This window comes from Nocardia abscessus NBRC 100374 (assembly GCF_000308455.1).
Taxonomy (GTDB): domain Bacteria; phylum Actinomycetota; class Actinomycetes; order Mycobacteriales; family Mycobacteriaceae; genus Nocardia; species Nocardia abscessus.
The window spans coordinates 1-54717 of sequence record NZ_BAFP01000265.1 but is presented as its reverse complement, the minus strand read 5'-3'; the positions used below and the strand labels follow the sequence as shown (position 1 = coordinate 54717).

The window sequence follows — 54717 nt, the reverse complement described above, 5'->3', positions numbered from 1 at the left end:
GAGGGGCGCGCCGGGCGCGCGCCACTTCGCGGCGCACCGACAGCACCGGTTCCGCACAGGCGGAAGGGCAGCCGAAGAGCTCGGACCCAGCCTCCGAGGCCGACGAACCCGGAGACGATCACGCTCCAGGTGACCGTTCCGATTCCGACCCGACGAGCGGCGCGCAGGCGAACGCGTCGGCCGACGAGGACCGTGACGCCGCCGCCGAACCCGAATCCCTTCCGCGCCGCGCGCAGCTTCGCGGCATCATCGCTGGACGTCTTCGCCGTCGCTCCGCGATGGTCGTCGGTGCCCTCGCCGTCATCGCCCTCGCGCTCGCGGGCAGCGGATACACGGTGTGGCACCATCACGAGGCCACCGAGAAAGACCGGCGCGCAGCCGAGTTCACCGCCGCCGCACGGCAGGGCGTGGTGGCCTTGACGACGCTCGACTTCAACCGGGCGAAAGAGGACGTGCAGCGGGTCCTGGACAACTCCACCGGGTCCTTTCGCGGCGACTTCCAGGCGCGAGCCGCGGATTTCACGACCGTGGTCCAGCAGTCGCAGGTCGCCACGGAGGGCAAGGTGAACGCCACCGCGATCGAGTCGATGACGGAGGATTCCGCGGTCGTGCTCGTCGCCGCGACCTCACAGGTCACCAATTCCGCGGGCGCGCGACAAGAGCCGCGTGCCTGGCGACTGAGCGTGACGGTGAGCCGGGACGGAGATCAGCTCAAGATGTCGAAAGTCGAGTTCGTCCCATGACCCCGGATAGCACATCGGCCGTCGCGGGCGCCGCCGAATCGAAGCGGGAAGCGCGGGCGCGGTACGGGACGGCCCTGCTCGCGGTACTCGTCGTCGCCGCGGTCGCCACCGCCACGTGCCTGTTCTTCCTCCAGTACCGGCCCGACAGCCGAGCCGACGACGACAGCGCGGCGGCGCTCGACGCCGCCTCCCGCGGCACGGTCGCGTTGCTGTCCTACGCGCCCGAAACCCTCGACCGGGACCTCGGCGCGGCGAAGTCCTTCCTGACCGGCGATTTCCTGGGGTACTACAGCCAGTTCACCCAGCAGGTGGTGGCCCCGGCCGCCAAGCAGAAGTCGGTCCGGACGACCGCGACCGTCGTCCGGGCGGCGGTGTCGGAACTGCGCACGGACGAGGCCGTGGTCCTGGTGTTCATCAATCAGACCACCACGAGTGCGGAGAAACCCGACCCGGCGCTGGCCGCCAGCAGCGTCCGAGTCACGCTGCGCAAGGCCGAGGACACCTGGCGGATCTCGGCGTTCGACCCGGTCTAACCCGCCGAAGCGGGCGCCGCGCCGCTCGGGAAATTTCATTCTCTTCTCCAGAGAACGAGTTACAATTTAGGTATGCCTGACCTCTGGAGCGAGCTGCTCGCCTGCCTCGACCTCCGCCAGCGGCCGACGTCTCCGTCGCCCGGAGCGGCGGACACCCGCCCCGGAACCGGAGGCCGGCGCCGGGAGACGCTGACCGTCTACGAGGGATCGAGTCAGCGGCTGGACCACGGATGGCTGTACGGCGGGCAGCTGCTGGCGCAGATCGTGCGGGCGGCCATGTGCGCCTGCCCTGCCAAGGCCGTCAAATCCCTGCACGTGGTGTTCGCCCACGAAGGCAAGGGCGATGCCCCCGTCTTCTACATCGTGCAGCGCCAGCACGAAGGCCGCTCGTTCGCGGCGCTCACGGTCACGGCCCGGCAGAAACGCGACATCGTCGCCACGGCGGTCGTCTCGATGCACGCCCACGAGGACGGCCCGGAACACCAGACCGTTCCGGACATTCCAGAGGTGCCCGGACCGCGACACCGCGCCGAGGTATACATCCTGCCGTGGGAGACCCGATCGACCGCCGATCTGGACTCGACCGGCGCGCACCCGCCCGACTACGAGCTGTGGATGCGAACCCCGCGGGTGCCCGACGAGTTCGGCGCCGCCCTGGCCGCCTACGCGACCGACCTGAGTCCGATCGGAACCGCTCTGCGCCCACTGGAAGGCATCGGCCAGAGCGGCAACGGCACCGCGTTCACCTCGGCGACGACCACCCACTCGGTCTGGTTCCACCGCGCGTTCCGTACCGACGACTGGTTGCTGCTGCGCCACCACAGCCCGCTCGTCGCGCACGGCCGCTGCTTCGGCAAAGGCGACATCCTCACGCAGGACGGGACGCTCGTCGCCTCGTTCGCCCAGGAGGGCCTGCTGCGGTTCCGCCCGTGACCAGCCTTCCCGCCCCTCCTCGACGCACGGAACGGACGAGCCATGGACCCGAATCCCCGGTCATACGGTCATGACGCACGGGCGGCAGGCCCCTACCGAGTCGTCCAGTGGGGAACGGGCGGTGTGGGTGGGCACGCGCTGCGCGCCGTGCTGAACCATCCCGACCTGGTGCTCGCCGGCGTGCGGGTCCACGATCCCGCCAAGGCCGGGGTCGACGCGGGCGTCCTGTGCGGATCGGGTGTCACCACCGGCGTCGCGGCCACCACCGACGTCGACGAGATCCTGGCGCTGGGCGCGGACTGCGTGCTGTACATGCCGCGACTGTTCGACGCCGACGACGTCTGCCGTCTTCTGGTGGCCGGCGTCAACGTGGTCACCACCCACGGCGACCTGCGGCACCCGGACACCGTCGACCCCGCGGTGTGCGCCCGCGTCGAGGCGGCCTGCTGGTTCGGCGGCGCCTCGATCCTGAGCACCGGCATCGCCCCTGGCTTCGTCACCGAAACCCTTCCCGTCGCGCTCAGTTCGATCCAGCGCAGCATCGACCGGATGTCGATCGAGGAGAGCGTCGACCTCGCCCGGCCGGGGACGTCGCGATTGCTCTTGGAGACAATGGGTTTCGGCGCCGCACCCGCGCCGTTCGACGAACAGCGCCTGGCTCACGCGGAACAGACCTTCGGCCCGTCGCTGCGGCTGGTCGCCGACGCCGTCCGGCTGCCCCTCGACGCGTTCGACGTCCGCGGCGAGGTGGCGCTCGCCGAGAACGACGTGCCGCTGGAGTTCACCACGCTCGCGGCGGGGACGGTAGCCGCACAGCGCATCACGGTCTCCGGGCGGGGCGCCGGCCGGGTCCTGCTGCGATTGCGGTCCACCTGGTACTGCACGCCCGCGCTCCGGCCCGCGTGGCCGATACGCGCCACCGGATGGCATGTGGCGATCGACGGAGAGACTCCGATCGAAATGGATCTGCGCTATCCGGTGGACCCGAGCGGGATGAGCGCCATCTCGCCGCGGTATGCCGCCAACCGCGCCGTCAACGCCGTGGCGTATCTGTGCGCCGCCCCACCGGGTATCCGCACCACGCTCGACCTTCCTCCGCTGACCGCGAATCTGGGCTGATTCGCGACCTCCAGGGTTCTCATCGCAGCCCGAACAAAGGGGGCGGCTCACGTCCTCGGTTCCGAACCACCCTCTGCTCAGGCGGCGGGTGTGGCGATCGCGCCGCCCGGCGGTGCGCACCAGCCTGCGTCCAGCTTCGTAGTCACTGTGCGTAGAATCGCCATATTCAATTTCGAGAGTGGTATTCTCATCGTATGAACGACGGAGGCGTGCCCGCCCGGCAGAGCGAAACAGGCGCCACACGAGGCGATTTCAGGCCCGACGAGCGACATGTGCACACTCCGGCGTCGGCGCACACCCCTGCGGCCCCTCGAACGGGGGCGCCACGGGCCCGCGAACTTCCCGGCCGTTTGTGGAAGCACAGCCGTCCGTCGCGGGTGGACGCGCCGAACGGCGACGCCCCGCTGCGCATGACGGTCCGAGACGTGCTGAACTACTTCGCGAAATGCCCCGACTGCGGATACCCCGCGCAGGCATCGGCCACGGTGCGGGAACTGCGCGACGGGCGGGTCGAGACCGAGGTTCGACCCAGTTGCGGACTTCCCTGCGGCTGGCAGGGAAGTCCCCAGATCTCCATGAGCGGAACCGGCTCGGCTTCGGCGCGGCAATAGCCCGCGAACCCGTCGCGACGCCCGGCCAGGCCGGGCGTCTCCGCTGCCCGCGTTCGCCTTTCGCGTTCAGCCCACGGCGACGAGATCGGTGCCGCCCCACAGTCCGGTCAGCAGCAGCTCCCCGCTGCGAAACGTCTCCGCGGCGGCGACACCGGCGGCCGGCACACCCGCCGCCGCCAACGCACAGCCCTTGAACGCCTGCGCGGCGACGCTCAGCTGGTGATGAACCGCGCCCAGCCTGCCGTCGAGCTCCTCGGGCAGATCGTCGCCCCACAGCGCGACTTCGATCAGGCCGTGGTCCAAGCAGTCCAGCACGCCGTACCGGACGCGGGCGTCGGTGGCGAACAGCTCCGGAGCCACCGCCACCGCATGTGGCCAGGTGTCGTGCACCGGCGTGGCCAGCGAGCCCTCGAGATCCAGGACGGTGGCGCCGAGAATCTGCAGCGGTCGTGCGTCGGAGCAGTCGGCGAGCAGCACGGTGACCTCCCAGCCCGCCATCGTCCGGTCGCACAGCCAGCCGCCCGCATGGCGCACCACGTCGACAGCCGTCGCGCCGACGACGGCGAGCCGGTATCGCAGTAGGTGCTTGCGCGCATGCGCGCGCCACCCGGCGACCGAATGCGCTCCACCGAAGCTCTCGTCGACGGAGTCGAAATGTTGAGCAGCCATGCTCACCCTCCCTGCACTGGGCCCATCGGCCGATCTCGAGCGGTGGGGCTGTGCCCCGCGGAGGTGACCGATTGTGTTCGGTAACACACTCTCGTTCAATGAAACGTAGCTTCTCTTACAAAGAGAATCAATACTCGACGGGTCGCGTCAAGGGTCCTTCACGGGACGTACGTTCCGAGCGGACCGCCAGCCCGTTTGCGTAACATGCAGCCCCGGATACCCGTCCAACCCGCGCATTGACTACGGTCGGCGCCTTTGGAAATGTAGTAATCGAATTTGAGAGTTCGATTCTCTTAACTGACAGGAGAAGGCCGATGAGTGTGACCCCGCTTCCGGAGGACCAGTGGGACGACGCGGTGGACGCCGCGCTGTCCCGCATGCTGCCCGCGGATCGCCGCAACCCACGCGCGGCGGGAAACGCTCTCGCGACGATGGTCCGCCATCCGGCGCTCACGAAGGCCTTCCTGGGCTTCAATGTCCACCTGCTGTTCGGGTCGACGCTGGCGCCACGCCTGCGGGAACTCGCCATCCTGCGGGTCGCACACCAGCACGGCTGCGAGTACGAATGGCATCACCACGTCCGGATGGGCACCGAGGCGGGGCTGACCGAGGGCGAGATCGCCGCGGCCCGCGGCTCGGCAGCCGCCGCGGACGAGTTCGACCGCCTGCTGTTGCGGGCGGTGGACGAACTCGGGGAGAAATCAGCGCTGTCCGAGGAGACCTGGGCCGCCCTGGGCGAACGTCTCGACGAGCGGCAACGCATGGACCTCGTGTTCACGGTCGGCGGATACACGACGCTGGCGATGGCCTTCAACACCTTCGGCGTGCAGGTCGAACACTGACGTCGGCGCCGACCCGGGATCACCGGGTCGGCATCGTGTTCCGGAGGTCAGGCGCGCGGCAGGCCGAGCACTCGCTCCGCGATGATCGTGCGCTGGATCTCCGAGGTGCCGCCCGCGATGGTGCCCGCGAAACTCCGGATGTAGCGCTCGAACCAGCCGGACGAGAAGTGGTCCAGATTCAGGGGATTCGGGCGGGAGCTCATGGCGGGGTGAGCCAGCCCGTCCACCCCGACGGCGTTCAACGCCTGTTCCGACGCCGATTGCACGGCTTCCGAACCGAGCACTTTGAGGATCGATAGGGCGGGCACGTTCTGCTCGCCGCGCGCCTCCCGCGCCAGAGCCGCCGACCCGAGCAACCGTAAGGCGTGCGAGTCCATGACCAGCTTGGCGTAGGCGTCGCGGTCGAGCACGGTGCGCGGGCGGAAGTCCCCCAGCAGGTCCTCGAGCCGGTCGGCGTAGCCCAGCCACAGCAGAGTGCGTTCGTGCCCGAGTGAGCCGGTGGCCACCGACCAGCCCTGGTTCGGCGCGCCGATCAGGTTCGCGGCCGGGACCCGGACGCCTTCGAAATAGACCTCGTTGAAATCCAGGTCGTCCGGCGAGCACACCGAGGAAAACGGACGCCGGGTGACCCCGGGGAGGTCGGTCGGGATCAGCAGAACGCTGATCCCTCGATGCTTCGGAGCGGCGGGATCGGTGCGCACGAAGGTCAGCAGCACGTCGGCGTTGTGCGCGCCGGAGGTCCACACCTTCTGCCCGTCCACCACGTAGTCGTCTCCGTCCCGCACCGCCCTGGTGCGCAGCGAGGCCAGATCCGACCCCGCTCCCGGCTCGCTCATCCCGAGCGCCGCGGTGATCTCGGCCCGCAGGATCGGCACCGCCCAGCGCCGCTTCTGCTCCTCGGTGCCGAACGACAGCAGCGAGGCCGCGACGATCCCCACGCCTTGCGGATTGAAGCTGTGGTAGATCCGCCGCTTGGACAGCTCCTCCAGGTGCACGTACTGCTGCAGCACAGTGGCATTGCGCCCACCGAACTCCGGCGGATTCGCCGGGAGCAGCCAGCCGTTGTCGAACAGCAGACGTTGCCACCGCCGCGCCCATTCCGGCACGTGCGCACTGGATTTCGAGCGCTCCACGGTCTCGGCCTCGCCGGGCAGATGCTCGGTCAGGAACGCGACGAACTCGGCGCGGAATGCCTCGACGTCGGGGTCAAAGGTGAGCTGCACGGTACTCCTCCACGATGAGCGCTCGATGTTCGGCCGCGCCGCCGAGCATCAGCTCGCCCGCCTTGGCCCGCTTGAGCGCGAACTGCAAGTCGTTCTCCCAGGTGAAACCCATGGCGCCGAACAGTTGGAGGCCGTGGCGGAAGACCAGCGCCTGACACTCCCCCGCCGAGGCCTTGGCCATGGACGCCGCCATCCGGCGCCGCGGGTCGTCCGCGGCCAGGCACAACGCGGCGAAGTAGCCCAGCGCCCTGGCCCGCTCGATCGCGATGTGCATGTCGGCGGCCTTGTGCTGCACCGCCTGGAACGAGCCGATGATCGTGTCGAACTGGCGGCGGCCGCGCACGTGCTCCAAAGCGAGGTCGAGGATGCGCTGGCAGGCGCCGACGGTGGTCAGCGCGAGGCCGGTGAGGGCGTGCTGGCGAGCGCGTTCGGGATCGACCTCGCTGCGGTCACCGTCGGTGACCCGCACGCCGGCGAAGCACACCTCCGCGACGTGCAGCACCGGATCGAAGACCGAGACGCGGCGCGCGGTCACCGCCGCGCCGGGCACGACGAACACACCGGCATCGGTGACCACCGCGAACCGCTCCGCCCGATCGCCGTCGAGAACGTTGTGCGCCGTGCCGTCCAACCGCCATCCCGAGCCGTCGCGCCTGGCGACGACCCCGGAATATACCGCCGCGCACGGCCTTTCGACACGCGCCTCGTCCGGGACGAGCGGAGCGAACTGGGAGGTCGAGGCCAGGAACGGGGTGGGGTCGGTGGCGCGGCCCAGTTCCTCGAGCACGATGCCCAATTCGACGGAGAGGGCCGGGTCCGTCAGCTCGGTCCAGCCGACGTCGACATAGGTCTGCCACAGCGGATCGGGTTCCAGATCCTTGTCGACGATGTCACGAATCAGAGCGGGTGGACACTGCTTCGCCGTGACCTCCCGCGCCGTCTCGCGCAATAGTCGCTGGTCGGCGTCGAACTCGAACAGCATGTCGACCTTCTTCCCTGTCGCAGCACCGCGTGCATTGAACAGAGAATATCATTCTCGTTTTGGAAAGTCGCCCTCCGCCGGATTCGGGCCCCACGAGTCAGACGGTGTGCGCTTCGGAGACCCGGCTCGTAGCCCGGACGAGCGCCGCGTTCACCTCACGGACGAAACCCAGCAGGGTCCGCAATGTCGCGTCGTCGTCCGGCAGGCCTTCGTCGAGCGCGGCGAGTTCCCCGTACAGCGGGGCCACCGCCACCTCGGCCCGGACCGCCACGAGTTCGACCCGGACCCGCCGCCGGTCTTCCGAATCCCGGCTCCGCCGCACATATCCCGCCCGCTCCAACCGATCGACAACCGTGGTGATCGCGCCGCCCCGGGTGACGCCGAGTTGGTCCGCCAACTGGCCCGGAGTGAGCGGGCCCTGCATGCTGAGAAGGTTCAGCGCACTGAGATCGGTGACCGTGATGCCGAGCCGCGCGGCGACCGCCGAATGGAACACCACCGTCTGGGTGGCCTGCCTCCGCAACTCTTCGCGCAAGGCACCCAAGGTCTCCTCCCGTGTGCTCGATTCCGCCATCACCGCTCCCTCCGCCAGATCTCTCTATGATCGAGATACTCTGCGAGCGAGAATAACCCCGCCGCGGATAATGCGGCGGAACTCGGGTTCTTTGATCTGCGCCGCCTGACGTTCGCCCTTCGAACCGCTCCGCGGGCGCTCAGTCGGTATCGGCTGGGGGCAACCCGTCCGAACCGGCGCGACGGGCGCGAGCACGTCGTTTGCCCTCGTGCATGGCCTGAACCCGGGCCACTGGAATCGTGTGTCCCTCCTCGACCAGGTCCGGAGGAAGATGCTGCGGGGCCGGCATCTCCGACTGCCATGGATCACTGTCGCCGAGCAGGCCCGGCACGGTCCGCACAGTGAAATCAGTCGGCGTCACCTCGTCGAGGTCCGACCAGCGCAGCGGGAACGACACGGTGACACCCGGACGGATACGCGGACTGTAGGCGGCGGCCACGGTGGCACCACCCGCACGGGTGGCGTCGAGAAAGACCTTGCCGTGGCGGTCTTCCCGGATGAACGCCGTCGTGCCGACCGACGGATCGATCCGCTCGGCTCGGGCCGCCACGGCACGCGTCGCCGCGGCCGCGTCCTCGACATCGATCCCCGGGACCACTGGCACGAACACGTGTAACCCCTTGGAACCGCTCGTCTTCACCGCTCCGGAAAGCCCGTCCGCAATCAGCGCTTCCCGGATCAGCCGGGCACCTGCCACAGCGTCGGCGAAAGTCTGCCCCGGTGAGGGATCGAGATCGAGCACAAGATGTGTAGGTTCCGGTGCGGATTCCGCGAGGAACAAGGTCGAGTGGTATTCGACCGCCCGCTGATTACCGAACCAGATCAGGGTCCGCAGGTCGTCACAGAGCGCGTAGGTTATCTCCCGCCGCGAACTCTCCGCCCAGACCTTCGTCCGCGCCACCCACTCCGGCGTGTACTTCGGGAGATTTTTCTGCATGAACGGCTCCTGTCCCGGCCGCACCCGCACCACCGACAGCGGCCGCCCACGCAGCACCCCCAGCAACCGTTCCCCGGCGAACTCCAGATAGTCCACCAGATCCCGTTTGCTCGCCTCGGCCCCGCCGAACAACGGCTGATCGAGATTGGACAGCTCGACCCCGTGACGCAGCTCGCCTCCCGCCATCGCTCCACCCTCCCCCAGCCACCGACCAGCCGTCAATCACCCGCACCTCCAGCGGACAGCTCCCAGACTGGTGCGGCCGTGCAGCGATGGTGGAGGACGGCGCCACGCGGTAACGATCCGGCAGCTTCCGGCGGGGCGGACGGATGCGGGTGTTCAATTCCGGACACAAAAGGGAATTCAAGCCTCGAGGCCTCGCGCCGTGAGACCTGAGGAGGACCCCATGGACAAGCCGGTGTGCACCGATTGCTGGCGCCGTGACAACCTCAGCTTCGCGCAACGACTGGACCCCGCGTTCATCTCGCCCGGTCCGGTACATCGATGCGCGTCGCACCTAACCCTCGAGCAGGATCTACCCGACGGACCCGGGCGCGCCCCGCAGGCCGCGTAAGCGTCCCGGCGCGAGGGCCCGCACGGTCTTCGCGGCGGCTCTGTCGCACCTCGGGCGACGTACGTTCCAATCGCCGGGAGGCCGCCGCTCGCTGCTGAGCGAAGGCCGCATATGCCTCTGGGACATCGGCGATTGCGAAGTCGACATCCTGCGAGCGCGACTCGCCGACCGGCGCCTCTCGCATCATCCGGTCGGCGCCCTCGTCGAGCTGCGCTTCGGTCCGGGCGACCGCGACGGGGGACCCGCCGCTCGCCGCTGCCACCTGGTCGACGAAGTCGTCGCCGCACCTGCCCGGTAATCAACGGAAGGCACTGCACCACAAAGCTTTCTGATACCGACCGCACCGCCATCGACGAATCCCAAGGCACCGGGGACAGACGAATTGGGGGCATTCGCGATCGACGTCCACCCGGTAGCTTTCGATCGGATATCCGGGGCGAGGACAGGCGGCAGATGAGCGACGAAGGCACCCCACCAGATGCGAAGCTGGTGGAGCGGCTGGTACGGCATTTCAGTGTGGTCACGGCGACGCAACTCGCCCCCGATGACGACTATTTCGCGATGGGCCTGGTGAATTCGCTGCGTGCCCTGGAGCTCGTCGCCTATCTGGAGCGTACTTTCGACTTCGAGATCGACATCGAAGACCTGGATCTGGACAACTTCCGGACCGCGCGGCGGGCCGCCGCCTTCGTCACTCGCAAAGGCGGGCGCACCGTCGACATGGGCACGACCAGGTGAGCGAGCTGGACACGTTGCTGCACTGGGCCGATCCGGCCGCGGCCGGATGGGACAGCACGGGAATGCCGCGTGAAGCCGTGACGGCTGCCGCGCGGGCGGGCGTACTCGGCATGGACCGACCGACACGCTACGGCGGTCGTGGGGCGGATGCGCTGGCCACCGGCCGGGTGGCCGCCGAACTCGGCGCGGTCTGCACGTCGCTGCGCTCGCTGTTCACGGTGCAGGGCATGGTCGCCGCGACCGTCGACCGCTGGGGCACGGCCGAGCAGCGCACCCGCTGGCTGCCTGCGCTGACCAGTGGTGAGCTGGTCGCCGGTCTGGCGGCGACCGAGGCCGGAGCGGGCAGCGACCTCTCCGGAATCACCACCCGGTTCACCGGTTCGGGGCCCGAGCGCCGCGTATCGGGCCGCAAGGTGTGGGTCACCTTCGGGGCGCTGGCCGATGTCGTGCTGATAGCGGGCGGGTCCGAGGACGGTCCGGTCGCCGCGCTGGTGGAGACCGACCAGCCCGGCGTCGAAGTGGAACCGTTGACCGGTCAGCTGGGTATGCGCGGTGCGCGGATCGCCCATCTGACCTTCGACGAGGCCCGCGTGCCGACCGAGAACATCATCGCCCGACCGGGTTTCGGCCTGTCGCATGTGCTGGCAACCGCGCTGGACCACGGCCGCTACACGATCGCGTGGGGCTGCACCGGGATGGCGCGGACGTGCCTGACCGATGCCGCGGCGCACGCGCACGACCGGACGCAGAGCGGGGTGCGGCTTTCCGACCACAATTCGGTGCGAGCAATGCTCGGGCGCGGCTGGGTGGACATGGAGGCGGCACAGGCACTGTGCACCCGCGCCGCCCACCATCGCATCGACCGCGACCCGACCGCGCAGTTCACCACCATCGCGGCGAAGTACGCCGCAGCAGCAGCGGCCGCCGCCGCCAGTGAGCGCGCGGTGCAGATACTGGGCGCCGCGGGCTGTGCCCCCGACAGCCGGGCGGGCCGCTTCTACCGCGACGCCAAGATCATGCAGATCATCGAAGGCGCCCGCGAGGTCGCCGAACAGGATCTGGGTGAGTTCGTTCTGCGGTCAGCCGGTCGATCACGCGCCGAATCCGCTGCCGCGGCGGTGAGGTGACGTCCATGCCTGCGATCACCCTCGGTCCGGTGTCGACCGCGTTTCCCGAAACCGCCGTCGCGATCCCCGATCTCGCCGAGCTGTCGGACCTCGAACCTGCTCGTCGCGCGCACGCACTGTCGCTCGGTATCGCCACCGTGCGCTGCGCCGAGGAGAACACCGAGCACGACCTCGCCACCGAGGCGGCCCGCGACGCGCTCGTTCGCGCGGGGCTGGCGCCGGACGAACTCGACGCACTGCTTGTCGTCGGCGGACGCGCACCGCGCTACTTGCTCGCCTCCGAAGCGACGCGTCTTCAGCACCGCCTCGGCGCGGATCGTGCGTTCGTCGCCGGAGTCGGCGAGCTCGGATGTGTCTCCATCTCGGCCGCGTTCACGCTGGCGGCGGCGCTGCTGCGCGGTGACGAACGCTGCCGCACAGTGCTCCTCGTCGCGGCGGCGACCGCGCCGACGCGATTCCGCTATCGCGCGCCGATGACGGTCCTCGGTGACGGAGCCGCCGCTGTGCTGCTCGGCACCGGTCGCGGCGGCCGGTATCAGCTCGTCGACCATCAAGTACGCAGTGACGGACGCTACGCGGACCTCTTCCGGATCGACTACCGCGATGTGCCGCGGCGGGAGTGGCGCGAGACCTGCGCCGACGAGGCCACCTACAGCTTCCGGCTCGCGGTCGAGAGCCGCAAACGTCTCACGGCGATGAATACCGAGGTGCTGTCCCGCAACGGATTACGTCTCGCCGATCTGAGTTCGGTCCTGATGCAGAATCTGTCGGCCGGTGCGTTCGCCTTCTGGGAAGAGGCGCTCGGCATCGGCATCGATCCGGTCTGTCACCGCAATCTCGCCGGATACGGGCACCTCGGATCGGTGGACATGCTGGTCAACCTCGACCTCGCTGCACGGACCCGTGCACCGGGGGATCACGTTCTGCTACTGAACAGCAGCCCGGTCGCGGCATGGAGCACCAGCCTGCTGCGGCGGCTGCCGGACCGCGATCCCGGAGGGACGCCATCATGAACGCAGTCGTGAAATGCCTGGTCTGGGATCTGGATGACACCCTGTGGGACGGTGTGGTGCTGGAGAGCGATGCCGCCGCCCCGCGTCCGGCGGCCCGCACGGTGCTGCGGCTGCTCGATGAACGCGGCATCATGCACGCGATCGCGAGCCGCGGCGAGCCCGCACCGGCGCTGGCACATCTGTCAGCGCAGGGGCTCGAGGAGATGTTCTGCGCGACGCAGATCGGCTGGGATCCTAAGTCCGCCGCGGTGCGCAGGATCGCGGAGACGTTGAACATCGGGCTGGATGCCATCGCCTTCGTCGACAACGATCCGGTCGAACGCGCCGAAGTGGCGGCCGCGCTGCCGCAGGTCCGCTGCTACGACGCCGACGATCTGGCCGGCCTGCCCGATCTGGCGGAGTTCAACCCGGCGGTGGTCACCCAGGACGCGCGCGAGCGCAGGCATCGCTATCGCGCCGAGGCGCTTCGACGCACCAGCGAGCAGTCCTTCGCCGGTTCGGACGCCGAATTCCTCACCGGTCTGGGGCTCGTGATGACCGTGCGACGGGCACGCGAGGCGGATCTCGAACGCGCTCATGAGCTGACGGTGCGGACCCATCAGCTCAATACGACCGGCCGTACCTTCGATATCGAGCAGTTGCGCGAGCTCAGCACCTCGCCTACGCACGAAGTGCTGATCGCGACCCTGCGGGACCGGTTCGGTGACTACGGCGCGATCGGGCTCACGGTCACCGAGTTCCGTGGCGGCGATTCGGTGCTGCTGTTGCTGCTCATGTCATGCCGGGTGATGTCACGCGGGGTCGGCGGCGCGCTGCTGGCGCATCTGATCGACGGGGCGAGCGCACGCGGCGCGCGCTGCGTGGCGGAGTTCGTGCCGAGCGAGGTGAATCGGGTCATGCTCGTCACCCTGCGCTTCGCCGGATTCGTCGTGCTGGAAACCGGCCCGGAGCGGGTGCTGCTCGGCCACGACGGCCGAACCGCGGTGCCGAACACCGCCCACGTGCTCGTGCGTTCGGCCGACGCGCCGACACCGCCGGGCGATCTGGTGAGCGGCTTGTTGCGCCGCGCCGCGCAGTTCCCGGACCGGATCGCGCTCATCTCCGGCGACGACGCCCTCACCTATCGCGAACTCGACAACAGGACGGCGGAACTCGCCGCTCGGCTGGTCGGTGCGGGGGTACGTCCCGGTGAGGTGGTGCTGTGTCATCTGCGGCAGGACACGCGGACGGTGGTCGCGATGCTGGCCGCGCTGCGCGCCGGTGCGGCGTGGTGCCTGGTCGAACCGGGGCGGCCGGGCACACGGCTCAGCGCGCTGGTCGACGAAATACCGTGCACCGCTGTGGTGTTCGACGAAACCGCGCCGCAGACCTCGATCGAGGAGGTGGAAGCCCTGCTCGCGTCCGCCGCGGGCAGGCCGGCCCTGGTGCCGCTCGGTACGAGCGGGCCGGTCGGGCCGTTGCCCGCGCCCGCGCCGGTGACAGCGCCCGCTTACGTGATCACCACCTCCGGATCGACCGGCGTGCCGAAGGCTGTCGTGGTCAGCCGCGCCAATCTCGCCGCCATGATCTCCGCACGCGATTACCCGTCCACCGGCGGCGAATCGGTCACCCTGTCGACCTGTCCGCTCACGGCCGACGCCGCATTGCTGTTCGCTCCGTGGGCGCTCACCCGCGGTGGCGCCGTGGTGGTGCCGACCCATCGGGAACTGCCCGACGCCGCGGCGGTCGGCGCTCTGGCGGCCAGGACTCGGGTCACCCACCTCGTCGCCACACCGTCGTACTACCGGCTGTTGCTGCCATGGCTGGCCGCAGCGCCCGCCGCGCCGACGGTGGTCGCCCTTGCCGGGGAGGCGTTGCCGGAGTCGCTGGCCGCCCGGCATCGCGAGCTGCTCCCGGACACCTTGCTGATGAACGAGTACGGCCCTACCGAAGCCACCGTGACCTGCGTGTGGCACACCGTCACCGATACCGGGACGGTGCCGATCGGCAAACCGCTGCCGGGCAACACGGCGGTGGTGCTCGGACCGCGGCTGACCCCCGTGACCGACGGCGGCACCGGCGAACTGTATCTCGGCGGCGATCAGATCACCCTCGGCTACGCCGCCCATCCCGGACTGACCGCGACTCGCTTCGTCGCCGACCCGTTCGCCGCCGAACCCGGTGCGCGGATGTATCGCACCGGTGATCTCGCGCGGCTCACCGCCGCCGGAGACATCGACTACCTCGGTCGCGCCGACGGACAAGTGCAGATCCGCGGCGCACGGGTGGAACGTCATGCGGTGGAGGCGGTGCTGGAAACGCACCCAGGTGTCGCGCACGCGGTGACCGTGATCCGTACCGGTCGCGACGAGATCGCCGAACTCGTCGCGTTCGTCGTGCCCGCCGACGACACCGCACCACCGGGCCGCCGCGAGCTGGCGCGGCACTGCGCCGAACGGCTGTCGCCGATGGAGGTACCGAGCCGCTTCGTGCCGATCGACACCATCCCGATCGCCGCGGCGGGCAAACTCGACGAATCCGTCCTGCTGGCGCGCGCCGACGACCCGCCACTGCCGGGACCGCCGCGCGGTGACTGGACATCCGGGCAGCGCGAGATCGCCGAGTTGTGGTCCACCGCGCTGGAACACGACGACTTCGACCTCGACGACTCTTTCTTCGACGTCGGCGGCAACTCGCACCGGGTGGTCGTGCTGCATCTACTGATGGAGCAGCACAGTCCGGGTGCGGTGCGAGTCGGTCAGCTGTTCGATCTGCGCACCGTGCGCGACCAGGCCGCCGCGATCGCCGACGGCGTCGCGCCCGCCATGTCCGCGACGCCTTCCGTACCCGTCTCCACTCGAACGTTCGAGCTGTGACTTCCCAGGAGCCGACCTTGCCGGACCCCGGCACCCCCGACATCGCCTTCGCGCGCGACACCGACATCGCGATCGTCGGTATCGGCGCGCGTTTCCCGGACGCCGCCGACCTCGCCGAATTCCGGGCCAACCTGGCCGCCGGGCGCGATTCGGTGGGACCGATGCCGCCCGAGCGCATCGCGGCCACCGGCCTGGACGACACCGTCACCTACCTGCCGATGGGCCATCTCGCCGAGATCGACGGATTCGACTACCGCTTCTTCGGCCTCTCCCGGCGGGAGGCGTGCGTCATCGATCCGCAGCAGCGGCTGGCTCTGGTGCTGGTCCAGCGCGCGATCGAGGACGCCGGATACAGCACGGCTCAGCTGGCTCGGTCGGTCACCGCCGTCGCGCTCAGCGCCGCGCAGTCCAGTTATCACTCCGCCGCGGTGGACCCGGGCCCACTGAGCCTGCTGGGCAACGCCACCTTCGCCGGTCCGGCGCGGATCGCGCACCGGTTCGGTTTCACGGGCGCCTGCTTCGGCATCGACAGCGGATGTAACAGCGCGCTGGTCGCGGTGCACCAGGCGTGCCGCGAATTACGTGGCGGCGACGCGGACTACGCGCTGGCAGGCGGTGTGATCGTGCGGGTGCACGGCTCCCCGTCCTGGGGCGGTAGGACGTTCTCCGAGATCATGTCGCCCAGCGGTACCTGCCGCGCCTTCGACGCCGACGCCGACGGCACGGTCAACGGTGAGGGCGGTGCGATACTGCTGCTCACCACGGTTGGCCGGGCAATGGCCGACCGCGCTCCGATCCACGCGGTGATCCGCGGCAGCGCGACCAGGCACAACGGTGCGGCCGCTGCAGCCATCAGCACCCCGAGCGTCGCCGCCCAACGTGGCGTGATCGAGAAGGCATGGCAGACAGCCGGCCTCGACCCGCGAACGGCCGGCTACCTCGAAACCCACGGGTCGGGCACCCGGCTCGGTGACGCGGTGGAACTGGAGTCGATCACGGCCGTCTTCGGCGGCGGTCCCGGCCTGCCCATCGGCTCGGTGAAGACGAATATCGGTCATCTCGATCACGCCTCGGGCATCGCGGGCCTGGTCAAGGCGGTGCTGAGCGTGTCACGGGCACAGCTGTATCCGTCCCTGCACTTCGCCCGTCCGACCGGCGGCTTCGACCTGGCGGCGGCCGGGATCGAAGTGATCACCGAAGCCCGTCCATGGACCGGCGCCACGGTCCGCGCCGCCGGAGTCAGCTCGTTCAGCCTGGGCGGCAGCATCGCGCACTGCGTGGTGTCGCAGGCTCCGTCGGTCCCGGCCGACCCACCGTCACATCGCGCCCGGCTGATCGGAGTTTCGGCGCGCAGCCCCGAAGCGCTGAGCCAGCTGTGCGCCCAGCTCGCCGAAGCGGTGCGCACCACCACCGCATCGCTGGACGAGGTGGCCGCGACGCTCGCGCTCGGCCGCAACCACTACGAGTACCGCGCCGCGGTGAGCGCTTCCGGCACCGCGCAACTCGCCGACGCGCTGGACAAGGCCGCAGTGGGCGAGCATCTCTCGCCGACCGCACCACGCGTGGTGCTGCTGCTGTCTCCCGACGCCGTCCCGGTCGCTGCCACGGCGGCCGCCACGGCCCGGCCCAGCGCACTGCCGGCCCAGTTGCCCGCGACGGGCACGACCGCGACAGTGCTGGCCGGGCAGATCGCGGTCCACGAGCGCCTCACCGCCTGCGGGATCCCGCTCGCGGCGCTGCTCAGCGCGGGATCCTCACGATTCGCCGCCCGGTATCTGCTCGGCTCCCGCGACCTGGTCGACGCGGCCGAGCTCGCCGATGCGCCGCCCACGATCGACTCCGACCGGCTCCTCGACGCGGTGCGCACGCTCATGGCCGACGGTCCGGTGGTGTTCGTGGAACCGAGCCGGGACGGCAGACTGGCCGCTCTCGTCGCCGATGCCGTGCCCGAGGCGGACATCGTCGCCGCCACAGCCGATACCGCTGACCTGGACGAGCTGCTCGGCCGCCTGTACGAATACGGTGTCGACCTCGACTGGTCGGTCGTCGCGCCCGCGCGGGCCCGGCGGGTGCGTCTGCCAGGGCATCCGATGCGGGAATCCCGCTGCTGGGTAGACCTGCCTCGCGACTCGGTCCCAGCGACAGCCCCTGTCGCGGCGTCCGCCGCACCGCGCGACCACTCCGATCCGGTGCGCTGGCTGCGCGAGACCCTCGCGGACTTGCTGTACACCGATGACGAGATCGCCGAGGACGCCGATTACTTCGCCCTGGGCGGCAATTCGCTGATCGCGGTCCAGCTGGTGGACCGGATCGAGGAGGCCTACGGTTTCCGGCCGAAGCTGCTGGATGTGTACGAGCGCCCGCGTCTGGCCGATTTCGCGGAGTTGCTCGCCGCCGGGCCTGCGGGCAGCGCCGCGCGCGCGCCGATTCCGGCGCTGGTCGCGCACGACGAACCGGTCATGTCCTCGGGGCAGGAGCGGATGTGGTTCCACCACCAGTTCGATCCGCGGACGACGCTGTACAACTACCCGGTCGTTCAGCTGCTGCGGGGGCCGATCGACTTGGACGCGCTACACGGCACCTTCGACGATCTCGTCCAGCGCCACGAGACCCTGCGGTACAACTTCGCCGAAGTGGACGGGACCGCGTGTTGCGCATCCGCGACCGCCTCGATGACTACTTCCGCCGTGTCGACGTCTCAGCCGAACCCGATCCGCTCGCGGCAGCCCGCGCGCTGGTGCACGCGGCCGCCAAGGAGCCGTTCGATCTCGCCGAGGACTCCCTGCTGCGGGTCCTGGTCATCACCGTGGGGCCGGACACCCACGTGCTGCAACTGACCTGTCATCACGCCGTCACCGACGGCGCGACGCCGGTGATCCTGAGCCGCGAACTGCCGGAACTTTATACCGCACGGCGCGAGGGCCGCCCGCACCGTCTGCCGTCACTGCCCATCCGCTACCGCGACTACGCGGCCTGGCATCGCACGCTGCTGGCGAGTTCGGCGCTCGACCACGAACTCGACTATTGGCGTGACGCACTCGCCGATGCCCCACTGTTGCGGCTGCCCACGGATTTCCCACGGCCGGCCCGCAAAACCTATGTCGGGGACCTGCACCCGTTCACCATCCCGGCCGCGCTGCTCACCGACTTGCGGGCGCTGGCAGGCCGCGAGTCGGTCTCGCTGTTCGTCGTCCTGCTCAGCGCGTTCTATCTGACCCTCGCGCGGTACAGCGGACAGCGCGACATCGTCGTCGGCACGCCGACCACCGGACGCGGCAGGCGCGAATTCCAGGACCTGATCGGCTATTTCAACAGCACGGTCGCGCTGCGCACCGACTTCAGCGACGACACGGCGTTATCGGATCTGCTGTCCCGCGTGCGCTCGATCGTCTTCGGCGCGCTCGAGCACCAGGAGATCCCGTTCGACCGCGTGGTCAACGCGCTGGGGCGACAGCGGGACCTGTCGCGGACCCCGCTTTTCGACGTGCTCTACATCCACCAGGTCACGCCCCGGATGGAACGCATCGACGAGGCAGGGGCGGAACTGTTCGACCTGGATCATTCGGCGGGTAACGAGTTCGGCGGACTTCCCACCGGCACCGCGAAATTCGACCTCACTCTGGTGACCTTCGAATACACCGACGACGTACCGCGTGACATCGGCGCATGCCTCGAATTCAGCACCGAGCTGTTCACGCCGCAGACCGTAGCGGCGATCGGCAACACTTTCCTGGAGATCCTGACGGCGATGGTGGCCGACACCGGCGCCCCGCCGGTCGAGGCACTGATCTCCGGATCGCGACGGGACGCGGACGCGGCGGCGGCGATCCCCACCGATCGTCCGCGTACCGGCGACGCGCTCCAGCACCACGAAACGATCTCGCGTGCCGCCGAGCTCGCGGGAATGAGCGCCGAGCAGTTCGACGCCGCGCTGTTCGACACGTACGCGGTACTGCTCACCTGGTACAGCGGTCGCGATCGGCTGCGCATCGGCCTGCCCGATTCGCCCGAGCGCACGCGCAGCGGCGGCATCGTGACGATCCGGCCGGACACGACATGGCGCGGGCTGCGTGCCGACCCGCCCGTCTCGGTGGCCGACGCCGGCCCACCGCCACTGCGCTACCTCGGCCATCGGCCGAATTCGACGCCGCCGGTACCGGACACCAGCACCGAACTCGCCCTTTCGTGGACACGGCACCCGACGCAGCTGCATCTGCACTACTCGACCGAACTGTTCGACCGGTCTTCGGCCGAGACCATGGCCGACGAACTCGTCGCACTGCTGAGGGCCGCGCGCCGCAGACCGGACGAGCCGGTGCACGACACCGTGATGGGCGTCGAATCGTCCATCGAGCAGGAACAGGAGATCCACCCGTGACCGCACAGCACCAGGTCGGCGTGGTCGGCGCGGGCACGATGGGCGCTGGCATCGCCCAGTGCGCGGCAGCGGCAGGCATGCCCGTGATCGTGATCGACCCCGATCCCGCAGCCGCCGAGCGCGCGCGCCGGAGTATCCGCGCGTCGCTGCGTTCGAGCGTGCTGCTCGGACGGGGCCCACGCCCCGGCGAGGTCGCCGAGATCATCGAGCGCATCCGGTGGTCGCAGCGTGTCGAGGATCTCGGCGATGCCACCTTCGTCATCGAATCGGTCACGGAGCGAGTCCAACTCAAGCACGGCGTATTCGCCGAACTCGATCGGGTGTGTCAGCCGTCGGCCGTGTTCGCCTCGGGAACCTCGGCCATCCCTATCGCGGATCTGGCCGCGCGCACCGGCCGGCCGGAGCGGATGCTGGGACTGCATTTCATGAATCCGGCGCCGCTGACCGAGGCGGTCGAGGTGATCACCACGGCGCAGACCGCGCCCGACACCCTGACCATCGCACTCGACTTCCTCGGCGCACTCGGCAAGCGCGGCATCGTGGTGGGCGACGGCCCGGGATTCGTCGTCAACCGGGTACTCATGCTGGCGATCGCCGAGGCCGTCGCGATCACCGAATCCGGCACCGACGCCGCAACGGTCGACGCGTTGTTCGAAGGCTGCCTGGGGCATCGGATGGGGCCGTTGCGCACCGCGGACCTGATCGGCCTCGACAATGTGGCCGACACTCTCGCGGTCCTGCGGGGCGCTACCGGCGACGGCCGCTACCGCGTGCCGGACTCACTGGCGGCGCTGGTCCGGGACGGACATCTGGGCCGCAAGTCGGGACGAGGATTCCATGCCTACCCGTGAGGCGAGCGCACCCGCGTGCGCGCTGGAATTGACGCCGGGACTCGGCCCGCTGTCCCGGCGCAGCGGGGGCGGGACAGCCGCGGTCGTGCTGGCCGGGCTGGCGGTGTACCTGCATCGACGCACGGGCGCGCCCGAAGTCACCGTCGGCTATCGATCCGGTACGGATGCCGTCGAAATCCGCGTGGAGGTCCCGACGGGGCACAACTTCCGCGCTGTCACGGCACAGGTCGGTGCGCTGCTGCGGCAGCGCGCACCCGGCGTGGCCGATGGCGCGTGTCCGACCGCCGTCCACCACGACGACGGCTGGCGGATCGGCCTGCCCGAGGCCGAATTGCCCGTGTTCACGAGGCTGTTCACCCGGCTGGTCGCCGCACCGGCCACCACCGTCGCCCGTGTCGACCTCACCACCGACGAGGAACGCGCGCGCATCCTGCGCCGCGGAGGGCCGAGACGTGACCGCGAACCGCACGCCACCACACTGACCGGGTTCGAGTCGCACGCACGCCGTGCGCCCGCCATGATCGCGCTGCGGTCCGGCGCGGAGTCGATCACCTACGGCGAACTCGACACCCGCGCGAATCGACTGGCGCGCGATCTCATCCGGCGTGGCGTAGCACCCGACACGGTGGTGGGCGTGGCGATGGCGCGTTCGGTGGAAGCCATCGTCGCGGTGTACGCGGTGCTGAAGGCCGGCGGCGCCTACTTGCCGTTGGAACCCGGTCACCCGGCCGAGCGGCTCGAGCGCATCATTGCGGTGGCCGGGCCGGTGCTGGTGCTGAGCACCCGGCGCGACGGCTTCACCACCGAGGCGGCACCCGTTCACTACCTCGACGAATCCGATGCCGAAGACGGCGACGGCACACCGATCGACGATGCCGAGCGACGCGCTCCACTGCGTCCCGCCGATCTCGCCTACCTGATGTTCACCTCCGGCTCGACCGGTGTGCCCAAAGGCGTCGCGGTGCCCCACGCGGCAGTGGTGGATCACCTGGCGTGGATGAGCGAGCACATCGGCCTCGACGAGACCGACACCGTTCTGCAGAAGACGCCGGTCACTTTCGACGTCTCCATCTGGGAATTGTTCTGGCCCACGAGTATCGGTGCGACGCTGGCCATCGCGTCGCCATCGGCGCACACCGACCCCGCCGAACTGGACCGGGTGATCGCCGCGCACGCGGTGACGACCCTTCAGTTCGTGCCCTCGACACTGAGCAACCACCTCAACGTGGTCCCCGGCTTCCCGGCTTGTGTTCGTCGCGTGCTCACCATCGGCGAAACCCTCACCCCCGCCCTGGCATACCGGTTCGGCGCGGCCACACCCGCGCGCCTGCACAATCTGTACGGACCCACCGAGGCCACCGGCGCTGTCACGGGACATCCGGTGAGCACGCGGGATTCGGCTTCGATCCCGATCGGCGCGCTCGCGTCGAACACCAGGGCGTACGTACTCGACTCCCGGCTGCGACCGGTGCCCGACGACCTGCCAGGGGAACTGTATCTGGCGGGCACGCAACTGGCTCGGTGCTATCAGGGCGATCCGGCGCGCACCGCCGATCGTTTCGTCGCCGACCCCTTCCATCCCGGCGCGAGGCTGTACCGCACCGGCGACATCGTGCGCTGGAATGCGGCGACCGAACTGCTGGAATACCTGGGCAGAGCGGATTTCCAGGTCAAGCGGCACGGCGTGCGCATCGAACTCGGTGAGGTCGAGGCGGCGCTGGCGGCGTGTGCGACAGTCGCCCAGGCGGTCGCGGCGCTGCGTCCCGACGGCAGGCTGCTCGGCTACGTCGTCCCGGTTACCGGGGCCGCCTGCACCGCCGACGCACTGCGCACGGAGCTGTCCCGCACACTGCCCGCGGCCATGATCCCCGACGCCATCGTCGTACTCGACGCGTTCCCCACCACCGCGGCCGGCAAGGTGGACCGGGCGGCGCTGCCCGCGCCGGCGGCGGCGCACACGCCGTACCGTGCGCCTGGCACACCGGTGGAACAGACCGTGGCCGAGGTGTTCGCGCAGGTACTCGGCCGAGACCGAGTGGGTGTCGACGACTCGTTCTTCACCCTCGGCGGTGACAGCGTGATGTCGATCCTGCTCGTCTCCCGGGCGAAGGCGCGGGGTGTGCACTTCACCCCCACGCAGGTCTTCGAACAGCGCACGGTCGCCGGACTGGCCGCGGTCGCCACCACCGGAGCGCCCGGCGAGGACGTCCTCGCCGAACTTCCGGGCGGCGGCGTCGGCGAAATGCCGCCCACTCCGACCGTGCTCGCGCTCGTCGAACGCGCGGAATCCGGCGGCGTGGGGTTCGACCGCTACGCCCAGCACATGGTGCTCGACCTACCCGCCGGCATTTCCGCGACCACACTGCGGCGGGTGATCGGTGCGGTGGCCGCGCACCACGACATGCTGCGCGCACGGTTGTACCGTGACGCGGGCGGTGCGTGGCGCATGTTCGCCGACCCTCCCGAATCCTTCGATTTCGCTGCGGTTGTCACCCGTATCGACATCTCCGCCGCCGGCGATGCCGAAGAAGCGGCGATCCTCGTCCGCGCGACAGAGTCCGCGACCGGCCGCCTCGACACGGCGAACGGCATCGTGCTGCAGTGCGTCTGGCTCGATCGCGGCGACGGAGACCGCGGCGGGCGGCTCGTCGTCGTGATCCACCACATCGCCGTGGACGGCGTCTCGTGGCGCATCCTGATACCGGACTTCGTCGCCGCGTGGGCCCAGCTGGAGTCGGGGCGGTCGCCCCGGCTGCCCGGCGGCGGCACCTCCATGCGGCGGTGGGCACATACGCTGCGCGAACGGGCCGACGGCGCGGAGCTGCACGCCGAGGCCGACCAGTGGCGGACACTGGCGGGCGGGCCGGATCCGCTGTTCACCGATCGTCCACTGGACCCGCGCGTCGACGTGTCCGCCACGGTGCGCCGCATCGCGGTCGAACTCGACGAGGCGACGACATCGGCCGTCGTGACGGTGCTACCGCCGCGCTACGGCACGGACACCAACACCATCCTGCTGACCGCGGTGGCCGTGGCGATGGTCGCGTGGCGCGGCCACCGCATCTCGGCGGTCCCGATCCGGGTGGAAGGGCACGGCAGGGATGCCCAGTCCCCCGGCGCCGATCTCTCCCGCACCGTCGGCTGGTTCACCGCCGCGTACCCGTGCCGCATCGACCTGGCCGGGATCGATGCCTCGGACGCGCTCGCGGGCGGCCCCGCACTCGCGGACGCAGTGAAAACCGTGAAAGAACAATTACTTTCGGTTCCTGGCGCCGGGATAGGCTACGGCCTGCTGCGTTACCTCGGCAGCGGCATCGCTCTGCCGACCGGAACACCCCAGCTGTCCTTCACCTATCTGGGCGCGGTGTCAGGGGCGGCGAACGGCCCCTGGCTGCCCGCGGCACTCACGAACACGCTTCCGGTCGATTCCGGACTGCCCGCGGACGCGTCCATCGCCATCGACACCGTGGTGGCAGGCGATCGGCTCAGGACGGGCTTCTCCTTCCCCGAGACCCTGATCGGACACGACCGGGTCCGCGCGTTCGCCGACCTGTTCCAGACAGCGCTGCGGACTCTCGCACGCCACGCCGCCGACCCCGCCGCGCGTTGTTGGACACCATCGGATTTCGCACCGGCCGGTCTACGCCAGTCCGAGATCGACCGCTGGGAGCGCCGCTACGGCCGGCTGTGCGACATCCGGGCGCTCACGCCGATCCAGGAAAAGTTCGCCGCGCTCGCACCGGCCGATCCGGACGCCGTCGAGGTGCACACCCTGCAGGTGGTGCTGACCTGCACCGGCACCCCCGATCGCGCACGGCTGCACGCCGCCGCCCAGCACGTCGTCGACCGGCACTCGTCGCTGCGGGCCGCTTTCGTCCGCGACGGCGGCGGGCGATGGCGTCAGCTCGTCACCGCGACCGCACCGATCGATGTCCGGGAAGTCGACCTGCGCGAGCGCGGCACGGATCTGGACGACATCCTGGCCGAGGAGCAGGTGCGCTCGTTCGACCTGCGGAGACCGCCGCTGATCCGGTTCCTGCTCATCCGGGTCGAGGACCACCGATGGATGCTGTCGGTGACCAACCATCGGCTCCTGCTCGACGGCTGGTCCGCACCGATCCTGTTGCGTAACCTGCTGGGCGCCTTCGCGCTCGGGTCCGACGCCCCGAACGACGTAGACGACGGCTTCGCCGTCTTCCTGCGCTGGCGAGCCGCTCGAGACCACGCGCCTGCCGCCGTGGCCTGGCGGGATGCGCTGCACGGTCTCGCGACTCCCACCCTCGTCGCCGCACCCGGCGCCACACCGCGCGATCCCGCACGGTCGCACGCCGAACATGTGACGACACTGACGGCCGAGCAGACCGGTGCGCTGTCCCGCTTCGCCGCCGGGTCCGGCGTCACGCTGAACACCGTCCTGCAGTACGTGTGGGCATCCGTGCTGGGCGATCTCACCGGCAACGACGACGTCCTGTTCGGCACGGTGGTCTCCGGGCGGCCGGCGGGTATTCCGGGCATCGACACCATGGTGGGGTCGTTCATCAACACCGTCCCGGTGCGGGTGCGCCGCCACCGGGACCGCTCGATCGGTGCGCGATTGCGCGCCGTGCAGGCCGAACAGGCGGCACTGCTCGACCATCACCATGTGGGCCTGGCAGAGATCGAAGACGCGACGGGCGTCCCCGTGCGCGGCTACTTCGACACCCTGCTGGTCTTCGAGTCGTATCCGGTCGACATCGCGCCGACCCCCCTCACAGTAGGCGAACTGGTCCTGACCGATCTGTGGTCGCGAGAGATCACGTTGTTTCCGCTGACCGCGACGGTGTGGCCGGGCGAACAGTTGACGGTGGTATTGAACTGGCACCGCGATCTGATCGATGACGATCTCCTGCGCCGGGCCGTCACCCGTTTGGAAGCCGAACTCGAACTGCTCGCGACCACGCCCGCCGACGGCGCGGGCGCGAACGGAGTGTGAGGACATGACGCAGACACCGCGTCGGCGGACCGATCCGCCGCTGACCCTCGCCCAGCAGGAAATCTGGGCCTACACCACCCTGTACGGGCCCGACCAGCGCTATCTCGTCAGCGGCCACGTCCACCTGCGCGGCCGCATCGATCCGGACCTGTTCGAACGCGCGCTGCGCGGTGTCGTCGCCGACACCGAGACCCTGCGCGTCCGGCTCGACGTCGACGGCCCCGAGCCACGACAGGTGGTCGAGGCGTGCACCGGATGGCCCTTGCACCGGGGTTATTTCGGCGACGAACCCGATCCGGTCGCCGCCGCGCTCGCCCATCTTCGCGCCGCGGCCACCGGCTTCGACCTGAACGCCGCCCCGCTGTTCGACCACCATCTGCTCGATGTCGGCGCGGCGGGCTATCTATGGGGTCTGCGAGCACACCACATCGTCTTCGACGGCGCCGCGTCGCTTGCCCTGATCCGTGCCGTGGCGTGCGCCTATACCGCGTTGCTCGCCGGCGAACCCACGCCACCGTTCTCCGATACCGTCGCCGGATACGTAGCGGAGGATCTGCGGTATCGCGCCTCGCGCCGTTTCAGCGACGACCGCGCGTTCTGGTCCGGTCGGCTGGCCGGGCTGCCCGACGCCCCGATGTTCGCCCACCCGCCCGTCGTCGCGGGCTCGTCCGGCTTCGTCCGGCACTCCGGCCGTCCCCGCGTCGAAGATTGGCGCGCCTTCGGATGCGCCGCAGAACGATTCGGCGTCGACTGGCCCGCGCTGCTGGCCGCGACCACCGCACTCCTGCTACACGCGGACTCCGGTGCGCGCACCGTGGTCCTCGGACTTCCGGTGCCGGCCAAACGCTCTCGGCGCGCGCTCGGCATGACCTCGAATGTCGTCGGACTACGGCTCGAGGTCGATCCCGCCGCCTCGATCGGCGCGCTCGCGAGGGCGGCGCAGTCGGAGCTGCGCACGGTGCTACGCCATCAGCACTATCGGCGATTCGACCTGCTCGCCGACGGCACGTCCCCCGGCGGTGAGCACCGGATCACCGGACCGATGCTCAATATCCTGCCGATTCCCTCGGACATCCGTTTCGGTGACGTGCACGCCACGCCGAACCCGGAATCCACCGGCCACACCGAGGCTTTCGGCATCGGCGTCTACGCCGGTGACGGACCGCCGCGCATCGAGATGGACACCGCCGCCGCACGATGCGACGCCGCCTCTCTGGCTAGTCTGCACGCTCGCTTCCTGTCGGCCATGAGCGAGGTGGCCTCGGCCGCGGACGACACCCCCGCCGGTCGGCTTACGCCCGCGCGGGTCGTCGCCGCGTCGCCCAGCGTCCACCAGGATCCGACAGGCGCCACCGATCGGGGTATCGCCGAGGTCTTCCGGTCGGTCGCACGCCGCTTCCCCGAACGGCACGCGCTCTGGTACGAGGGCGAGCACATCACCTACCGCGAATTGGCGGTCCACGCCGAACGATTCGCCTGCCACCTCGCCCATCAGCACGGTGTCCGCCTCGGCACACCGGTCGGTGTGCGACTGCCGCGCACACCGGACATGGTCGTCGCGGCGCTGGCGCTCATGCGGCTCGGCGCGATCTGCGTCCCGCTGCACGAGCAGGATCCGCCCGATCGCGTCGCCTGGGTGCTGGCACACACCGGCACCGAACTCGTCCTCGACGACATCGCACTGGTGCGTGCCGTCGCGCGTTCCGACGGACCGGTCCTGACGACACCGGCCGACTCCGTGCCCGCCGACGCGGCCGCATGGCTGATGTTCACCTCGGGCTCGACCGGCGCGCCGAAAGGCGTGCTCGCCACGCACCGCGCGATGGTGACACGCGCGATCGACCGGATCGCCGCCGGCCCGGAATACGCACGGATGCTGATGCATTCGCCGTACGCCTGGGACATGGTGGTGTGGGAGCTGTGGATGCCGCTGTTGCAAGGCCACACCGCAGTGATCGCGACACCGGACCGGCTGGGCGCCGAGGATTTCCGCCACGTACTGCGCGCGGGACAGGTCACCGCGATGCTGCTGGCGGCCGGCCTGTTCCAGGTGCTGGTCGACGACATCCCGGAGAGCCTCGCCGAGCTGCGCACCCTGTCGAGCGCCGGGGACATCCTGGCTCCCGATACGGTGCGGGCCATGCGCGCGGCGGCGCCCGGCATCTCCATCGTCAACATCTACGGGCCGGTGGAGGCGACCGCGTACGCCACCGCCTATTCGATTCCGGCCGGTCCGCTGCCCAGCGAGGCGATTCCGGTAGGCCGCGCGGTCGACCACACCGAGGTACTCGTCCTCGACGCACTGCTGCGCCCGGTGCCGCCCGGTATGGTCGGCGAGATCTACATGACCGGCGCGGGGCTGGCCAGGGGATATCACCGGATGCCGGGCCGGACCGCGGCGGCTTTCACCGCCAATCCCTTCGGCGCACCGGGATCGCGGATGTATCGCACCGGCGATCACGGCAGCTGGGGCGCCGACGGCCTGTTGCGATTCCTCGGCCGCAGTGACCGGCAGGTCAAGGTGAACGGCATTCGGGTGGAACCCGGTGAGATCGAACACGCGATCCGCGGTATGCCCGGGGTCACCGCGGCGATCGTCACGGCACACCGGATGGCGGCGGGCAAGACCTTGATCGCCCACGTGGTCGCCACCGAACAGATCGATACGGCGGCTATGCGGACGCGGCTGGCCCGAATCCTGCCCGCCTATCTGCTACCCGCCGCGATCGTGCAGATTCCCGCGCTGCCGCTCACCGTCAACGGCAAGATCGACCGGAAGGCGCTGACCGTACCCGTCTCCCCGGCCGCGCATCCGCCGCGGACGCCGCGCCAGCAGATTTTGGCCGGACTGTTCTCGGATGCCATCGGACAGCAGCGAGTGGGCATCGAGGACGATTTCTTTCGGGTCGGCGGGAATTCGCTGGCAGCCATCCGCCTCGCCGCCTCGGCGAGCCGGACCCTCGGCGTCGTGGTGGCCCTGCGCGATCTGCTCGACGCACCCACCGTCGCCGCGCTGGAACGGCGCATCGCCGGTCGCGGTGAGGACTCCACCGCCGGTCACGGCACCGCCGGCCGGGAGCAGGGGGTGATCGCCTACCGCGAAAGCGATGGAAACCCTGGCCCGCCCGACGAGACGATTCCGCTCACTCCGGCCCAGCAGCGGCTGTGGACGGTCAACTATCTGAGCGAGAACGAGGCCGACTACCTGATGCCCGCCGCACTGGACCTGATCGGTCCACTCGACGCCGCGGCCGTGCACGCGGCGGTCTGCGATGTGGTGCGCAGACACGAGATACTGCGCACCACACTGCCTTTCGCTACCGCCGGACCGGTGCAGCGGATCGCGGCATTCGACCCGGATGCCGTCGACTACCGCGAAATCACCGACGACGAGGATCTGGACCGGTCGCTGGCGCAGGAGACGGCGCGCGGTTTCCAGCTGCTCACCGAAGCGCCGATCCGGGTGCGGCTGTACCGGCGGGCGCCCGACCACCACGTACTGCTCGTGGTCCTGCATCACTGCGCCGGTGACGCCGAATCGCTGGCGCTGCTGCTGCGCGACCTCCGATTCGCCTACCTGGCACGCGCCGTGGGCGCGGCGCCGGCCTGGCCGACGCCCCCGGTCCAGTTCGCCGATTACGCGCGATGGCTGCGCGAGGACGCCGGCGATTGCGCCGACGACCGATCCGCACCGGCCCGCTACTGGCGTGACGCGCTGGCCGGACTGGACTACATCCCGCCGCTGGCCGTCGATCACCCCCGGGCGGGCGGCGGCGGATATCCTGCGGCGGCCGTGCCCTTCACCCTCGATGCCGACGCCCATGCCGGTCTACTGGATACCGCCCGGCGGTGCGGCGCGACCACCTACACCGTCCTGCACGCGGCTCTGGTGTGCGCGTTCGAGCGTCTGGGGGCCGGGCCCGACCTGGTCATCGGCACGGCACTGAGCGGGCGTGATCGCGCCGAACTCGACACGATGCTCGGCTGCGCGGCCGATATCGTGCTGATCCGCACCGACCGCACGGCCGCGCCGACCGCTCGGCAACTGATCGGTCAGGTCCGCGACCGCGTCCTGGAGGCACACGAGAACAAGCGGTATCCGTTCGAGCGGTCCATCGCCGGGCACACCGGAGCGGACCGGCCACTGCCGCAGATCGTCACGACCTTCTTCCGCGATATCGCCGTCACGGGCACCGTCGGCGACCTCGATGTCCGGCTGCGCGAATCACCGCCCCAACGAGCCGAATTCGAGGTGCTGATCCAGCTGCGAGAGGCCATCGGAACCGGCGGCGAACCGGCCGGCATCCACGGCGAGATCCGCTATGCCGCGCCACTGTGGGACCGCGCGACGATCACCGCGCTCGCACAATGCCTGCACTCCGCGATCACGTCGTTGCACACCGAGATCGACGCACCGGCCGCTTGATCGCCGACGCGTGCGGCGCGCGTGACTATCCGGATTGATTGCGGCCGCTCGTTACGGGAAACCGGGGACAACGAACGATATCCAGGCCCGGAGGTTGTCCGGCGGCCTGTCGCGGGTCTTCGCCGCACGGCGGGGTGTCCCACGATCGCAGGAGGTGTTGCATTGTCTGTCGACCGGCGCGGCGAGTATGCCACGACGGGCGCCGACCGCCCTGGCGGCACGGTCCATCGGAATGCGGCCGCCGAACGATTCGCTGTCCGTAGTGCCGCGGCGTTGCTGGGCGTCGCGGCCGTCGGTATCGGGTTCGGGGTGCTCACAGCACTGGTCCGGGCGCGGTGGGAACCGATGCAGACTGCGGATCAGGCGATCACCGACAGTCTGGTCTCCGTGGTGGCGCAGAACAGGATGCTGCAGAACATTCTCACCGGTATCACCGATCTCGGAGGAACCGGCACGCTGGTCCTGGTGCTCGCCGTGGGCGGACTCTGGCTGCTGCTGCGTCGTCTACCACGACTCGCCGTCTACGTGGCGCTCACCGGCGCAGGCGGACTGATCCTCAACCCGGTCGTCAAAGAGCTTGTCGCACGGCTACGTCCGGTGGTGGAGACTCCCGTCTACAGCACCGGCGGGTGGAGCTTCCCTAGCGGACACGCGATGAGCTCACTGGTGTGCTACGGCGTTGTTCTGCTGGTTTTCGCACCCACCCTGCGAGCTGGCCCACGCCGCGCGCTGATCGGTTTCGCAGTCCTGATCGTGATCGCAGTCGGGCTGAGCCGGATAGCCCTGGGCGTGCACTACGTCACCGACGTCCTCGCGGGCTGGCTACTCGGGTCGCTCTGGCTCGTGCTGGCCACCGTCGCTTTCCACCGATGGCGGGGCGACGCCCGAGTCGACAACGCGGGCCCGCTACCCGGTGACGTACCACCGGCCGACGAGGACGACTTGCGGCCGGTCCCGGTTCGGCATCCGCCCACCCTGCCCCACCCATGGCGAGGGATCGGCGAACTAGCGGTCGCGTGGGTGCTGCTCGTCGGACTGCTCGTCGGAATCGGCATGCTGGTGCGCGCCCCGAAGACCGAGACCCCTGTCCTGCGGTGGGATCACAGCATCGTGGCAGCGCTCGCCGAGCACCGTGACCCCACGCTCACCTCCTTCCTCGGCGTGTTCGGCGAACTCGGCAATACCACCGCGGTCATCACGGTCGCCCTGATCGTCGCCGCACTGGCCGTGGGCCTGCTCCGCAGCTGGCGACCGGTGTTGTTCCTCGGCATCGCACTGCTGGGTGAGATCACGCTGTTTCTCACCACCGCCGCGATCGTCGACCGCGACCGCCCTCAGGTCTCCCACCTCGATCCCGAGCTTCCACCCACCGCCAGTTTCCCTTCCGGGCACGTCGCTGCCTCGCTGACGCTCTACGGAGGCACCGCCGCACTCCTGTGGGCCGCCACCCGCCGAGGCCGGTACCGGCTTTTCGCCGCCGCGCCGATCCTGATTCCCGCGCTGGTGGGAGTGCAGCGAATTTATGCCGGTGCGCACCACCCCACCGACGTCATCGGCGCGGTCCTGCTGTCTTCGATATGGACCGCGATCGCCTGGTGGGTCGTCCAACCCGTCTCGACCTCCGGTACGTCGCGGGCACAACGCCGTGCCCAGTCTGCCGCCGGTACCCAGTGACCGTGCCGGCGGGAGAACCCGGGCCACGGCTTGTCCGGCAGCCAAGCCGAGATCGCCACCCCTTCAACTGCCGTCCCGACCGTGTCCGGGAGCATCGGTCCACGACTCCAGTCGATCGCGGGTCTTTCGCGTATCCGGATGGTCTTCTCCGAGCACCCGTCGCCGCACGGCGAGCAGTTCCGCATAACAGCGACGGGCGCCGACGGCGTCGCCGGCACGGCCGGTCCATTCGGCGAGGTTGTCCCCGGCGAGCAGGGTCTCGAAGTCCGCTTCCCCGTAGATCCGCAGACGAGTCTCGAGCAGTTCGGCGAACATGTCCCGCGCGGTGGTGAAGCGACCGCTTCGGCCGTACCAGTAGGCCAAATTGCCTTTCGCCACCAGTGTCGCGGGGTGTTCGGTGCCGGAGATACTTTCGCGCAAATCCAGCACTTCGCGATGCAACTGGACGGCGTCCTCGGTTTCGCCGGCCATCCCCGTCCACCACGCGAGGTTGCCCATGGCCCACAGCGTGTCGGAATGTTCGGTTCCCAGCACCTCTCTGCAGACCGGGACCAATTCCGAGCAGATCCGCAGAGCCGCGGCGGCGTCACCGGATTCACCGATCCAACGTGCGTATTGGTCGCGGACGCGAAGGACATCGTTGTGGGTGGCGCCGAGGACACGCTCGAGCACGGGGAGGAATTCGGCGTACCGGTCACGCGCTCCGGCGATATCTCCGCTCTGCCCGATATAGAAAGCGAGGTCCGCGCGTATCCGGAGAACATCGGGGTGTTCCGGGTCCGAGATCGCCAGTTGCAGCGGCAGCAGGTCGTCGAGCATCGCGATCGCGAGCCGATTGTCGCCGCAATATGCGATCCAGTTCGCGAGTTGCACTCGCCAGGTGAGTGTTTCACTGTGGTCGGGGCCGAATATTCGCGTGCAGTCCTCGACCAATTCGGCGAACAGCGCCCTCGCCGCGTGCGGTTCACCGGCGTCGCCGGTCCAGCGTGCGAGCCGGGCCCGCGCGGCTATCCGGTGGACGTCGTGCGGCGGCAACGCCTCTTCGAAGGCCACCAGCCAGGTCTCCCACGAGGCTCGGTTGTCGATCGCTCGGCGTCCGGAATCCGCGCGGTCGAGGAATTCCACCGCGCGAGCGGCAGCTCCGCTCCCGAGGAAGTGACGCGGCGCCGCCGACTGCGCATAGGCGTCTACGTCGGGCCCGGTCAGCTCCGTCAGCGCGGACGCGAGAACCGAATGGGCGTCGAGCAGCGTGGTTGGACGGTCCGCGGTAGCGGCGGCCTGAAGTAATGGGTCGGCGAACGTCGAATGCGCCAAGCCCACCCGCTCGTCCTCCGCACCCGGATGTCCGCGCGCCACCAGGATGCCGAGATCCACGACGACATCGCGCAGTTGTGGCAGCGCCACCTGCGGTCCGAGTTTGTTCAGGGCCTCGGAGATCAACCGCAGCGGAGCGACCGGCCCCGGTCCGACCGCCGCGAGCAGCGCGACCAGCCGACCGGTCGACGCGGCCCGGGCACGATGGCGGGCAGCGGTGCGGTAGCGGCGCACCACCAGCGAGTGCAGGTCCACCGCTCCGGTCGGCCGGTCGATAGCCCAATCGACCTCGGAGATCAGCCGCGGAACGAGCCAGCCGCCACCGATGACCGTGATCTGCGCGCCGAGCGCCCGGTCCAGGTCAGGGGGGACATCGCGTTCGGATGAGGCCAGTTCGTGCAAGATTTCCGGCAGCGATGGGGGATGTACCGGGAATACCCGCGCGTGTGCGAGTTCCGGCCGATCCTCGACACCGGTGCCGGACCGGATGGCGACGACCACGCGGACATGGCGGAGCCGGTCATCGGTCGTCAGGGTGACCACCGCCGCGATGAGGCCGTCGCGGCCACCCTCCTGCGGCTGATCCAGTCCGTCGATGAGGATGCGGATGCGGCGACCGGCCGTCCGCAGGCGCACCAGCGGCCGCACGACGCGGATCTCGAACTCGCTGAAGCGATCGTAATCGGTCAGCTCCGCGCGTACAGATTGCTGTGCCGCACGGAATTCGTCGCCGAACCGCTCGCCCAGCTGCGCCTCCAACTCGCCGATCACAGTCTCGACGGTGCCGGAGACGTCGAGGAAGATGGCCGCGGAGACGTATTCCGCGGTGAGCGATCCCAAAGCGGGGGTCAGGCCCGGACGGATGAGCAGGGAGATAATCGTCGATTTGCCGGCTCCGGCCGGGCCGACCAAAGCCTGTAGCCGGTCGCCTGCGGACTCGACCATCGCGACGAGGGTTTCCTGAACCGTGGTGGTCGCCGACACAGTGTGGACCAGCTGATCGACCAAACCTGCCGCGGGACGTCCGATCACGGCATCGCGCAGCCGTGCCCGGTTCGGAACCAGCCACAGGCCGAGGTCGCCGCGGCGAACTTGGGAGCCGTTGAACGACAGATGCCGTGGCGTCTGCCATTCGCACGCGATACTGAGTTCCGGTGTGAGATCGGCACACAGCAGGTTCGTGCCGCTGTGATCCAGTCCGCTCCGGAATGTTCGCAGCAGCGTGCGGGTGAAGCACCCGTCGTAGGCGTTGCCGTGGTCGGAGGCGACGAGCAATTCCATTCGGCCCGCGGCCTTCTCCAGAATTCTGACCCATCGGCTACCCGCGCCGAGCGCTCCGGTTCCGGCCTCGCACGCGTCGACGAGGACGATCAGCCCGTCCAGTGACTGTGTCCCGCCCAATTGCTCGGCGACCACGTTGACCAGGTGCAGGCCCACATCGGAGTCCAGCGGCTGCGCCGAATCGCGGGCGAGCAGGAAGAAGTCTTCCTCGTTCATCGTGAAGCCATGGCCGACGAATGCGATCAGCAATGTCGCACCCGCCTCGTCGGCGCGGCGGAAGGCCGCTTTCACACTGCGTTTGAGCTCGATGATCGTCGGATCCAACAGCGGGCCGCGGTCGACAGGTCGCCATCTGCCCGCCGTCACGAGGGTGGTGTGCAAGGCTTGCGCGAGTTCCGACGTGAAGCCGAGCCGCGGAAAGTGCTCACATTCGCATCCGATGACGAGCATCAACCTGTCGGCCATGGTGAAACTATCGGGTAGATCCCCGAGACACACAACTACCCCGGCAAATACTCGGGTTCGAGTAGTGGCAATGGCGCGGACACGTATCCGGAGTCGGCGCGGACGAGTAGCCGATCCTCGTGACAGCGTCGTATCGGGCGGGGAACATAAGTGCAGCAGGGTGATTCGAAGGTCGCCGGACCGTTTTCACACCCTGGTTCAGGAGGAAGAAAGCAATGTTTCCGACTCACAGGCGTCTGTCGCTCGGCGGAATCGTCCTGTCCCTGGTCGCGGTGCTCGGCTCCGCGACGCTCAGCGGCACCGCGTCAGCGCAACCCTCGCCCAAGGTCTTCACATGGGACCACGACATACGCGAGGGTGACTGCACGATGTTCCGCGGCGCGCGATGGGTACTGAAGGTAGACGGCAACGCACACTTCACGGCCAAGGTCACCAGCAGCGACGACCACGACGCCTGGCTGATGTGGGCCCAGCTCCACGATGCCGGCGGGCAGTACCTCGGCAATATCATCGCCCACCAGCAAGGGGAGATCGCGAAGTTCGTCATCAACCTCCCCGACAGCAGCCGGCAGTACGACTGGTGGGTCCACGGCACCTTCGACCCGGCTCTTCTTTCCCGCATCCACCACATGTCCTTGCGGTCCGCCTGCTGACCGGTACGGGACCGCAACTCCCCTCCCCGGGGCACCTCGAACCTGCCGAGCCCACGCTTCCGGGCCTTTCACACGGCCGACACCGACATCCTGCTTACGTCGCTCCACCTAGCGAAAGAGTCACCGAACATGCGCACTCGCACTCGACGACTGAGCCTTTCCGCCTCGGTTTTCGCCACCGCCGTACTGACCTGCGTTCTGGCGGCCCCCGAGGCGACCGCCGCGATCACCGGAGTGAGCGTGGCCGCCGGCCCTGAAGGACTCGCGGTCGGCTGCACCTACACCGTGACCGCCACCGTCGATACCCCCGCCCCTGACGAAGGCGACGTCACCTTCCTCATCGCGGGCGGCTCGGTCCCCGGCAACGGCGAGCGCCTCCCCGGCCCCACTACATACCACCCCGAATCCGGCACGGCCACTATTATCTGGACGCCGAAATACCGTGGCTCCCAAAACCTCATAGCCCAGCAGCTCGAGCCCGGCCAGTACACCAGCACCAAATACATCCCCGTCGACGTCAACACCACCGGAATCAACACCGGCAGCTCCTGTCTCACCCGCTGAAGAAGCTCGAGCAGCACCGCACGCCCGGCGCCACCTTCCAGCCCGGATCGGTAATATGAGAATCCCATTCTCGGAGGTGGTTCGGTGCTCAGTTTCTTCACCCGTCGCGGGGACGTCGTGGTTGCCGAGGAGATCACGCGAAGTGTCTGGCAGCCCGAGCATCTGGGCGGGCCGCCGGTGTGCGGGCTGCTGGCGCGGGAGCTCGAGGCGCACTGTCCGGACACGTTCGTTCCCGTCAGATTGACCGTGGATCTGTTCCGGGCAGTGCTGGACCGGCCGATCACAGTGCGCAGCGAGATGGTGCGCACCGGTAGGCGGATCACAGTGGCCGATGCGGCGATCGTGCAGGACGATCAGGTGCGCGCCCGCGCCACCGCGCTGTTCATGAGCACCGGCGCGACACCGCAGGGGCGGGTGTGGAGCGCTGGTGACGAGCTGCCGGTTCCGCCGGAAGGGGCCGTGACCGTTGGCGACGCGCCGCTGTTCCGCAGCGGGGATCGCGACTGGAGCCGCGATTCCGCAGGCCACCAGAACGGTGACCGCAAGATCTGCTGGCTGGTGCTTCCGCCGCTGGTGGCCGGGGAGTCGCTGACCCCTTTCCAGAGTGCCGCCATGGCCGCCGATTTCACCAACCAGGTCTGCCACTGGGGTTCGCACGGCATCGGCTACATCAACGCCGACATGACGCTCACCCTGTCGCGGCTACCGGACGGCCCCGAGCTCGGCCTGCGCGCCGAGAATGCCGTTGCCGCCGAGGGCATCTCGATCGGCACCGCCACCCTCTACGACCGCCTCGGGCCCCTCGGCATATGCGTGGTCACCACCCTGTCCCACCCGGACCGACAGCTCGACCTGGTCGCGTCGAAGCGCTGACCGATATCGGTTCACCTCAGCGGCCAGGACACGACGGAGCGTAGTCAGCCCGCGGCCTGCACCGCGGCGGTGCTGAAATCGTCGACGTCGGCGCAGGCGTCGAACGGAAGCGGCGGATAGCTGCCGTCCGTCGGGTGACCGGGATCGCCATATTGGGCCAGAGGAAGCGCGGACCAATCGATCGCAAGGCTGATGAGATGACCGTTCATGCGGCCGTCGCTACTCGGCCGGTAGGTCAGGCTGACGCCACAACGCGACGGCACCGGACCGTACACGTACGACCGGTGGATGACTCCGTTCAGGCCCGCAGCCTGATAGACACCGTTACCCGGCCCGGGCGACGCCTTTTGCTCCACGTCCAAGCGGAATGAAAGCTCTACCCGCAGGCTGTATTTCGCACCTGGTTTGGTGAAATTCAACTGGCAGTGATACGGAGCGATCCAACCGATCGAGTCCAACATCCAATCGCTGTACCGGGCCTTTACCGCATCCGCGGCCGCACACGGGTTCTTGCCATACAGCGCCTTCCCGTCGGCCGGCTTGTCACGGGGCGTAAGGTTGTCCAGCCGATCGATGATCTTGCCGACGTAGCTCTTTTCTACATCGCACTTTTCGGGCCACGGTGTGGTGTCCGGCGCGCCTTTGGGCGGAACCTTCCGTAACCGCAGCCGGTGTGCGAAGCCGGTGTTCCCGGCAGGCACGTAGTAATAGCACGTGCCGGCAAAAGTAGGCTCATCGGCCAGGTGGGATCGGTAGACCGTGTGTCCGTTGACCGTTTCGGCCTTGTCCCGTGCACGCTCATCGTCGTCGTACACCTCGCCGAGTGACAGTTCGAATAGGTAGAACGCATCCTTCGAAGCGGATTCGCCCACGTGATCGCCGACCCTGAGTTGGCATCCGGCGAGCCCGCGTCCCTCACGGGTAAATGACTTCGTACCGAGATTCATCGCCTTCAACGGCTCTTGATCCAACATCGAGCACGGATCGGTGGCGCGGATCCTGGCCATCAGTGGTTCGGCGTCGGGGCCGGTGACGATACTTTCGTGTTTGCCCACGCCCACCGAATTCACGGTCGTGGATGGCGTGGAAGACGTCGCGGTTGGCACCGTACTGGCGCTGCTCGCCGCTACCCGGTTCTCGGTGACATTCTTCCCGCAGCCGGTCGCGCCCACTGCACAGACGATCGCCAGCACGGTGAGTGCGGCCAAGGAACGGAGTGTCATTTCGTCCTGTCGTAATCTCGCCCAGCTCGGAGCTTCCGTCCTACGGGGTCGGGCCGTAGGGCACGCCACATATCGGCAGGCGCGGCCATCCAACCCTACGCTGACAGTGTGCGAGTCCGAACCAGAGAAACGGCCCGAACCTCGAAATGGTTCGGGCCGTTCGAATCTATGCGGTGCGGTTTCAGAAGACGAAGTCGCACATCGCTGCTCGACACCGAGACTTGACGGCTGCGTTGGACAGATCGCCGTGCGCGTCGGGCACCTGTGCCGCCGATCGCGGTGTCAGCGCAGTGCGCGGCTACGGCCGGTCGCCAAGCCGACCAAGAACAGCAGGACAACCGCGCCGCCGAGGCAGGTGAAGAAGCTGAACCACAGCCCGCCGCCCTCGACATCGACTCCCAGCAGCTTCAGCAGGAATCCACCGAGCAGGCCGCCGACGACACCCACCACGATATTCAGCAGAATGCCTTGCTGAGCATCGGTTTTCATGATCTTGCTGGCGATCCAGCCGGCCAAGCCGCCGAGGATGATCCAACCGAGGATTCCGAGACCGAGCATCATATTCTCCGATTCATCGAGTTGAGCCCGCATGCTGATCCGCGAGCTGTCTGTTCTCGCGATACCCCGGACGCGGGCCGTCAATCGCGTTGCCTGACAGAGGCTCGTCGCTATAGATGGCAGCTCAGGTGCATCCTTCGAGGGTCGCGTGTGCCAGTTCCGTTATCACGTCGCCGATTTCGTGGCGCTCACGCATCGCCTGAATCTGGCGTCGAGCGCCGTTTCCGCGCTCGTCGAGGGCGGCGATCGCTTCGGCGACGAAGGCGCGGTCACCGAAATCCCGCAGCGCCGGGTCGATGTGACCGACGAGTTTGTCCAGCAAGTCGCGGTGTGGGACCACACGGCCTTCGAAGGGGTCGAGCCCGTCGCCGTCCAGACCCGATTGCGCGGCGTTCCAATAGGCGGCGCGAAGTACCTCGGCGGGGATGGGCGGAGCGGCTTCGCCACGCTCGATCGATCGCAGGCCCATGACGACGGTGGCCCTGATCAACGTGGCGAGCAGCGCGGCTTCCTCCGCGGTGGCCGGTACGTCGCTGACCCGTATCTCCACGGTGGGAAACGACTCCGACGGGCGGATGTCCCAATACACCATCTTGTTGTCCAAGATGCTGCCGCTGGCGAGCATCATCGCCACGATCGAGTCGTAGTCCTCGACGGAGGCGAAGTACGGCGGTGGTCCCGCGCTCGGCCAGCGCCGCCACAGAATGCTGCGCCAACTCGCGTACCCGGTCTCGCTGCCACGGTAGATCGCGGAATTGGCGGTCAACGCCAGGAACACCGGCAACCACGGACGCACATGATTGCCGACCAGTATCGCGGTGTCGCGGTCGGGAACACCGACATGCACGTGGCATCCGCACAGCCCTTGTTCATGGGCGATCATGCCGAAGGTCTCGGCGATCCGCCGATACCGCGGTGCGTCGGTGATCGGGAACTCCTCGGGCACGGTCGGCGGCACCGCCACGGCGAGCAGTCGAGCGTCGTTTGCGGCCGCGCATTCGGCGACGGTTCTGCGCAGCGTGCGCAATTCGGTGAGCAGGTCGCCGATATCGGAGTGCACCCCGCTACTGGTTTCCACCTGACAGCTGGTCAGCTCCAGTTGCAGGTCGATATCCGCTTTCTTCGCCGCTTCGGCGACTCGAATGTTCTGCGGTGTGGGCGCGCCTGTTTCGGGGTCGGTCAGCAGGAATTCCTCTTCGACACCGACAGTCGGTACGTCGTTGTCCATGGTCAGGCCCTTCGATTCGCGGTCATCGGTCGGTTCACGTCCACACCAGTCCTCCTCCACCACAAGCTTCGAGCCCCGCGCCGAGCCCGCGTGCATTCGATCGCGCGCCGATGGGTTCAGGCAGGACCTGTCTGCCGACCTGCGTGCCGTCGGTGCGAACGAATGTGTTCGGGCCGTACCCCCGGCGTACGTGCCCAAACAGTCGGACACGGCTCCGACGGCGTCGGCGGGTGCGGTGCGGACGCCTCACATGCCTTGGACGAGTGAGCGACTCGGGCCGCCGCGCGAGCGGCGGAATGATCGCCGACGGTTCTCCGGTCGCGCGTGATGGTGACCGGCACCAGCCTTCTGGGAGGCGGCACGGTTGTCACCGTCGCTGCGGTGTGCATCAGCAACCTGCCCGGCGGGCAAACACGGCGCAACGACCGACGATGCCGCACACTGCTCCCATGGCAACGCCCGAATCGCGAACAGGAACGATGTTCCGGTGGACCCAGGTCGACACCGGCGGCGTGATCGCGCCCGACGAGCGATTGACCTGGCCGCGCACGATCGGAATCGGTGTGCAGCATGTGGTGGCGATGTTCGGCGCCACCTTCCTCGTGCCGGTCCTCACCGGGTTCCCACCGTCCACGACGCTGCTCTTCTCCGGGGTCGGCACCCTGCTGTTCCTGGTGGTCACCCGCAACCGGCTGCCGAGCTATCTGGGTTCGAGCTTCGCGATCATCGCTCCGGTCCTCGCGGCCACCGCCTCCGCCGGAATGGGTGCGGCCCTCGGCGGGATCGTCGTGGTGGGTGCCCTGCTGATCGTCATCGGTGTGGTGGTGCACTTCGCCGGCACACACTGGATCGAGGCGCTGATGCCGCCGGTGGTCACCGGCACCATCGTGGCCCTCATCGGGCTGAACCTGGCGCCGACCGCCAAGGCGAACTTCGAGAAGGACGCGATCACGGCGACGGTCGTGCTCGTACTGCTGATCCTGTGTCTCGTGCTCTTCCGCGGGTTGCTCGGCCGACTGGCGATCGTCGCCAGTGTCGTGCTCGGTTATGCGCTCGCGCTCGCGCGCGGTGAGGTGGACACCGCGGCGATCGGGGACGCGTCGTGGGTGGGGCTGCCCGACTTCCACGCACCGAGCTTCCACCTCGCGGTGATCCCGATGTTCCTGCCGGTGGTCCTGGTGCTCGTGGTGGAGAACATCGGGCACGTCAAGTCGATCACCACGATGACCGGTATCGACTACGACCGGCGAATGGGCCGCGCGCTGGCGGCCGACGGTCTGGCGACGGCGCTCGCAGGCAGCGGCGGCGGCTCGGCGACCACCACGTACGCGGAGAACATCGGCGTGATGGCCGCGACGAAGGTGTACTCGACCGCCGCCTACTGGGTGGCCGGTGCCGCGGCGATCGTGCTGAGCCTGTCACCGAAGGTGGGAGCGGTGATCGCCGCCATCCCGGCCGGGGTGCTCGGCGGTGTGACAACCGCCCTCTACGGCCTGGTCGGGATTCTCGGCGTGCACATCTGGGTGAGCAACCAGGTGAACTTCGGCGAGCCGATCAACCAGTTCACCGCGGCCATCCCGCTGGTCATCGGCATCGCCGACTTCACATGGGTGGTGGGCGATCTCGACTTCGGCGGCATCACGCTCGGCGCCCTCGCCGCGCTCGTGATCTACCACGCGATGCGGCTGATCGGAGGATGGCGCGGGACGGTCGCGCCCCAGCACGCGTACGACCTGACGAAGTCGGCGGAACCGAGGGATCGGTGACCGTCGCTGGTGCACGCACCGGTGGTTGAAGATCCACGATCCGGGTAGGCAGGAATCGAACACCTGTTCTGTCGAGCGTGAGGAGTGGCGATGGTGCAGCCGAACCCGGAGAAGGATCCGGATCAGTGGACCACCGGCGACGAGCCGATGACCGGCCCGCAGCAGTCCTACCTGCACACCCTGGCCCAAGAGGCGGGTGAGGAGGTGCCGGACGGGCTGAGCAAGGCGGAGGCGTCACAGCTGATCGATGAGCTCCAGCAGCGCACCGGCCGCGGCGCCTGAGGCGGCCCTGGCCGGGCCGGCCTCAGTCGGGATACTCGTGGATGGTCAGCAGCAGATGGTCCAGCTGGGTGCGTTGCTGGACGGGGCCGCCACCGGCCGCCGCGGCAACAGTGACCAGTTTGGTGGCCAGCACCCGCAGTTTGGTGTTGGTTTCCTGCGAGCGCCACCGCAACACCTGGAAGGCTTGCTCGGCGGTCAGGCCATAGGCGAGCATCAGCATCCCTTTGGCTTGTTCGATCGCCGCGCGGGACTCGACCACTTCCGGCAGCGTCTCGTCGAGCACTTCACGCCGCTGCTGGTCGACGGTGGCGGTCAAGTCGATGAAGTAGCCAGAGGTGCCCACCACCGCGCCGGTCGCATCGAAGATATGGTCGGCGACCACCAGCACGTGCCGGACGCGGCCTGCGGTGTCGATGATGCGATGGCGGCTGCAGAACGCGCCGTGGTCGCGCACCGCGATGGCCAGAGCGTCGGCGACGGCGGCGCGGTCGGCGGGGTGTTTGTGCGACAGCACCAGCTCGGTGGTCGGCTGCACCTGGCCTGGGCGGTAGCCGTAGAGTTCGGCGACCTCGTCGGACCACTCCCAGCGCTGATCATCGAACCAGAACCGGAAGCTGCCGGCCCGGTCGGAACCATCGGCTTCCGACCCAGCGTTGTCCGGCGCCAACGCAGCGTCCGGCCCACTGACATGGCTCACCTGTCCCATCATGCTCCTCGCGGCATCACCGAGGGTCACATTCAGCCGACCCGTGACTGCCGGGGGAGCCGAGGAAGTACCGCCGATTGAGCCCGGCCGCACCGGCCGCAGGTCCGCGAGCCGAGAGGCGTACCGGGGTCGCCGTCGCCGACGGATGGTCGCGAACCGCGACTCGCGGTCGGTACACAACTGGTAACCGAGTGGTCGGTGTCGGCGTCGCCGCCGCTAGCGGCGGCCTCTCGATTGAAGTCACGAGGGCCGGGTAGATGTCATCTACATGCGGTGTGTATCCGCCCGGCTCCGGGCGATCCGCTCACGACGGAGGTAGCGACATGGCCGGACATCGCGAGACGGCACACGGCAGCGCGCCGACAGAAGTGTTGTCACGCACGGACTTCGCCGACCGAATATTGCGCGCTGCCGCGACACCGGAACGAATCGCCGACGTTGTCGCGCAGATCGTGGGCGAGCGGATCGAGATCGGCCGGTGCCAGTGGCTTTGAACGGACTCGTGCACGCCACCGCTATCGGCGAAGCCGGACCCGTGCACGCCGTGCGCTGCGACTCGGGCGACTGGGACATGACGATCGCGGTACCGATCCTGCTGCGCCTGCGCGTCCGCCTACCCGGCCGCACACTGCGATACATCGGTGCGGCCCGCGTGCTGATCCGACTCGCGTTGATCCCCCGCGAACCATGCGGACTGTTCATACGGACCGACGATGTCCGCGCCGAGGACCTCACCGTCAGGATGCGCACCCGCGACCTCACATCCCAAGTCGTCGGGCGTCTCGGCAGGATGATCTGTTCGCCGGTCCCGAGTTCAGCGGCGTACGAGACATCGACATCGCCCACATCATCGAGCGAGCCTGGGACGCAGGTCTCGTCCTCGACTTCCCCGACCGAGCCGCGAGCTGACCCGCCCTTCTGCGGAGCCCTCGGCTACCCGGGTATGCGCGCGACATCCGAGTAGTCCGGGACCGCCATCGAGTCGTGCAGCCGCACGCCCCGGTGTCGAGCTCGGGCACCGCGCGACCGACCCGGCGAGCAGCGCCTTGATCAGCCGGGCGCCCTGGGTGAGCGCCCAGGCCCCGGTTGCCGAGTCCGGCACGATGGTCTTGGCTGCGGTCAGCGCGAACGTTCGGCCGCCCTGCACCGCCTCGTCGGCGGGGAACGCAATCGTGTGAGCGCCTTCAGCGGCGGCCATTCGCGATGTCGAGCAACCGTGCGGCTTCCGAACGCTCGGTGACCGGCCGTAAGTCGCACGGGCCGCAACGGTTTCGCTGAGTCGAAAAACTTGTCGTGCGGTCCGGGAGGAGGCTCAGCCCGGAGATGCATATCTCGTCACCGGCCCAACGCGGGCATTCTTTCGCCCCCGAATCTTGGTTTGCCCACCCGATCTATTACGAGAAATTACGTCCCGTCAATACAACCCACGGCGCGAAGTTCAGTCTGCCGATCGGCTACATCAATGTAGCGGTTCTGAGACGAACTGCGCGTCGGCGCTGAACGTTCTCGGGTACGATGGCCACCTGTTTTCGGCAAGCGTCGCGGTTGAAGGAACGACCGCCCATATCGCCACCCGGTCACGGTGACTCAATCACGTTGCATTCCAGCATACTTTGCGCGGCGGCCCACGGACCGTAGTTCTGGTGGGATCGAATGCGCTATCTTCTTTGCGGGGTACTGGTCAAATCTGCATGGCGCAATCGCTCATTCATGGCACATCCGGCCGAGGAGGATTCGACTATGACGACGTATGCACCGGTCACCATCCAGCAGGCGCAGTTCCCGATCATCGAATCGTTCACCAATGAGACCGTGACCAACCCGCACTGGCAACTGCTGGGTAGCGCGCGACTCAACGGCGGCAGCCTGGAGCTAACCCCGAACGCCAATTCCCAGTCCGGGACGGCGTTCCTCGATCAGCCGTTCTCGTCCAGGCTCGGCGTCACCATCGACTTCGACTACTCCTGTGAGGGGGGAGCCACGCTCGGCGACGGCTTCAGCGTCTACGTGATCGACGGCGCGCACACCACCCAGCCCGGCGGCATCGGCGCGGCACTGGGCTACTCCATCACGAAAACGGGATCGGGGCAGATCGTCGCGCCGGGAGTCACCGCCGGATTCGTGGGCGTCGGCTTCGACAACTTCGGGAACTTCGCCACGCCGCTGGCCGGCACGGGAGGCGGTAGCCAACGGCCCAATACATTGGGTGTGCGCGGATCCGGCAATCTGCGAGAAGGGTTCGGTTGGCTCACCGGCGTTCAGGTGCCAGGTGGATTCCGCGCGGATTGGGAGCGCGGCGCCCATATCCAGGTTTCCGTCATCGGCGGCCGGCTCACCGTTCGCCACGCCGACAAAGCCAACCCGAACGGCACCCTGCTCATCGACAACTTCGATCTCGCCGGCGCCGACGGCCAGCCAGCCGTGCCCGAGACCTTCAAGCTGGGCTTCGCAGCCGGAACCGGTGCCGCGACCGCCTACCACCGGATCAGGAACCTCAAGGTGACCCTGCCCGCGGACATGCCGCTGGAGATGAGCGGCCCGCAGACGGCGCAGTCGGGACATCGGATCGCCTACACCATCAGCGTGCAGAACCTCGGCCCCAACGACGCCCCTGACGCAGTGCTGGAGGGCTCGGTTCCGACCGAACTGACCGACTTGGAGCTGACCTGCCAGGCCGAGAACGGGGCCGTCTGCGGCACCGGTTCGGTCCGGGACGGCCTGTACCTGCCGATCGACCTGCCCAAGGGCGGCAAGGCGATCGTCAACCTGGCCGGCACCATCGACCCGCAGTACGAGGGCCGGCTCACCTGCACCAGTCTCATCACCTCACCCTCACGCGCCAACACCGCCGAACGGCATTCCGGCTCGGTCACCACCGAGGTCGATCGGCCTCCCGTCACCGTCAGTCCCGTGATCGTCGGGCAGTGGCCCCAGACGTGGCCCGACGACGCGAAGGGATGGGTCGTCAGCTACGAACTCACTTTGGCCGCCCATGAGCAGCGGGTGGTGTGGTGGGAGATTCGCTTCGACGTACCGGCACGAACCCGCATCAATCCCCAGCAGACTCAGTGGTACAAGGTGATCAAGGACGGCACCGACGGATCCGTCGTCATCGCCACTCCGGACGACACCCACACCATCGAGCCCGGCACGCCACTGACCGTGGCCGTGCAACTGCTCTACCCGTCCCAGTACGAGGCCGGTGACGGCACGCTGCGCAACCTCCAGGCCACCGAGGTGACCCGCCCATAAGCTTTAAGCCCAGTCTTCGCCAAGGTTCTGGACGCCCGCCGGGGAGAAAGATCCACCCCGGCGGGCCTTCCAGTGCGAGGCGATGGGCCGTGCTCCGTTCAGTTCGCGTGGGAGGCCCATCAGCCGCTCCACGAACGCCGGTGCCAGGCATGGCTCAGCCCGGGCGGAGGTCGATGACCGGCAGGCCATGCTGGGTGCGGAGGCGCTCGGCCACGAGCGAGCGGTGGCACGCCTCCGGATCGCACTCGACACAGAGAAGGGCGGTCGCCGAGTCGCTCGGAAGCTCGGCCACGAGCGCGCCGAGGTCGAACGGGTCGAGGATCTCGCGGGTGTAGCGCCCGGCGTACTCGGACGCCAGCGCGATGCGGTTGCGCTTGCCCACGCCTTGGCGGTCGTCCTCACGATACTGGAGCCGGCGCAGCTCGGTCGTCGGCGCCAGCTCCTTCACGTGCCGGTAGCCGATGTCCGCCGCGGCGAGCGCGCGCTGGAGCCGCGCCGAGTTCGCCCAGGAGTAGTCGGCGCCCCGAACGCCGCGGCGCTGGCGAAGGTCGAGCAGCAACCCGACACCACCGCCGGTGAGCTGCTCGAGGAAGGCTCCGGCCGTGAAGCCGTAGACGCCGATCGTCGCGATGCGCCTCATCGCAGCACCCCGCCGGCTCGGTGGCATGGCGGGTACGCCCACCGCCGCCCCGCTACGGAACGAGTGCCGGCTGGTCCACAGCCCATAGCCACGACCCGTCCGGCTGGCGACGGGCGATCTCGACGGTCACCTCGCCAGTGGTCAGCGTGGACGCTGTCAATGCCAGGTCGCCGCTCACCAGCGCTGGATGCTGTCTACCCGGCGAGAGGACCGGCGCGGCCGCGACGAACTGCTCGTACACCTTGCGGATCTCCGCATGTCCGGTCGCGAGGTTGCCCGGCGGAAACGCCAGCACGGCGTCCGGCTCGTACAACGCCACCAGCCCGTCGACGTCGCCCGCGTTGGCGCGCTCGATGAAATACCTGCCCAGGTCGTTCGGCTCAGTGGCCGTGATCTTGTTCGTCATAGGGAAAGCCTCCCAACGAATCACGACATCCTGTGTCGTGTATTTCGGTAAAGTTTTCGCATGCGCGCCGACCGCTTGGTCTCGCTGGTATTGCTGCTGCGCCGGCACGGTCGGCTGTCGGCGGCCACGCTGGCCCGCGAGCTGGAGGTATCCACCCGCACCGTGCTGCGCGACATCGAGGCGCTGTCCGCGGCCGGCGTCCCGGTCTACGCCGAACGCGGCAGGCACGGCGGATTCGCGTTGTTGCCCGGTTTCCAGACCGAGCTCACCGGCCTGAACCACGACGAGGCGCTCGCCCTGCTGGTCGCCGGATCACGGCGCGGCGCGCAGGCATTCGGCCTCGGCTCGGCGCTCGCTTCGGCCATGCGCAAGGTGGTCGACGCGCTACCCGAAAGCCATCGGGCCACCGCGACCGGCGCGGCCCAGCGACTGCTCATCGACCCGGAGACCGACCTCTTCTCGCGCCCGCTGGTCGCTGAGGAGGTGCCCGACGCCATAGTGACCGAGGTCCGTCGCGCGGTGTTCGCGGGACACAAGCTGCGCATCCACTACGCGGCCGTGGACCAGACCCCGAAGTGGCGCACGGTGGACCCGATCGGTTTGGTCACCGTGCGCGACCAGGGCTACTTGCTGGCCAAGAGGTCTGGTGCGGACCGCACCTACCGGCTGTCCCGAGTGTTGGCCGCCGAGGAACTCCCCGAACCCGCACAGCGACCGGACCGGGTCGATCTGGACCGGGCCTGGCAGGAACGCAGCACGCAGTTCCGGACCGGCGGCGACCAAGTCACCGTGCTGGTGCGGGTGGACCCGGCACGGCGAGACGAACTGGTAGGCACCGCGCTGGCCGTCCGCACCGAAGAAGCCGACGCAGACGGCTGGGTGCGGCTGGAGGTGACATTCCAAGATCCGAGACACGCCGAATGGGCGCTGTGGCAGCTCGCCACGGACGCGGAAGCCTTGGCCCCGCAGTGGTTGCGAATCTCCCTGCGCAACCGCGCCGCCGCCATCGCCACCTGCTACGGAGTGTCGTCCTGAGACTTGCCGCCTTGTGGCCGTTTCGGGTGCGGAAAGGGTTGGAGCTGGCCGCCGCTTTACGCACTGCTCGATAACATCGAGTGCCGCCGCCGGTGTCGATGCGGCATTCTCAGATCAGCGTGCCGATGTAGTGGGTGACGATGTTGTCCAGTGCGCGTTCGGCGACCGTTGTCGGTTTCCCTTCTGTTTTTCCGTGATCGGCTTCGAATGACCGCTACCTGGTGAGCGTTCACAGTCGGCGTCATGTTGCGTGCCGCTCAGGTTCGCGGTTCGACGGGCGGTGGGTCAGGCCGAAGGCAGATCATTCGGCGGATTCTCGGGCGACGTGTGTGTCACCTGTCGGCGAGTGGGTTCGCCGGTGGCGGCGTCGGCGTAGCGGCGGGCGAGGTGGGCGAAGGCGGCTTTGAGTTCGGGGGGTCCGATGACCTCGATGTCGGCGTCGAACCTGCCGATGGCGGTGGCCAGGCCCGGCCATGACCACGAGCCGAGGACGAGTCGGCAGCGGTCCGGTCCGAGTTCCTCGACGACTCCGTCGCGCACATACGGCGACACCATGGTGGCAGGGAGGTCGAGGATGACCTGGCCGCGGCACGGCCAGTCGCCGACGCCGTCGGAACCACGGAATCTGCTGGTCACGAAGGCCGCCACGTCACCTCCAGGGACCTCACGCGGTGTGAAGCGAGGCCCTGTGGGGGTGCGCGGGGTGATCTTGTCGGCGCGGAAGACGCGCCAGTCGTCGCGGTCGAGATCCCAGGCCACGAGGTACCAGCGCCCATCCCGGCTGACAAGGTGATGAGGCTGTACCCGCCGCGGCGGGTCGTCTCGCACCGGCCGGGCTGCCGAGAGGTAGTCGAAACGCAGTACTTCACGGGCGTGGACGGCGGTGCTCAACGTCATCAGCACACCGCTGCCGACCGGTGTTTCCGGCCGGGTCGTGGGCCGTTCTACGGCGGTGACCTGGAGGGTGTCGATACGGCGGCGCAGCCGTGCGGGCATGACCTGCCGGACGGTGGTGAGCGCACGCGCCGCGGCTTCGGCGATACCGGCACCGGTGCCGGCGGCGACCTGGAGTGCGACGGCGAGGGCGACGGCCTGCTCGTCGTCGAACAGCAGCGGAGGCAGTTGTGTGCCCGCGTCGAGCCGGTATCCCCCGTCCGGGCCTTTGACGGCCACGATCGGATAGCCGAGTTCGCGCAGCCGGTCGACGTCGCGGCGCACGGTGCGCGGGCTGACGTCCAGCCGCTCGGCCAGCAGCGCCCCCGGCCAGTCCCGGCGCGCCTGCAGCAGTGAGAGCAGCGCCAGCAGTCGCGCTGAGGTCTTCGGCATGACTTCGATATTGCCCGGAGAAGCGGCCACAACCTGACCGCTACCCCTGCGACTGTTGGTCTCGTGCCCGGATGACGAGGCACTCAGCAACAAGCACGTCGAAAGGTGAAACACCGATCATGTCCGTCAAATCCACGACCCACCTGAATTTCCGGGGCGATGCTCGCGCGGCGCTGGAGTTCTATCAGGCCGTATTCGGTGGCGCCCTCGCCGCTGTCACCTATAAGGACGCCGGGAACGTCCAGGAACCGGCCGAGGCGGACCAGGTGATGTGGGGCCAAGTCGCCGCCGACAACGGCTTCCACGTCATGGCCTATGACGTTCCTGCAACGATGACCTACGACCAGGGCGAGAACTCCTTCTTCGTCTCGGTGCGCGGCGACACCGTCGAGGAAGTCACCGGTTACTGGGAGAAGCTCTCCGACGGGGCGACCATCGTGATTCCGATCGGCCCGGCGAGCTGGGCACCCGCCTACGGAATGCTGAAGGACCGCTTCGGCGTCGTCTGGGTTCTCGACGTCGTCAGCGAGTACAACGGCTAGAACACCCACGAACGGGCGGGTGCCGCGCGCAGCGCCCGCCCTTTGTGATGCCGAAACTACTTATTGCTGAGGCGTTCTGATGCGCCTCACCGCCGAGGACCGCGACGCACCTTCGACAGGTCGCAGTCGCGCCTCGGGGCGACGTACGTTCCAGTCGCCGGTGAAGGCCGCCTTTCGCTGTTCTTCACCGGCTAGGAAGCGCACCTCGGGTGCGGGGCTACGGCACGGGGGTGCCCTCGACGGCGTCGATCAGCTTCCAGCGCAACGCGGTAGCCGTAACGATGCGATCACCGGTCAGCATCATCCATGCCGCGCGCCAGCGCCCGATGCGGCGCGGGATGCTCACGGTACCTCCGGCCCCCGGCACCAACCCCATCTCGATCTCGGGCAGCCGGAAGAACGTCTCCGGTGTCGCGACCAGCCGCCCGGCAAAGGCCGCCATCTCGATGCCCGCGCCGATACACGCACCCTGGACATGCGCCGTGACCCGGTCGCGCAGCCGGTCGATGATCCGCCACGGCGCGCGTTCCAGGCGCACCAGATACGCGGCCACCACGTCGGCGGCGGTTCCGAACTCGTCGAGATCGCCGCCACTGCAGAACACCGGCCCGGCGCCACGCAGGAGCACCCGGCCGATGCCGGGATCGAGTTCGGCGAGACGGACGGCCTCCAGAAGTTCTTCACGCAAGCGGAAACTCAGCGCGTTTCGGCGTTCCGGATGGTCGAGCACCACCGACAACACCTCGCTGTCGCGGTCCACACACACCAGCGGGCGGTCGGGAAAGGTCACCGGCTTCGGCCCGCCTCGCGCGGCGAGCCACCGCTCGAACTCGCTGCCTGCCAGCAGCATCGAGTAGACCGCGGCCTCTGCGGCCAGTCCCGCGGCCGTATCCGGCACCGTTGTCTGCCGCAACAGGCGGCCCAGCGCCACACTCGCCCGTGGATTCCGCCGCACCGCCTCGTCCAGGTGGCGCAGTGCGGCATCCGGATCGGGACAGTCGACAACCGGAGTGGGCGAGTCGGCGGTCTCGGTCAGGGTCAGCGTGACCGCGTGCAACAGTGGCGCCAGGCTCGGAGTCACCGGGCCACGCAATACCCCGATCGTCAGCCGCAGCGAACCGGCCAGCGATTCGGCCACCCGCTCGATCCGCTCGGGCGCCTCCCCCGCCCACGCGTCGAGCGGAACGACCAGTATCGGGTTCTCCGGCGTACCGTCCGGACTGATATCCAGTTCCAGGGCATCCGGGGCCAGATCGGTCGCGTCACGGCTCACCGCGCAATAGTGACACGCCCTCCGCACGACGCATGCCGGGCTCCCCGGCGCACAGTCGTGATACCGGCCGTATGAGCCGACGGTCCTTAGGATCGAGCGGGTGCACCCTACGACACCATCGGCGGCCGGTCCGCCCGCGGTGGACTGGGCCGAGAGTGGGGTGGTCGCGTTGACCGGCCACCCGGACGGGCCGGTCCTGGTGCCACCGGGGCGGGCGGCCACCCGTGCCCGCGAACTGACCTCATGGATCGCCACCGTCGCCGGGCCTGCGGTCGCCGTCGACGGTGCTCGTCTGCTGGCCGAACGCGCGGCAGTGAACGATCTGCGCCGCCGCGGACCCGTGTCGGCGGGCGGCCATTGCCAGTTGCTGCCCACTGCCGACGGGTGGGCCGCGGTCTCCTGCGCCCGGCCCGACGATCCGCTCCTGCTCGGCGCGCTGATCGGTGGAACTGTCGACGCCGAGGACCCGTGGCCTGCTGTGGCCGACTGGGTGCGCGGCCACCGCGGCGCCGAACTCGCCGAGCGCGCGGAACTACTCGGCGTGGCGGCGGGACCGGTACTGCCCCGCGAACCCGCGGACTCCCCCGCACCATTGACGCCGAGGCCGGTCCAAGGACTCCTGGTAGTCGACTTCAGCTCCTTATGGGCGGGTCCGCTGTGCGCTCATCTCCTGGGTCTGGCGGGCGCGCGCGTGATCAAGGTCGAGACCCCGAACCGCCCCGACGGCGCGCGGCGCGGAAACCCGGTCTTCTACGCCCTTTTGCACCACGGGCACGAATCGGTCGTTCTCGATCCCACCGACCCGGCCGGACGGCGGGCCCTGCGCGCCCTCGTCGAGGCCGCCGACATCGTCATCGAAGCGTCCCGTCCCCGCGCGCTGGCCGGTTTCGGGCTCGACGCCGAGGCCGCGGCCGCACGCGGGGCGGTCTGGGTCTCGATCACCGCCGCGGGCCGGCAGTCCAACCGCATCGGTTTCGGCGACGACGTCGCTGCGGCCGCCGGTCTGGTCGCCCACGACAGTGCCGGAACACCCGTATTCGTCGGAGACGCCATCGCCGACCCCCTCACCGGTCTCACCGCCGCCGCGCTCGCCGTGTCGGCACCGGCCGATGGGTCCGGAGTGTTGTGGGACATCTCGATGACCGACGTCGTCGCCGCCACCCTCACGGCCGACCCGATTCCGCGCACGCTGCGACGCGGCGACACCTGGTTCATCGACTCCGGCACCGGGTCGATTCCTGTCTCGCAGCCGACTTCCCGCACACCGATCGGACCCGCCGCCGACTCGGGCGCGGACACCGCCCGGGTGCTCGGATCGCTCCGGATTCCGGCTCCGTGACTGTCATCCTCCTGCGCGACGGGGAGATCGACGGCGTCTCCGGACTGGACCTGCGCGTGCGCGACGGCCGGATCGACGACATCGGTCCGTCGCTGTCCACACGCGGGGCCGCGGAGGTGATCGAAGCGCGCGGCGGGGCGGTGGTTCCCGGACCGCACGATCACCACCTGCATCTGCACGCCACCGCCGCCGACGCGACGTCGGTGGGTTAACCGGATCGATCACCTACGCCAGAAGAAGTGATGCACCACCCCGCTCGGACTCGGGATCTTTTCCAAATGAAAACGGTCGGTGAGTTCGTCGGAACTCGTCCACAGCCTTTCCCCGCGGCCGAGTTCGACCGGCGCGACGGCGATATGCAGCGTGTCGATCAGGTCGGCCTCGAGAAACTCCCGGACCGTGGCGACACCGCCCCCGATCCGCACATCCTTGCCCTCGGCGGCCGCGAACGCCTGCACCAGCGCATCCTTCGGAGACGCATCGAGGAAATAGAAGGTGGTGTCCCCCAACGCGATAGTGGGCCGCCCATGATGAGTGAGAACGAACACCGGGGTATGGAACGGCGGCTCGTCCCCCCACCAACCTTGCCAGTCGTAGTTCTCCCATGGTCCGCGCTGCGGACCGAATTTGTTGCGCCCCATGATTTCGGCGCCGATGTTGTTGCTGAAATCGCGAGTGCAGTAGTCGTCGAGCCCGTATGTTCCCCCCGGTTCGGTCCGGTTGGGCCAATGAGCGGTGGCGCCCGCCCAAGAGAAGAGCGCACTCGGGTCGGCGTGGCCGAACGGGCGATCGAGGCTTTGCCCCTCCCCGGAGCCGTACCCATCGCTGGACACCATGAAGTTCTGGACGCGGACCAACTGTGACATGGAAACCCTTTCTGGTTGCAATTTGCAATCAGTCGGGAACCTACCCGGACTGGTCTCAGGATGCAATCGGTTGCTCACGGAGAGCCGCCGACGGCCCTCACGGTGACCAACGCACTTCGAGGTGCGTACTTCCTGCTGGAGAGTTACCCCCCGATAGTGATCTGGAATCAACCGCCGACCCGAGCCACGAGGAGAACCAACCATGAGCACGTCCACCTTCCGCACCGCCGTCGTCCGCACCCCGGGCGGACCCGATGCGATCGAGATCCTCGACGTTCCCGTCGTCGAGCCCGGGCCGGGCGAGGTCCGGGTCGAGATCGCCGCGGCGGCGGTCAATCCCGTCGACCTCGGGGTCGCGGGCGGCGTCTTCCACGCCATGGGACTGATCGATCAGCCCGAGCGCACGGGCCTGGGCTGGGACTTCGCCGGCATCGTCGTCGCCACCGGTCCCGGTGTGGACGTGTCCGTCGGCACCCGGGTCGCCGGTCTGGTGGATGGCTTCGACCGTGACTTCGGCACTTACGCCGAGCAGCTCGTCGTGCCGGCCACCGATCTCGCCGTCGTGCCCGACGGCCTGGATCTGGTCACGGCGTCCACGGTGCCGCTCAACGGGCTGGCCGCGGCGCAGATTCTCGACCTGCTCGGCGATGCGCCCGGCCACGGCAACCGGCTGCTGGTCACCGGGGCGGCAGGCGCGGTCGGCGGATACGTCGCCGCGCTCGCACCCCGCCGCGGCTGGCAGGTGACCGGTCTGGCCAGATCCGAGGACGAGGAGTTCGTCCGCGGTCTCGGCGCCGACTTCATCGCGCACCTCGAGCCGGGCTGGGACGCGGTCGCCGACGGCGCCGCACTGCAGGAGCGGGGCCTCGCCCTGGTCCGCGACGGCGGGGCATTCGTCGGCGTCCGGCCGAACGCCGAGCCGGCCACGGAGCGCGGGATCACCGTGCACGCTGTGGTCGCCCACCCCGACGGCCCGCGACTGAGCGATCTGCTCGCCCGCACCGCGTCCGGCGAGCTGCCGGCCCGAGTACACGCGGTTCTACCGCTGGACCAGGTCGGTGACGCCCACCGGGCCGCGGCCAAGGGCGGGGTGCGCGGCCGCTTCGTGCTCGTACCCTGACCGGTCCGGCCACCTGTGCGCTCACACTCTCTCGACCAGCGTCACCAGCGCCTGCGCGCTCGTCCAGCTGCCGGGACGTTTGCTCTCGTCACTGATCCCATGGGTCGGCAACACCCTTCCCGCCGGGGTTCGATCGCGCAGGCGAGCTGGGTTGTGCCACAAGCCGTATCCGCCGGGCTAGGGATGTTTCGTAAGCCCCTGGGGCGGCGTTGACAGCCGGTGGGGGCCGCC

The 54717-nt window shown here is 68.8% G+C and carries 42 protein-coding genes and 1 pseudogene; 28 read left to right on the top strand and 15 right to left on the bottom strand.

Annotated features, from left to right (window positions below; all coding sequences use genetic code 11):
• The 5 genes from ON19_RS43040 to ON19_RS33320 form a co-directional block, all read left to right on the top strand.
• Nucleotides 1-743: Rv1363c family protein (locus tag ON19_RS43040; RefSeq protein ID WP_043702031.1), on the top strand; the 743-nt coding region annotated here is incomplete at its 5' end.
• Entirely contained in the window at nucleotides 740-1276 is a 537-nt protein-coding gene (locus ON19_RS33335; RefSeq protein WP_043702027.1) for an Rv1363c family protein, read from the top strand. The genes ON19_RS43040 and ON19_RS33335, both read left to right, overlap by 4 nt.
• Nucleotides 1277-1348: 72 nt before the next feature.
• Nucleotides 1349-2209, top strand: coding sequence for an acyl-CoA thioesterase (locus tag ON19_RS33330; RefSeq protein WP_043702024.1), 861 nt, complete (start codon nucleotides 1349-1351; stop codon nucleotides 2207-2209).
• A gap of 42 nt (nucleotides 2210-2251) precedes the next feature.
• On the top strand, nucleotides 2252-3328 hold the full coding sequence (locus tag ON19_RS33325) for an NAD(P)H-dependent amine dehydrogenase family protein (RefSeq protein WP_051169557.1): 1077 nt from the start codon (nucleotides 2252-2254) through the stop codon (nucleotides 3326-3328).
• A 194-nt stretch (nucleotides 3329-3522) separates the two neighbouring features.
• Nucleotides 3523-3939 (top strand): hypothetical protein, encoded by a 417-nt coding sequence (locus ON19_RS33320; protein ID WP_218006524.1) that lies wholly within the window; start codon nucleotides 3523-3525, stop codon nucleotides 3937-3939.
• Between the two features lie 66 nt (nucleotides 3940-4005).
• Here ON19_RS33320 and ON19_RS33315 read toward each other — a convergent pair whose 3' ends face one another.
• Nucleotides 4006-4518, bottom strand: coding sequence for a hypothetical protein (locus ON19_RS33315; RefSeq protein WP_043702067.1), 513 nt, complete (start codon nucleotides 4516-4518; stop codon nucleotides 4006-4008).
• Between the two features lie 404 nt (nucleotides 4519-4922).
• Here ON19_RS33315 and ON19_RS33310 point away from each other — a divergent pair, with 404 nt between their 5' ends.
• Entirely contained in the window at nucleotides 4923-5450 is a 528-nt protein-coding gene (locus ON19_RS33310; RefSeq protein ID WP_043702019.1) for a carboxymuconolactone decarboxylase family protein, read from the top strand.
• Nucleotides 5451-5497: 47 nt separating this feature from the next.
• Here ON19_RS33310 and ON19_RS33305 read toward each other — a convergent pair whose 3' ends face one another.
• The 4 genes from ON19_RS33305 to ON19_RS33290 form a co-directional block, all read right to left on the bottom strand.
• Nucleotides 5498-6673: an acyl-CoA dehydrogenase family protein gene (locus ON19_RS33305; protein ID WP_043702017.1), complete on the bottom strand. Its 1176-nt coding sequence runs from the start codon at nucleotides 6671-6673 to the stop codon at nucleotides 5498-5500.
• Nucleotides 6657-7655, bottom strand: coding sequence for an acyl-CoA dehydrogenase family protein (locus tag ON19_RS33300; protein WP_043702013.1), 999 nt, complete (start codon nucleotides 7653-7655; stop codon nucleotides 6657-6659). The genes ON19_RS33305 and ON19_RS33300 overlap by 17 nt, the downstream gene beginning before the upstream one ends.
• Before the next feature lie 97 nt (nucleotides 7656-7752).
• Nucleotides 7753-8229, bottom strand: a complete 477-nt coding sequence (locus ON19_RS33295) for a MarR family transcriptional regulator (RefSeq protein WP_043702010.1) — start codon at nucleotides 8227-8229, stop codon at nucleotides 7753-7755.
• 139 nt (nucleotides 8230-8368) lie between these two features.
• Nucleotides 8369-9352 carry a DNA polymerase domain-containing protein gene (locus tag ON19_RS33290; protein WP_043702007.1) on the bottom strand — a complete coding sequence of 328 codons (984 nt, stop codon included), beginning with the start codon at nucleotides 9350-9352 and terminating at the stop codon, nucleotides 8369-8371.
• Nucleotides 9353-9572: 220 nt separating this feature from the next.
• On the opposite strand from ON19_RS33290, the gene ON19_RS42485 reads away from it, so the two are divergent.
• The 10 genes and pseudogenes from ON19_RS42485 (at nucleotide 9573) to ON19_RS33240 (ending at nucleotide 31774) form a co-directional block, all read left to right on the top strand.
• Nucleotides 9573-9740 (top strand): hypothetical protein, encoded by a 168-nt coding sequence (locus tag ON19_RS42485; RefSeq protein ID WP_157229960.1) that lies wholly within the window; start codon nucleotides 9573-9575, stop codon nucleotides 9738-9740.
• Between the two features lie 453 nt (nucleotides 9741-10193).
• A complete protein-coding gene (locus ON19_RS33285; protein WP_043702005.1) occupies nucleotides 10194-10478 on the top strand; it encodes an acyl carrier protein in 285 nt (94 codons plus the stop codon).
• Nucleotides 10475-11605 carry an acyl-CoA dehydrogenase family protein gene (locus ON19_RS33280; RefSeq protein ID WP_083899823.1) on the top strand — a complete coding sequence of 377 codons (1131 nt, stop codon included), beginning with the start codon at nucleotides 10475-10477 and terminating at the stop codon, nucleotides 11603-11605. Before ON19_RS33285 ends, ON19_RS33280 begins: the two co-directional genes overlap by 4 nt.
• Nucleotides 11606-11610: 5 nt before the next feature.
• Nucleotides 11611-12618: a 3-oxoacyl-ACP synthase gene (locus ON19_RS33275; RefSeq protein WP_227954827.1), complete on the top strand. Its 1008-nt coding sequence runs from the start codon at nucleotides 11611-11613 to the stop codon at nucleotides 12616-12618.
• Entirely contained in the window at nucleotides 12615-15473 is a 2859-nt protein-coding gene (locus ON19_RS44200; protein ID WP_169334247.1) for an amino acid adenylation domain-containing protein, read from the top strand. Before ON19_RS33275 ends, ON19_RS44200 begins: the two co-directional genes overlap by 4 nt.
• A pseudogene (locus tag ON19_RS44890) lies at nucleotides 15470-19851 on the top strand (condensation domain-containing protein). The gene ON19_RS44200 and the pseudogene ON19_RS44890 overlap by 4 nt, the downstream one beginning before the upstream one ends.
• Nucleotides 19848-20702, top strand: coding sequence for a 3-hydroxyacyl-CoA dehydrogenase family protein (locus ON19_RS33255; RefSeq protein ID WP_043702000.1), 855 nt, complete (start codon nucleotides 19848-19850; stop codon nucleotides 20700-20702). Before ON19_RS44890 ends, ON19_RS33255 begins: the two are co-directional and overlap by 4 nt.
• Nucleotides 20689-25674 (top strand): non-ribosomal peptide synthetase, encoded by a 4986-nt coding sequence (locus tag ON19_RS33250; RefSeq protein ID WP_051169555.1) that lies wholly within the window; start codon nucleotides 20689-20691, stop codon nucleotides 25672-25674. The genes ON19_RS33255 and ON19_RS33250 overlap by 14 nt, the downstream gene beginning before the upstream one ends.
• 4 nt (nucleotides 25675-25678) lie before the next feature.
• Nucleotides 25679-30100, top strand: coding sequence for a non-ribosomal peptide synthetase (locus ON19_RS33245; protein ID WP_043701996.1), 4422 nt, complete (start codon nucleotides 25679-25681; stop codon nucleotides 30098-30100).
• Nucleotides 30101-30262: 162 nt separating this feature from the next.
• Entirely contained in the window at nucleotides 30263-31774 is a 1512-nt protein-coding gene (locus ON19_RS33240) for a phosphatase PAP2 family protein (protein ID WP_051169554.1), read from the top strand.
• A gap of 63 nt (nucleotides 31775-31837) precedes the next feature.
• Here the strand turns inward: ON19_RS33240 and ON19_RS39425 are convergent, their stop codons facing one another.
• Nucleotides 31838-34834, bottom strand: a complete 2997-nt coding sequence (locus tag ON19_RS39425) for a tetratricopeptide repeat protein (protein WP_051169553.1) — start codon at nucleotides 34832-34834, stop codon at nucleotides 31838-31840.
• Nucleotides 34835-35049: 215 nt separating this feature from the next.
• Here ON19_RS39425 and ON19_RS33230 point away from each other — a divergent pair, with 215 nt between their 5' ends.
• From ON19_RS33230 to ON19_RS33220, 3 genes are all read left to right on the top strand, one after another.
• Nucleotides 35050-35487, top strand: a complete 438-nt coding sequence (locus ON19_RS33230; RefSeq protein WP_043701992.1) for a DUF6294 family protein — start codon at nucleotides 35050-35052, stop codon at nucleotides 35485-35487.
• 129 nt (nucleotides 35488-35616) lie between these two features.
• The gene (locus ON19_RS33225; RefSeq protein WP_043701989.1) at nucleotides 35617-36051 is read left to right on the top strand and encodes a hypothetical protein; all 435 of its coding nucleotides are present in this window, start codon (nucleotides 35617-35619) and stop codon (nucleotides 36049-36051) included.
• 84 nt (nucleotides 36052-36135) lie between these two features.
• Complete coding sequence (locus ON19_RS33220) at nucleotides 36136-36924, top strand: thioesterase family protein (protein ID WP_043701987.1); 789 nt, start codon at nucleotides 36136-36138, stop codon at nucleotides 36922-36924.
• Nucleotides 36925-36968: 44 nt separating this feature from the next.
• Here ON19_RS33220 and ON19_RS33215 read toward each other — a convergent pair whose 3' ends face one another.
• From ON19_RS33215 to ON19_RS33205, 3 genes are all read right to left on the bottom strand, one after another.
• The gene (locus ON19_RS33215) at nucleotides 36969-38132 is read right to left on the bottom strand and encodes a DUF3558 family protein (RefSeq protein ID WP_157229958.1); all 1164 of its coding nucleotides are present in this window, start codon (nucleotides 38130-38132) and stop codon (nucleotides 36969-36971) included.
• Between the two features lie 297 nt (nucleotides 38133-38429).
• Nucleotides 38430-38705, bottom strand: coding sequence for a GlsB/YeaQ/YmgE family stress response membrane protein (locus ON19_RS33210; protein ID WP_043702045.1), 276 nt, complete (start codon nucleotides 38703-38705; stop codon nucleotides 38430-38432).
• Between the two features lie 124 nt (nucleotides 38706-38829).
• A complete protein-coding gene (locus ON19_RS33205) occupies nucleotides 38830-39933 on the bottom strand; it encodes a glutamate--cysteine ligase 2 (protein ID WP_043702042.1) in 1104 nt (367 codons plus the stop codon).
• A gap of 479 nt (nucleotides 39934-40412) precedes the next feature.
• On the opposite strand from ON19_RS33205, the gene ON19_RS33200 reads away from it, so the two are divergent.
• Both ON19_RS33200 and ON19_RS33195 read left to right on the top strand, forming a co-directional pair.
• Complete coding sequence (locus tag ON19_RS33200; RefSeq protein ID WP_174377758.1) at nucleotides 40413-41699, top strand: uracil-xanthine permease family protein; 1287 nt, start codon at nucleotides 40413-40415, stop codon at nucleotides 41697-41699.
• Between the two features lie 90 nt (nucleotides 41700-41789).
• Nucleotides 41790-41981, top strand: coding sequence for a DUF3072 domain-containing protein (locus ON19_RS33195; RefSeq protein WP_043701979.1), 192 nt, complete (start codon nucleotides 41790-41792; stop codon nucleotides 41979-41981).
• Nucleotides 41982-42003: 22 nt separating this feature from the next.
• On the opposite strand, the gene ON19_RS33190 is transcribed toward ON19_RS33195, so the two are convergent.
• Nucleotides 42004-42687 carry a PAS and ANTAR domain-containing protein gene (locus ON19_RS33190; RefSeq protein ID WP_043702039.1) on the bottom strand — a complete coding sequence of 228 codons (684 nt, stop codon included), beginning with the start codon at nucleotides 42685-42687 and terminating at the stop codon, nucleotides 42004-42006.
• A gap of 323 nt (nucleotides 42688-43010) precedes the next feature.
• Between ON19_RS33190 and ON19_RS42480 the strand changes: the two genes are divergently transcribed.
• Complete coding sequence (locus ON19_RS42480; protein ID WP_157229957.1) at nucleotides 43011-43181, top strand: hypothetical protein; 171 nt, start codon at nucleotides 43011-43013, stop codon at nucleotides 43179-43181.
• A 1246-nt stretch (nucleotides 43182-44427) separates the two neighbouring features.
• On the top strand, nucleotides 44428-45939 hold the full coding sequence (locus ON19_RS33180; protein WP_043701973.1) for an L-type lectin family protein: 1512 nt from the start codon (nucleotides 44428-44430) through the stop codon (nucleotides 45937-45939).
• Between the two features lie 154 nt (nucleotides 45940-46093).
• On the opposite strand, the gene ON19_RS33175 is transcribed toward ON19_RS33180, so the two are convergent.
• Entirely contained in the window at nucleotides 46094-46579 is a 486-nt protein-coding gene (locus tag ON19_RS33175; protein ID WP_043701970.1) for a DUF488 domain-containing protein, read from the bottom strand.
• A 52-nt stretch (nucleotides 46580-46631) separates the two neighbouring features.
• On the bottom strand, nucleotides 46632-46985 hold the full coding sequence (locus tag ON19_RS33170) for a YybH family protein (RefSeq protein WP_043701967.1): 354 nt from the start codon (nucleotides 46983-46985) through the stop codon (nucleotides 46632-46634).
• A 60-nt stretch (nucleotides 46986-47045) separates the two neighbouring features.
• Here ON19_RS33170 and ON19_RS33165 point away from each other — a divergent pair, with 60 nt between their 5' ends.
• The gene (locus tag ON19_RS33165) at nucleotides 47046-48020 is read left to right on the top strand and encodes a helix-turn-helix transcriptional regulator (RefSeq protein WP_043701963.1); all 975 of its coding nucleotides are present in this window, start codon (nucleotides 47046-47048) and stop codon (nucleotides 48018-48020) included.
• A gap of 285 nt (nucleotides 48021-48305) precedes the next feature.
• On the opposite strand, the gene ON19_RS33160 is transcribed toward ON19_RS33165, so the two are convergent.
• Entirely contained in the window at nucleotides 48306-49346 is a 1041-nt protein-coding gene (locus ON19_RS33160) for a helix-turn-helix transcriptional regulator (protein WP_051169552.1), read from the bottom strand.
• A gap of 119 nt (nucleotides 49347-49465) precedes the next feature.
• On the opposite strand from ON19_RS33160, the gene ON19_RS33155 reads away from it, so the two are divergent.
• A complete protein-coding gene (locus ON19_RS33155; RefSeq protein WP_043701960.1) occupies nucleotides 49466-49888 on the top strand; it encodes a VOC family protein in 423 nt (140 codons plus the stop codon).
• 217 nt (nucleotides 49889-50105) lie between these two features.
• On the opposite strand, the gene ON19_RS33150 is transcribed toward ON19_RS33155, so the two are convergent.
• On the bottom strand, nucleotides 50106-51161 hold the full coding sequence (locus ON19_RS33150; protein ID WP_063709521.1) for an enoyl-CoA hydratase/isomerase family protein: 1056 nt from the start codon (nucleotides 51159-51161) through the stop codon (nucleotides 50106-50108).
• A 100-nt stretch (nucleotides 51162-51261) separates the two neighbouring features.
• Between ON19_RS33150 and ON19_RS33145 the strand changes: the two genes are divergently transcribed.
• Nucleotides 51262-52500 carry a CoA transferase gene (locus ON19_RS33145; protein ID WP_051169551.1) on the top strand — a complete coding sequence of 413 codons (1239 nt, stop codon included), beginning with the start codon at nucleotides 51262-51264 and terminating at the stop codon, nucleotides 52498-52500.
• Entirely contained in the window at nucleotides 52497-52712 is a 216-nt protein-coding gene (locus ON19_RS33140) for a hypothetical protein (protein ID WP_043701954.1), read from the top strand. The genes ON19_RS33145 and ON19_RS33140 overlap by 4 nt, the downstream gene beginning before the upstream one ends.
• 9 nt (nucleotides 52713-52721) lie before the next feature.
• On the opposite strand, the gene ON19_RS33135 is transcribed toward ON19_RS33140, so the two are convergent.
• Nucleotides 52722-53366, bottom strand: a complete 645-nt coding sequence (locus ON19_RS33135; RefSeq protein ID WP_043701951.1) for a dihydrofolate reductase family protein — start codon at nucleotides 53364-53366, stop codon at nucleotides 52722-52724.
• 202 nt (nucleotides 53367-53568) lie between these two features.
• Here ON19_RS33135 and ON19_RS33130 point away from each other — a divergent pair, with 202 nt between their 5' ends.
• Nucleotides 53569-54486: an NADP-dependent oxidoreductase gene (locus tag ON19_RS33130; protein ID WP_043701948.1), complete on the top strand. Its 918-nt coding sequence runs from the start codon at nucleotides 53569-53571 to the stop codon at nucleotides 54484-54486.
• Nucleotides 54487-54717: the final 231 nt, after the last annotated feature.

Excerpts from the sequence above, each read along its gene's own strand:
- ON19_RS33310 (WP_043702019.1), top strand. The coding sequence starts at position 4,923 with ATGAGTGTGACCCCGCTTCCGGAGGACCAGTGGGACGACGCGGTGGAC.
- ON19_RS42485 (WP_157229960.1), top strand. The coding sequence starts at position 9,573 with ATGGACAAGCCGGTGTGCACCGATTGCTGGCGCCGTGACAACCTCAGC.
- ON19_RS33190 (WP_043702039.1), bottom strand. The coding sequence starts at position 42,687 with ATGGGACAGGTGAGCCATGTCAGTGGGCCGGACGCTGCGTTGGCGCCG.
- ON19_RS39425 (WP_051169553.1), bottom strand. The coding sequence starts at position 34,834 with ATGGCCGACAGGTTGATGCTCGTCATCGGATGCGAATGTGAGCACTTT.
- ON19_RS33160 (WP_051169552.1), bottom strand. The coding sequence starts at position 49,346 with ATGCCGAAGACCTCAGCGCGACTGCTGGCGCTGCTCTCACTGCTGCAG.
- ON19_RS33325 (WP_051169557.1), top strand. The coding sequence starts at position 2,252 with ATGGACCCGAATCCCCGGTCATACGGTCATGACGCACGGGCGGCAGGC.
- ON19_RS33135 (WP_043701951.1), bottom strand. The coding sequence starts at position 53,366 with ATGTCACAGTTGGTCCGCGTCCAGAACTTCATGGTGTCCAGCGATGGG.
- ON19_RS33170 (WP_043701967.1), bottom strand. The coding sequence starts at position 46,985 with ATGACGAACAAGATCACGGCCACTGAGCCGAACGACCTGGGCAGGTAT.
- ON19_RS33175 (WP_043701970.1), bottom strand. The coding sequence starts at position 46,579 with ATGAGGCGCATCGCGACGATCGGCGTCTACGGCTTCACGGCCGGAGCC.
- ON19_RS33295 (WP_043702010.1), bottom strand. The coding sequence starts at position 8,229 with ATGGCGGAATCGAGCACACGGGAGGAGACCTTGGGTGCCTTGCGCGAA.
- ON19_RS33320 (WP_218006524.1), top strand. The coding sequence starts at position 3,523 with ATGAACGACGGAGGCGTGCCCGCCCGGCAGAGCGAAACAGGCGCCACA.
- ON19_RS33250 (WP_051169555.1), top strand. The coding sequence starts at position 20,689 with ATGCCTACCCGTGAGGCGAGCGCACCCGCGTGCGCGCTGGAATTGACG.
- ON19_RS33180 (WP_043701973.1), top strand. The coding sequence starts at position 44,428 with ATGACGACGTATGCACCGGTCACCATCCAGCAGGCGCAGTTCCCGATC.
- ON19_RS33230 (WP_043701992.1), top strand. The coding sequence starts at position 35,050 with ATGTTTCCGACTCACAGGCGTCTGTCGCTCGGCGGAATCGTCCTGTCC.
- ON19_RS33245 (WP_043701996.1), top strand. The coding sequence starts at position 25,679 with ATGACGCAGACACCGCGTCGGCGGACCGATCCGCCGCTGACCCTCGCC.
- ON19_RS33330 (WP_043702024.1), top strand. The coding sequence starts at position 1,349 with ATGCCTGACCTCTGGAGCGAGCTGCTCGCCTGCCTCGACCTCCGCCAG.
- ON19_RS33205 (WP_043702042.1), bottom strand. The coding sequence starts at position 39,933 with ATGGACAACGACGTACCGACTGTCGGTGTCGAAGAGGAATTCCTGCTG.
- ON19_RS33165 (WP_043701963.1), top strand. The coding sequence starts at position 47,046 with ATGCGCGCCGACCGCTTGGTCTCGCTGGTATTGCTGCTGCGCCGGCAC.
- ON19_RS33155 (WP_043701960.1), top strand. The coding sequence starts at position 49,466 with ATGTCCGTCAAATCCACGACCCACCTGAATTTCCGGGGCGATGCTCGC.
- ON19_RS33290 (WP_043702007.1), bottom strand. The coding sequence starts at position 9,352 with ATGGCGGGAGGCGAGCTGCGTCACGGGGTCGAGCTGTCCAATCTCGAT.
- ON19_RS33200 (WP_174377758.1), top strand. The coding sequence starts at position 40,413 with ATGTTCCGGTGGACCCAGGTCGACACCGGCGGCGTGATCGCGCCCGAC.
- ON19_RS33210 (WP_043702045.1), bottom strand. The coding sequence starts at position 38,705 with ATGCTCGGTCTCGGAATCCTCGGTTGGATCATCCTCGGCGGCTTGGCC.
- ON19_RS33225 (WP_043701989.1), top strand. The coding sequence starts at position 35,617 with ATGCGCACTCGCACTCGACGACTGAGCCTTTCCGCCTCGGTTTTCGCC.
- ON19_RS33300 (WP_043702013.1), bottom strand. The coding sequence starts at position 7,655 with ATGCTGTTCGAGTTCGACGCCGACCAGCGACTATTGCGCGAGACGGCG.
- ON19_RS33285 (WP_043702005.1), top strand. The coding sequence starts at position 10,194 with ATGAGCGACGAAGGCACCCCACCAGATGCGAAGCTGGTGGAGCGGCTG.
- ON19_RS33130 (WP_043701948.1), top strand. The coding sequence starts at position 53,569 with ATGAGCACGTCCACCTTCCGCACCGCCGTCGTCCGCACCCCGGGCGGA.
- ON19_RS33195 (WP_043701979.1), top strand. The coding sequence starts at position 41,790 with ATGGTGCAGCCGAACCCGGAGAAGGATCCGGATCAGTGGACCACCGGC.
- ON19_RS33275 (WP_227954827.1), top strand. The coding sequence starts at position 11,611 with ATGCCTGCGATCACCCTCGGTCCGGTGTCGACCGCGTTTCCCGAAACC.
- ON19_RS42480 (WP_157229957.1), top strand. The coding sequence starts at position 43,011 with ATGGCCGGACATCGCGAGACGGCACACGGCAGCGCGCCGACAGAAGTG.
- ON19_RS33335 (WP_043702027.1), top strand. The coding sequence starts at position 740 with ATGACCCCGGATAGCACATCGGCCGTCGCGGGCGCCGCCGAATCGAAG.
- ON19_RS44200 (WP_169334247.1), top strand. The coding sequence starts at position 12,615 with ATGAACGCAGTCGTGAAATGCCTGGTCTGGGATCTGGATGACACCCTG.